Source organism: Falsiroseomonas selenitidurans, assembly GCF_012103215.1.
Lineage (GTDB): Bacteria > Pseudomonadota > Alphaproteobacteria > Acetobacterales > Acetobacteraceae > Falsiroseomonas > Falsiroseomonas selenitidurans.
Genome location: NZ_JAAVNE010000006.1, coordinates 110,670 through 166,880 on the forward strand (window position 1 = coordinate 110,670; position 56,211 = coordinate 166,880).

At 71.6% G+C, this 56,211-nt stretch carries 53 protein-coding genes (2 of these 53 running past the window's edge); 15 read left to right on the plus strand and 38 right to left on the minus strand.

The window, feature by feature from the left end; genetic code table 11:
- The 8 genes from HEQ75_RS05880 to pdhA all read right to left on the minus strand — a co-directional run.
- Nucleotides 1-7, minus strand: partial view of a type II toxin-antitoxin system RatA family toxin gene (locus tag HEQ75_RS05880; protein ID WP_168028120.1) — the 5' end (the start) only. It extends 464 nt beyond the left edge of the window; 7 of the gene's 471 nt are visible here — the first part of the coding sequence; the start codon lies at nt 5-7; its stop codon lies off the left edge, out of view.
- Nucleotides 7-972 (minus strand): lipoyl synthase, encoded by a 966-nt coding sequence (gene lipA / locus HEQ75_RS05885; protein ID WP_168028122.1) that lies wholly within the window; start codon nt 970-972, stop codon nt 7-9. The genes HEQ75_RS05880 and lipA overlap by 1 nt, the downstream gene beginning before the upstream one ends.
- A gap of 40 nt (nt 973-1,012) precedes the next feature.
- The gene (locus HEQ75_RS05890) at nt 1,013-1,852 is read right to left on the minus strand and encodes a class I SAM-dependent methyltransferase (RefSeq protein ID WP_168028123.1); all 840 of its coding nucleotides are present in this window, start codon (nt 1,850-1,852) and stop codon (nt 1,013-1,015) included.
- On the minus strand, nt 1,830-3,224 hold the full coding sequence (lpdA, locus tag HEQ75_RS05895; RefSeq protein WP_168028125.1) for a dihydrolipoyl dehydrogenase: 1,395 nt from the start codon (nt 3,222-3,224) through the stop codon (nt 1,830-1,832). Before lpdA ends, HEQ75_RS05890 begins: the two co-directional genes overlap by 23 nt.
- Nucleotides 3,225-3,235: 11 nt before the next feature.
- On the minus strand, nt 3,236-3,718 hold the full coding sequence (locus HEQ75_RS05900) for a GNAT family N-acetyltransferase (protein WP_168028127.1): 483 nt from the start codon (nt 3,716-3,718) through the stop codon (nt 3,236-3,238).
- 127 nt (nt 3,719-3,845) lie between these two features.
- Nucleotides 3,846-5,141 (minus strand): pyruvate dehydrogenase complex dihydrolipoamide acetyltransferase, encoded by a 1,296-nt coding sequence (locus tag HEQ75_RS05905; RefSeq protein ID WP_168028129.1) that lies wholly within the window; start codon nt 5,139-5,141, stop codon nt 3,846-3,848.
- A gap of 13 nt (nt 5,142-5,154) precedes the next feature.
- Entirely contained in the window at nt 5,155-6,510 is a 1,356-nt protein-coding gene (locus tag HEQ75_RS05910) for a pyruvate dehydrogenase complex E1 component subunit beta (RefSeq protein ID WP_168028131.1), read from the minus strand.
- 1 nt (nt 6,511) lies between these two features.
- Nucleotides 6,512-7,543: a pyruvate dehydrogenase (acetyl-transferring) E1 component subunit alpha gene (gene pdhA / locus HEQ75_RS05915; protein ID WP_168028133.1), complete on the minus strand. Its 1,032-nt coding sequence runs from the start codon at nt 7,541-7,543 to the stop codon at nt 6,512-6,514.
- Between the two features lie 316 nt (nt 7,544-7,859).
- On the opposite strand from pdhA, the gene HEQ75_RS05920 reads away from it, so the two are divergent.
- Nucleotides 7,860-8,291: a class I SAM-dependent methyltransferase gene (locus HEQ75_RS05920; RefSeq protein WP_168028135.1), complete on the plus strand. Its 432-nt coding sequence runs from the start codon at nt 7,860-7,862 to the stop codon at nt 8,289-8,291.
- On the plus strand, nt 8,254-8,778 hold the full coding sequence (locus HEQ75_RS05925; RefSeq protein WP_168028136.1) for a hypothetical protein: 525 nt from the start codon (nt 8,254-8,256) through the stop codon (nt 8,776-8,778). Before HEQ75_RS05920 ends, HEQ75_RS05925 begins: the two co-directional genes overlap by 38 nt.
- On the opposite strand, the gene HEQ75_RS05930 is transcribed toward HEQ75_RS05925, so the two are convergent.
- The 8 genes from HEQ75_RS05930 to tpiA all read right to left on the minus strand — a co-directional run bounded on the left by HEQ75_RS05930 (nt 8,779) and on the right by tpiA (nt 14,435).
- On the minus strand, nt 8,779-9,141 hold the full coding sequence (locus tag HEQ75_RS05930) for an FtsB family cell division protein (RefSeq protein WP_328733437.1): 363 nt from the start codon (nt 9,139-9,141) through the stop codon (nt 8,779-8,781). It lies immediately after the preceding gene.
- 156 nt (nt 9,142-9,297) lie between these two features.
- Nucleotides 9,298-10,575: a phosphopyruvate hydratase gene (eno, locus tag HEQ75_RS05935; RefSeq protein WP_168028138.1), complete on the minus strand. Its 1,278-nt coding sequence runs from the start codon at nt 10,573-10,575 to the stop codon at nt 9,298-9,300.
- A gap of 86 nt (nt 10,576-10,661) precedes the next feature.
- On the minus strand, nt 10,662-10,937 hold the full coding sequence (locus HEQ75_RS05940) for a hypothetical protein (RefSeq protein ID WP_168028140.1): 276 nt from the start codon (nt 10,935-10,937) through the stop codon (nt 10,662-10,664).
- A gap of 47 nt (nt 10,938-10,984) precedes the next feature.
- On the minus strand, nt 10,985-11,290 hold the full coding sequence (locus HEQ75_RS05945) for a hypothetical protein (RefSeq protein ID WP_168028142.1): 306 nt from the start codon (nt 11,288-11,290) through the stop codon (nt 10,985-10,987).
- 56 nt (nt 11,291-11,346) lie between these two features.
- Nucleotides 11,347-11,511, minus strand: coding sequence for a hypothetical protein (locus tag HEQ75_RS05950; RefSeq protein ID WP_168028144.1), 165 nt, complete (start codon nt 11,509-11,511; stop codon nt 11,347-11,349).
- Between the two features lie 4 nt (nt 11,512-11,515).
- The gene (locus HEQ75_RS05955; RefSeq protein WP_168028146.1) at nt 11,516-13,153 is read right to left on the minus strand and encodes a CTP synthase; all 1,638 of its coding nucleotides are present in this window, start codon (nt 13,151-13,153) and stop codon (nt 11,516-11,518) included.
- Nucleotides 13,154-13,252: 99 nt separating this feature from the next.
- Complete coding sequence (gene secG / locus HEQ75_RS05960) at nt 13,253-13,576, minus strand: preprotein translocase subunit SecG (RefSeq protein ID WP_168028148.1); 324 nt, start codon at nt 13,574-13,576, stop codon at nt 13,253-13,255.
- A gap of 121 nt (nt 13,577-13,697) precedes the next feature.
- Nucleotides 13,698-14,435, minus strand: coding sequence for a triose-phosphate isomerase (tpiA, locus tag HEQ75_RS05965; protein WP_328733470.1), 738 nt, complete (start codon nt 14,433-14,435; stop codon nt 13,698-13,700).
- Between the two features lie 96 nt (nt 14,436-14,531).
- Between tpiA and HEQ75_RS05970 the strand changes: the two genes are divergently transcribed.
- From HEQ75_RS05970 to HEQ75_RS05980, 3 genes are read left to right on the plus strand one after another with little or no spacing between them, the layout of a single operon-like run.
- On the plus strand, nt 14,532-16,433 hold the full coding sequence (locus HEQ75_RS05970) for a peptidylprolyl isomerase (protein ID WP_168028153.1): 1,902 nt from the start codon (nt 14,532-14,534) through the stop codon (nt 16,431-16,433).
- On the plus strand, nt 16,430-17,935 hold the full coding sequence (trpE, locus tag HEQ75_RS05975) for an anthranilate synthase component I (RefSeq protein ID WP_168028155.1): 1,506 nt from the start codon (nt 16,430-16,432) through the stop codon (nt 17,933-17,935). Before HEQ75_RS05970 ends, trpE begins: the two co-directional genes overlap by 4 nt.
- Before the next feature lie 25 nt (nt 17,936-17,960).
- On the plus strand, nt 17,961-18,761 hold the full coding sequence (locus HEQ75_RS05980; protein WP_168028157.1) for a hypothetical protein: 801 nt from the start codon (nt 17,961-17,963) through the stop codon (nt 18,759-18,761).
- On the opposite strand, the gene HEQ75_RS05985 is transcribed toward HEQ75_RS05980, so the two are convergent.
- From HEQ75_RS05985 to HEQ75_RS05995, 3 genes are read right to left on the minus strand one after another with little or no spacing between them, the layout of a single operon-like run.
- Entirely contained in the window at nt 18,701-20,206 is a 1,506-nt protein-coding gene (locus HEQ75_RS05985; protein WP_168028159.1) for a hypothetical protein, read from the minus strand. The genes HEQ75_RS05980 and HEQ75_RS05985 overlap by 61 nt on opposite strands.
- Nucleotides 20,207-20,244: 38 nt before the next feature.
- On the minus strand, nt 20,245-21,447 hold the full coding sequence (locus HEQ75_RS05990; RefSeq protein WP_168028161.1) for a mandelate racemase/muconate lactonizing enzyme family protein: 1,203 nt from the start codon (nt 21,445-21,447) through the stop codon (nt 20,245-20,247).
- A gap of 28 nt (nt 21,448-21,475) precedes the next feature.
- Nucleotides 21,476-22,654, minus strand: a complete 1,179-nt coding sequence (locus HEQ75_RS05995) for an oxygenase MpaB family protein (protein WP_168028163.1) — start codon at nt 22,652-22,654, stop codon at nt 21,476-21,478.
- A 121-nt stretch (nt 22,655-22,775) separates the two neighbouring features.
- Between HEQ75_RS05995 and HEQ75_RS06000 the strand changes: the two genes are divergently transcribed.
- The 6 genes from HEQ75_RS06000 (at nt 22,776) to lexA (ending at nt 27,900) form a co-directional block, all read left to right on the plus strand.
- On the plus strand, nt 22,776-23,390 hold the full coding sequence (locus HEQ75_RS06000) for an anthranilate synthase component II (protein WP_168028165.1): 615 nt from the start codon (nt 22,776-22,778) through the stop codon (nt 23,388-23,390).
- A 58-nt stretch (nt 23,391-23,448) separates the two neighbouring features.
- On the plus strand, nt 23,449-24,480 hold the full coding sequence (gene trpD, locus HEQ75_RS06005) for an anthranilate phosphoribosyltransferase (RefSeq protein WP_168028167.1): 1,032 nt from the start codon (nt 23,449-23,451) through the stop codon (nt 24,478-24,480).
- Nucleotides 24,477-25,292 (plus strand): indole-3-glycerol phosphate synthase TrpC, encoded by an 816-nt coding sequence (gene trpC / locus HEQ75_RS06010; protein WP_168028169.1) that lies wholly within the window; start codon nt 24,477-24,479, stop codon nt 25,290-25,292. Before trpD ends, trpC begins: the two co-directional genes overlap by 4 nt.
- Nucleotides 25,293-25,766: a cyclic pyranopterin monophosphate synthase MoaC gene (moaC, locus tag HEQ75_RS06015; protein ID WP_168028171.1), complete on the plus strand. Its 474-nt coding sequence runs from the start codon at nt 25,293-25,295 to the stop codon at nt 25,764-25,766.
- A complete protein-coding gene (locus tag HEQ75_RS06020) occupies nt 25,766-26,968 on the plus strand; it encodes a molybdopterin molybdotransferase MoeA (RefSeq protein WP_168028173.1) in 1,203 nt (400 codons plus the stop codon). The genes moaC and HEQ75_RS06020 overlap by 1 nt, the downstream gene beginning before the upstream one ends.
- Nucleotides 26,969-27,174: 206 nt before the next feature.
- Nucleotides 27,175-27,900, plus strand: coding sequence for a transcriptional repressor LexA (gene lexA / locus HEQ75_RS06025; protein ID WP_168028175.1), 726 nt, complete (start codon nt 27,175-27,177; stop codon nt 27,898-27,900).
- Nucleotides 27,901-27,929: 29 nt separating this feature from the next.
- On the opposite strand, the gene HEQ75_RS28730 is transcribed toward lexA, so the two are convergent.
- Complete coding sequence (locus HEQ75_RS28730; protein WP_268887717.1) at nt 27,930-28,052, minus strand: hypothetical protein; 123 nt, start codon at nt 28,050-28,052, stop codon at nt 27,930-27,932.
- Nucleotides 28,053-28,173: 121 nt separating this feature from the next.
- On the minus strand, nt 28,174-30,333 hold the full coding sequence (locus HEQ75_RS06030; protein WP_235961322.1) for a ComEC/Rec2 family competence protein: 2,160 nt from the start codon (nt 30,331-30,333) through the stop codon (nt 28,174-28,176).
- 132 nt (nt 30,334-30,465) lie between these two features.
- Between HEQ75_RS06030 and gltX the strand changes: the two genes are divergently transcribed.
- The 3 genes from gltX to HEQ75_RS06045 all read left to right on the plus strand — a co-directional run bounded on the left by gltX (nt 30,466) and on the right by HEQ75_RS06045 (nt 36,991).
- Nucleotides 30,466-31,863, plus strand: a complete 1,398-nt coding sequence (gltX, locus tag HEQ75_RS06035) for a glutamate--tRNA ligase (RefSeq protein WP_168028177.1) — start codon at nt 30,466-30,468, stop codon at nt 31,861-31,863.
- Nucleotides 31,864-32,018: 155 nt separating this feature from the next.
- The gene (locus HEQ75_RS06040; protein WP_168028179.1) at nt 32,019-32,735 is read left to right on the plus strand and encodes a hypothetical protein; all 717 of its coding nucleotides are present in this window, start codon (nt 32,019-32,021) and stop codon (nt 32,733-32,735) included.
- Between the two features lie 170 nt (nt 32,736-32,905).
- Nucleotides 32,906-36,991, plus strand: coding sequence for a beta strand repeat-containing protein (locus HEQ75_RS06045; protein WP_168028181.1), 4,086 nt, complete (start codon nt 32,906-32,908; stop codon nt 36,989-36,991).
- 59 nt (nt 36,992-37,050) lie between these two features.
- Here the strand turns inward: HEQ75_RS06045 and HEQ75_RS29015 are convergent, their stop codons facing one another.
- The 17 genes from HEQ75_RS29015 to rpsB all read right to left on the minus strand — a co-directional run bounded on the left by HEQ75_RS29015 (nt 37,051) and on the right by rpsB (nt 53,764).
- Complete coding sequence (locus HEQ75_RS29015) at nt 37,051-37,926, minus strand: DUF697 domain-containing protein (RefSeq protein ID WP_168028183.1); 876 nt, start codon at nt 37,924-37,926, stop codon at nt 37,051-37,053.
- On the minus strand, nt 37,923-39,320 hold the full coding sequence (locus HEQ75_RS06055; protein ID WP_168028185.1) for a YcjX family protein: 1,398 nt from the start codon (nt 39,318-39,320) through the stop codon (nt 37,923-37,925). The genes HEQ75_RS29015 and HEQ75_RS06055 overlap by 4 nt, the downstream gene beginning before the upstream one ends.
- Before the next feature lie 9 nt (nt 39,321-39,329).
- The gene (gene gloA, locus HEQ75_RS06060; RefSeq protein WP_168028187.1) at nt 39,330-39,725 is read right to left on the minus strand and encodes a lactoylglutathione lyase; all 396 of its coding nucleotides are present in this window, start codon (nt 39,723-39,725) and stop codon (nt 39,330-39,332) included.
- A complete protein-coding gene (locus tag HEQ75_RS06065; RefSeq protein ID WP_268887718.1) occupies nt 39,722-40,588 on the minus strand; it encodes an LpxI family protein in 867 nt (288 codons plus the stop codon). Before HEQ75_RS06065 ends, gloA begins: the two co-directional genes overlap by 4 nt.
- The gene (gene lpxA / locus HEQ75_RS06070) at nt 40,585-41,442 is read right to left on the minus strand and encodes an acyl-ACP--UDP-N-acetylglucosamine O-acyltransferase (protein WP_328733452.1); all 858 of its coding nucleotides are present in this window, start codon (nt 41,440-41,442) and stop codon (nt 40,585-40,587) included. Before lpxA ends, HEQ75_RS06065 begins: the two co-directional genes overlap by 4 nt.
- Entirely contained in the window at nt 41,439-41,912 is a 474-nt protein-coding gene (fabZ, locus tag HEQ75_RS06075) for a 3-hydroxyacyl-ACP dehydratase FabZ (protein ID WP_168028189.1), read from the minus strand. The genes lpxA and fabZ overlap by 4 nt, the downstream gene beginning before the upstream one ends.
- A 77-nt stretch (nt 41,913-41,989) precedes the next feature.
- A complete protein-coding gene (gene lpxD / locus HEQ75_RS06080; RefSeq protein ID WP_328733454.1) occupies nt 41,990-43,024 on the minus strand; it encodes a UDP-3-O-(3-hydroxymyristoyl)glucosamine N-acyltransferase in 1,035 nt (344 codons plus the stop codon).
- A gap of 4 nt (nt 43,025-43,028) precedes the next feature.
- Entirely contained in the window at nt 43,029-43,790 is a 762-nt protein-coding gene (locus HEQ75_RS06085; protein WP_168028193.1) for an OmpH family outer membrane protein, read from the minus strand.
- Nucleotides 43,791-43,813: 23 nt separating this feature from the next.
- Nucleotides 43,814-46,153 carry an outer membrane protein assembly factor BamA gene (bamA, locus tag HEQ75_RS06090; RefSeq protein WP_168028195.1) on the minus strand — a complete coding sequence of 780 codons (2,340 nt, stop codon included), beginning with the start codon at nt 46,151-46,153 and terminating at the stop codon, nt 43,814-43,816.
- Nucleotides 46,154-46,348: 195 nt separating this feature from the next.
- Entirely contained in the window at nt 46,349-47,449 is a 1,101-nt protein-coding gene (gene rseP, locus HEQ75_RS06095; protein WP_168028252.1) for an RIP metalloprotease RseP, read from the minus strand.
- An 82-nt stretch (nt 47,450-47,531) separates the two neighbouring features.
- Complete coding sequence (dxr, locus tag HEQ75_RS27800) at nt 47,532-48,701, minus strand: 1-deoxy-D-xylulose-5-phosphate reductoisomerase (protein ID WP_328733457.1); 1,170 nt, start codon at nt 48,699-48,701, stop codon at nt 47,532-47,534.
- Nucleotides 48,698-49,561, minus strand: a complete 864-nt coding sequence (locus HEQ75_RS27805; protein WP_209318369.1) for a phosphatidate cytidylyltransferase — start codon at nt 49,559-49,561, stop codon at nt 48,698-48,700. The genes dxr and HEQ75_RS27805 overlap by 4 nt, the downstream gene beginning before the upstream one ends.
- Before the next feature lie 16 nt (nt 49,562-49,577).
- Nucleotides 49,578-50,375 (minus strand): polyprenyl diphosphate synthase, encoded by a 798-nt coding sequence (uppS, locus tag HEQ75_RS06105; protein ID WP_168028197.1) that lies wholly within the window; start codon nt 50,373-50,375, stop codon nt 49,578-49,580.
- A 31-nt stretch (nt 50,376-50,406) separates the two neighbouring features.
- Nucleotides 50,407-50,979, minus strand: coding sequence for a ribosome recycling factor (frr, locus tag HEQ75_RS06110; RefSeq protein ID WP_168028199.1), 573 nt, complete (start codon nt 50,977-50,979; stop codon nt 50,407-50,409).
- Between the two features lie 75 nt (nt 50,980-51,054).
- Nucleotides 51,055-51,777: a UMP kinase gene (pyrH, locus tag HEQ75_RS06115; protein ID WP_168028201.1), complete on the minus strand. Its 723-nt coding sequence runs from the start codon at nt 51,775-51,777 to the stop codon at nt 51,055-51,057.
- A gap of 143 nt (nt 51,778-51,920) precedes the next feature.
- Complete coding sequence (tsf, locus tag HEQ75_RS06120; RefSeq protein WP_168028256.1) at nt 51,921-52,829, minus strand: translation elongation factor Ts; 909 nt, start codon at nt 52,827-52,829, stop codon at nt 51,921-51,923.
- A 125-nt stretch (nt 52,830-52,954) separates the two neighbouring features.
- Nucleotides 52,955-53,764, minus strand: coding sequence for a 30S ribosomal protein S2 (rpsB, locus tag HEQ75_RS06125; protein ID WP_168028203.1), 810 nt, complete (start codon nt 53,762-53,764; stop codon nt 52,955-52,957).
- Nucleotides 53,765-54,064: 300 nt separating this feature from the next.
- Between rpsB and HEQ75_RS06130 the strand changes: the two genes are divergently transcribed.
- On the plus strand, nt 54,065-56,211 hold the 5' portion of the coding sequence (locus HEQ75_RS06130; RefSeq protein WP_168028205.1) for a glycosyltransferase. It continues 172 nt past the right edge of the window; only the first 2,147 of its 2,319 coding nucleotides appear in the window; its start codon is at nt 54,065-54,067; its stop codon lies off the right edge, out of view.

The following is a 56,211-nucleotide window of genomic DNA, read 5'->3' on the forward strand; positions in this document are numbered from 1 at the left end:
TGGGCATCAGGCGGCCTTCAGCTTCGCGTTCCGCGCATCCCGCAGCGCCGCGAAGTCGCGGTCGGCGTGGTAGGAGGAGCGCGTCAGCGGCGTGGCGGAGACGAGGAGAAAACCCTTGCCGCGCGCCGCCTGGCCGTAATCGGCGAACTCGTCCGGCGTGACGAAGCGATCCACCGCCGCGTGCTTCACCGATGGCTGCAGATACTGGCCGATGGTGAGGAAATCGACCTCCGCGCTGCGCAGATCGTCCATCACCTGCAGCACCTCGATCCGCTTCTCCCCCAGCCCGACCATGATGCCGGACTTGGTGAAGATGGAGGGATCGCGCTGCTTCACCCGGTCCAGCAGCCGCAGCGAATGGTAGTAGCGCGCGCCGGGGCGGATGGCGGGGTACAGCGCCGGGACGGTTTCCAGATTGTGGTTGAACACATCCGGCCGCGCCTCGATCACCACCTCCAGCGCGCCATCCTTCCGCAGGAAATCGGGCGTCAGGATCTCGATCGTGGTGCCGGGCGCCGCGGCGCGGATGGCGGCGATGGTCTCGGCAAAATGCCGCGCGCCGCCATCGGCCAGATCGTCCCGGTCCACGGAGGTGACGACGACATGGCGCAGGCCGAGCTTCGCCACCGCATCGGCCACCCGGCGCGGCTCGTCACTGTCCAGCGCCTTCGGCATGCCGGTGATGACGTTGCAGAAGCTGCACGCCCGGGTGCAGGTATCGCCCATGATCATCATGGTGGCGTGGCGCTGCGACCAGCATTCGCCGATATTCGGGCAGGCTGCCTCCTCGCACACCGTGACCAGCCCATTGGCGCGCATCAGCGCCTGGGTTTCCCGATACACCGGGCTGGTGGGCGCCTTCACCCGGATCCAGTCCGGCTTCCGCTGGATCGGGTTGTCGGGGCGCTTCGCCTTCTCGGGGTGCCGCTCGGCGCCCAGCCTGGCGTGGTTGATCTCGACGCGTGTGATCATGGCACGGATATAGCGATGCACAGCCAAGCCGACGAGGGCCTCATGGCTTCACCGCGCGCAGGCTGAGCGCCAGCGGCAGCCAGGGCCGGTCCGGCCAGGTCCACATTCCCTCCGCATCCTGCACGCTGCCGACGAATTGCTTCCAGGCCATGCGGGGGTGTTCATGCAGCCAGTCCAGCTGCAGCCCGGCGCCGCGCAGCGCGCCCAGGATCGCCGCCAGGCTGTGCGGGAACTCGATGGTCCGGCGGTTGGTCAGCGTTGCCTCGGTGTCCATGTAGTCGCTCGGATTGTCGAAGGCGATCGGGCCGGGCTCGAAATACGGGTAGCGCCAGCCGGGGAGGCCGGGGGCGGCCGGGCCCTCATCGTCGAAGACCCAGGCGATGGGGTGCATGTCGGCGAAGTAGAAGGCGCCGCCGGGACGCAGGGCGAAGGCAATGGCGGCTGCCCAGGCGTCCAGGTCCGGCAGCCAGCTGATGGTGCCCCAGCTGGTGAAGACCAGGTCGAAGGCGCCCTGCTCCTCCGGGATCGCGGCCGGCGTTTCCAGCACATCCGCCAGCACGAAGCGCATGGTGGTCAGGCCGCATTCGGCGGCGAGGCGGCGCGCGGCGTCGAGGGCCGGCGGGCTGAAATCCACCCCCACCACCCGCGCCGCGCCGCGCTGCGCCAGCGCGATGCTGTCATCGCCGAGATGGCATTGCAGGTGCAGGACGGCCAGACCGGCGACATCGCCGATCTCCGACGCGACGATCGCATCCAGCCGCCCCTGCCCCGCCCGTACGCGCGCCAGATCGTAGCCGCGCGGCCCGAGATGAACGCCGGTGCGCTCGTCCCAATTCGCCTGGTTCAGGCGGCGCCAGTCAGATGTGGATGACGCGGCCATAGGCGTCCAGCACCGATTCATGCATCGCCTCGGACACGGTGGGATGCGGGAAGACGGTGTGCATCAACTCGGCTTCGGTCGATTCCAGGGTGCGGGCGATGCCATAGCCCTGGATCATCTCCGTCACCTCAGGCCCGACCATGTGCGCGCCGAGCAATTCGCCGGTCTTCGCATCGAACACCGTCTTCACGAAACCCTCCGGCTCCCCCATGGCGATGGCCTTGCCGTTGCCGATGAAGGGAAAGCGGCCAACGCGGACCTCGTGGCCCAGTTCCTTGGCCTTCTTCTCCGTCAGGCCGACGCTGGCGACCTGCGGGCGGCAATAGGTGCAGCCGGGGATGTTCAGCACATCCATCGGGTGCGGGTGCTTGCCCGCGATGGCCTCGACGCAGATCACCGCCTCATGCGAGGCCTTGTGGGCCAGCCAGGGGGCACCGGTGAGGTCGCCGATGGCATAGACACCCGGCTCCCCGGTATTGCCGAAGGCATCGGTGACGATGTGGGTGCGGTCGACCTTCACCTTCGTGCCTTCCAGCCCGAGGTCCTCCACATTGCCGACGATGCCGACGGCGGAAATCAGGCGGTCCGCGGTGATCTCCTGAACCTTACCACCCGCTTCCACGATGGCGGTGATGCTGTCCGCGCCCTTGCGGACACCCTGCACCCGCGCCCCGGTGATGATCTGCATCTTCTGCTTGGTGAAGGATTTGTGGACGAAGGCGGAGATTTCCTCGTCCTCCACCGGCAGGATGCGGTCCATCACCTCGATCAAAGTGACCTCGGCGCCCATGTTCAAATAGAAGCTGGCGAATTCGGAGCCGATGGCGCCGGAGCCCATGACGATGAGCTTCTTCGGCAGCGCGGTGGGCGTCATCGCCTCCCGGTAGGACCAGATCAGCTTGCCGTCCGGCTCCATCCCCGGCAGGACGCGGGCGCGCGCGCCGGTGGCCAGCAGGATGTGCTTCGCCGCGATCTCCGCCACCGGCTTGCCGTCCTTGGTGACGGACAGCTTGCCGGGACCGGCCAGCTTGCCGTGGCCGTCGAACACCGTGACCTTGTTCTTCTTCATCAGGTGCTTCACGCCACCCGATAGCTGGCCCGCCACGGCGCGTGACCGCTTCACCACCTTCGCAAAATCGAAGCGGATATTGTCCGCCGCGAAGCCGTAGCTATCCAGGCTGTGCAGCAGGTGGTTGATCTCGCTGGCCCGGAGAAGTGCCTTGGTCGGGATGCAGCCCCAGTTGAGGCAGATGCCGCCCAGATTCTCGCGCTCCACCAGCGCCACCTTCATGCCGAGCTGGCTGGCGCGGATGGCACCCACATAGCCACCCGGGCCGCCGCCGACGACGACGATATCGAAGGTCTCGGCCATTTCGGCTCTCCTCAATCCTGGGCCAGGGCGCGCAAAGCGTCGCCCGAAAGGCGACGGACGCGCCATTCATCCCGGCTCTGCGAGCCGATGCGGTCGTAGAAGCGGATGGCCGGCGCGTTCCAGTCCAGCACCTGCCATTCCATCCGCGTGCAGTTTTCCGCCACCGCGCGCTGCGCAAGGTGCCGGAAGAAGGCCATGCCGACGCCCAGGCCGCGATTGGCCGGCTCGACGTAGATGTCCTCGAGATAGATGCCGGGGCGGCCGGTGAAGGTCGAGAAATTGTAGAACCAGATCGCCTGGCCGATCGCCCGACCCTGCCGTTCCGCCAGGGTGCAGAAGACGCGGGGCGTGGGGCCGAACAGGGCCTCGCGGAAATCGGCCTCGGTGCCGACCGCCTCATGCAGCAGCTTTTCGTAATCGGCCAGGTCGCGGACCAGCCGGAGGATTTCCGGCAGATCCGCCTCGGTCGCCTCGCGCAGGGTGAAGTCGGTCATGTCGCGCCCCCAACCTGACCAGCCTTCCGCGTCGCGGCAGTGCCGCTCCCCCCCGCCAGCGGGGAACGGGCTTCTGCTGGCTCCCCTGCATTTGCGGGGGAGGGTCGGGGTGGGGGCATGCGCGCCATCACAGCATCAGGCTCAGCGGCTCCTCGACGATCTTCTTGAAGGTCGCGATCCACTCCGCCGCCAGCGCCCCATCCACCACGCGGTGGTCGACCGAGAGCGTGCAGGTCATCACCGTGGCGATGGCGAGCGCGCCATCCTTCACCACCGGCCGCTGTTCCCCGGCGGAGACCGCCAGGATGCCGGCCTGCGGCGGGTTGATGATGGCGGCGAAGTCGCGCACGCCATACATGCCCATGTTGGAGATGCTGAAGCCGCCACCCTGGAACTCCTCCGGCTTCAACTTGCCCGACTTGGCCCGCGTGGCCAGGTCCTTCATCTGGTTGCTGATGGAGGCGAGCCCCGTCTGGTCCGCCTTGCGGATGATCGGCGTGATCAGCCCGTCCGGGATGCTGACCGCGACGGAAATGTCGACGTCGTGGTACTGGAGGATCGCCTCCTCGGTCCAGGTCGCGTTCACCTGCGGCAGCCGCCGCAGCGCCACCGCCGCCGCCTTGATCACCAGGTCATTCACGGAAAGCTTGAAGGCGCCCGGCCCATCCTTCGGCGAGGTTGCATTCAGCTGCGAGCGCAGCTTCAGCAGCGCGTCGATCTCGATATCCATGGTGACGTAGAAATGCGGAATCGTCTGCTTCGATTCCGTCAGGCGGCGCGCGATCACCTTGCGGATGCTGCTGTTCGGCACGGCGGTATGCGGCGCCGTGATGACGGGGGCCGGCGCCTTGGGCGCCGGCGCGGCGGCGGGTGCGGGCGCCGCGGCCGGCGCCGGTTCGGCCTTGGCCGGCGCGGGCCTGGCGGCCTGCGGCTTGGCCAGCGCGGCCTCCACATCCGTCTTCACGATGCGGCCATTCGGCCCGCTGCCGCTGAGGGCAGCGAGATCCAGCCCGGCCTGCGCCGCCATGCGGCGGGCGAGCGGGGAGGCGATGGTGCGGTCGCCGGCGCCGGTGGCCTTCGGGGCCTCCGCCTTCGGTGCCGCGGCCGGCTCCGTCTTCGGCGTCTCCGGCGCGGGGGCCGGCTTCGGGGCTTCGGCCTTCGGCGCCGCATCGGCCGATTCGCCCGGCTCCACCAGCACGGCGATCGGGTCGTTGACCTTCACGCCGGCGGTGCCGCCCGGCACCAGGATCTTGCCCAGCACGCCCTCATCCACGGCTTCCACTTCCATGGTCGCCTTGTCGGTCTCGATCTCGGCGATGATGTCGCCGGCCTTCACCGTGTCGCCTTCGGCCTTCAGCCAGCGGGCCAGCGTGCCTTCCGTCATGGTGGGCGACAGCGCCGGCATCAGGATGTTCGTGGCCATGTGCTGTCCCCCCTTACTTGTAGGTCACGCGCTTGGCGGCCTCGATCACCTGTTCCAGCCGCGGCAGGGCCAGCTTCTCCAGGTTCGCGGCATAGGGCATGGGAATATCCAGCCCATGCACGCGCACCGGCGGCGCATCCAGGTCGTCGAAGCAGTTCTCCAGGATCTGCATGGCAACCTCCGCCCCGATGCCGGCATAGGGCCAGCCTTCCTCGAGCGTGACCAGCCGGTTCGTCTTCTTCACGGACCGCACGATGGTCTCGATGTCCAGCGGCCGCAGGCTGCGCAGGTTGATGACCTCCGCGCTGATGCCCTGGGCGGCCAGCTCATCCGCCGCCTGCATCGCCATGCCGACCATGATGGAGAAGGCCACCAGGGTCACATCGGTGCCCTCGCGCTCCACCTTCGCCTTGCCGATCGGCAGGATGAAATCCTCATCCACCGGGCAGTCGAAGGTCTGGCCGTAGAGGATCTCGTTCTCCAGGAAGATGATCGGGTTCGGGTCGCGGATGGCCGCCCGCAGCAGGCCCTTGGCATCCGCCGCCGACCACGGCGCCAGCACCTTCAGCCCCGGCAGATGCGCGTACCAGGAGGCGTAGCACTGGCTGTGCTGCGCGGCGACGCGGCTGGCCGCGCCGTTCGGGCCGCGGAAGACGATGGGGCAGCCGAGCTGGCCGCCCGACATGTACAGCGTCTTCGCCGCCGAGTTGACGATCTGGTCGATCGCCTGCATCGAGAAGTTGAACGTCATGAACTCGACGATGGGCCTCAGCCCCGTCATCGCCGCGCCCACCGCCATGCCGGTGAAGCCGTGTTCCGTGATCGGCATGTCGATCACGCGCTTCGGCCCGAACTCGTCCAGCAGGCCCTGGCTGATCTTGTAGGCACCCTGGTACTGGCCGACTTCCTCGCCGATCAGGAACACGTCCTTGTCGGCGCGCATCTCCGCCGCCATGGCGTCGCGCAGGGCCTCCCGCACCGTCATCGGCCTGGTCGCGCCCCAATCCTTCTCGGGCGCGGCCGCGGCCTGGGCCGGCACCGGCGTGGCGGCGGGCTTGGCGGTTTCCATCTTCTCCACCGGCGCCTTGTCCAGCACCGCCTCGGGCTTCGGTGCCTTCGGCGCTTCCGCCGCGCCACCATCCAGCTCGGCGATCGGGGTGTTCACGGCGACGCCCTCCGTGCCCTCGGGCACCAGGATCTTCGTCAGCGTGCCCTCGTCGACCGCTTCCACCTCCATGGTCGCCTTGTCGGTCTCGATCTCGGCGATCACGTCGCCGGCCTTCACGGTCTCGCCCTCCGCCTTGAGCCAGCGGGCCAGCTTGCCCTCCGTCATGGTGGGGCTGAGGGCGGGCATCAGGATCTGCGTCATCTCAGCGGGACTCCACCAGGACGTCCGTCCACAATTCGCTCTCATCGGGCTCCGGCGAGGTCTGCGCGAACTCGGCGCTGTCCTGCACGATGGCCTTCACCTCGTCGTCGATCACCTTCAGCTCCGCCTCGCTCACCCCGTGGCTGTCCAGCAGCAGCTTGCGCGCGGTCTCGATGCAATCGTTCTGCTCTCGCATCTTCTGCACCTCCTCCCGCGTCCGGTACTTGGCCGGGTCCGACATGGAGTGGCCGCGGTAGCGGTAGGTCTTCATCTCCAGCAGGTAGGGGCCATTGCCGGCCCGGCAGTGGGCGACGGCCCGTTCCCCGGCCTCCTTCACCGCGATCACGTCCATGCCGTTCACCTGCTCGCCCGGGATGCCCCAGGGGGAGCCGTTCTTCGACAGGTCGCGGGAGGCGCTGGCGCGCTCCACGCTGGTGCCCATGCCGTATTTGTTGTTCTCGATGATGAAGACGCAGGGCAGCTTGAACAGGGCGGCCAGGTTCAGGCTTTCGAACACCTGGCCCTGGTTCGAGGCACCCTCGCCGAAATAGGTCAGCGCCACGGCGCCGTCCTGGCGGTACCAGTTGGCGAAGGCCAGGCCGGCGCCGAGCGACACCTGCGCGCCGACGATGCCATGGCCGCCATAGAAGCCCTTCTCGCGCGAGAACATGTGCATGCTCCCGCCCTTGCCCTTGGAATAGCCACCGATGCGGCCGGTGAGCTCGGCCATCACGCCGCGCGCCTCCATGCCGGTGGCCAGCATGTGGCCATGGTCGCGATAGGAGGTGATGACCTGGTCGCCCGGCTGCAGGCACAGCTGCATGCCGACGACGACGGCCTCCTGGCCGATATACAGGTGGCAGAAGCCGCCGATCAGGCCCATGCCATACAACTGGCCGGCCTTTTCCTCGAAGCGGCGGATCAGCAGCATGTCGCGATAGGCGCGGGTCAGCTGGTCCTTGCTGATGGCGGGCTGGCTGGGCCCCTTGGAGGCCCCCTTGCCGCGGGCTGCGCGAGCGGCGGTTTCGGCCATGCGGTGTCCTCCTCAGGGCTTCCCTGGACAGGCATCTACGCGTGCCCCGGTCGCCTTGCAAGGATGTCCTGTTTCGGGAAAGCGTTGATTGTGCAACGCAATAACGGGATTAACCACAACGCGGTTAACCCGACTTCAGGGGCTCCGCGCTCCGGGTTGCGAGATTGCCGAAGGCGCGACGTGCACGAGCCGATCGTGCCCCAGGCGGCCCCCTTGCAGCAATTTTCGGCGCCGGGGCCGGCGCCTGCGCGGCGGCCCGCGGGGGGGCGAAAAATCCGCGCGCTATCCGAGCATTCTGGCTGTGTTATGGTTGGGCATGAGGCGCGCCCAGACCAATCTCAGCACCAGCTTCCTTCGCGAAATCCTCCTGCTGCGGGTCGCCCGGCAGGTCCTGGCGCCGCAGGCCACCCCGCTGCGCATCCTGTCCTTCGGCTGCTCGATCGGTGAAGAATTGGTGACGCTGCGGGTGCTGTTCCCGGAGGCCGAGATCTTCGGCTGCGATATCGACCCCCTGGCGCTGAAGGTGGCGCAGGCGCGGGTGGGGCATCTCGCCAACGTCTTCAAGTCGGACGAGGCGGCGATCGCGGCGCGCGGCCCTTTCGACCTGATCTGCGCCTTCTCCTCCCTCTGCATCAATCCGATGCCGCCGGCCGCCGTGATGCAGCGGCAATTGCCGTTCTCGCTGTTCGACGACCTGGTCGCCACGCTGGATGAACCTGCGGACCGGCGGGCTGCTCTGCCTGCGTAACACCTCCTACACCTTCGCCGACCTGGCGCTTTCGCACCGCTATGGCCGAATCCGGACCGACCTGGTCTTCGAAAATGGCTTCGTGCCGCAGTTGCGCCCGGACGGAGCACCCGCCTGTCGGGTCGTGCCCCGGCAGTTCACCAACCTGCTGCAACGCGGCGTGCTGGACGGCCTGGAGGATTGGGACCTGATCGACACGGTCTTCCGCAAGATGCCGGCGCCGGCGCTGGCGCCGGAGGTCACCTTTCACAGCATGGTGCCGTCGCTTCCCGATCCCGGCGAACCACTGGCCAGCTGGAGCTACAGCACGCTCGATGGCTGGGACGGCCCGCCCGAGGAGGTGCTGGAGATCCAGCGCCATTATCGCCTGCAGCGTGACCCGAAGAATCCCGACCAGAGCGAGGTGGTGGGGACGTTGCGGCGCCAGAGCTTCCGCGGCCAGGGCTGGCTGACCTTCATGCTGGAGCCGCGAAGCATCCCCGCCTGATCAGAACAGGCGACGTTCCCGCGCGTAGGGAACCACGATCTCGTCCTTGTCGACCAGGTTGAGCAGCTGCCGCGCCCGCTCATCCAGCTGGTCGCGGTCCAGCCGGTCGCCGCGCAGGCCCTGCACGCGGCGTTCCACAGCCTCCAGCTCCGTCTGCACCCGGGCCAGCTCCTGCCGCGCCTCGGCGATCTGCGCCTGGCGCTGGTCGCGCGCGATCAGCCCGCGCTCGCCATGCACGGCATGCCACACGAAATAGCCGCTGGTCGCCAGGAACAGCGCGGGCAGCGCTGCCGCGCGCACACGGCGCATCACCCAGGCGCCGATACCCCCCCGACGCCCCGCTGGCAGATAGATGTCAGACACGTATGCGAGCCCCCCCGCCAACGGCCCCATATGAAGGGCGCCGCGCCGCGCCTGTCCAGCGGAATCACGCGGCGTCAACGCCTTACGACGCTTTCCCGCCCTGGTGTCTCCGCGCCGCCACCCTGGCCCCCGCGCGGCTGGCGCGGCGGCCAGGCTTCAGCGGCGCAGCACGCCGCGCCCGGCATAGCGCGCGGCGGCGCCCAGATCCTGCTCGATCCGGATCAGCTGGTTGTACTTGGACATGCGGTCGGATCGGGACAGGGAGCCGGTCTTGATCTGCCCGCAATTCGTCGCCACCGCCAGGTCGGCGATGGTGTTGTCCTCGGTCTCGCCGGAGCGGTGGCTCATCACTGCCTTGAAGCCGGCGCGATGCGCCATCTCCACCGCCTCCAGCGTCTCCGTCAGCGTGCCGATCTGGTTCACCTTCACCAGGATGGCGTTGCCGGTGCCGGTCTCGATGCCGCGCCGCAGCCTTTCAGTGTTGGTCACGAACAGGTCGTCGCCCACCAGGTTCACCGTGGCGCCCAGGCGCTCGGTCAGCAGCTTCCAGCCGTCCCAGTCATCCTCCGCCATGCCATCCTCGATGGAGACGATGGGGAATTTGCGCACCAGGCCTTCCAGGTAGTCCACCATCGCGCCGGATTCGAAGGTCTTGCCCTCCCCTTCCATCACGTAGCGGCCATCCTTGTAGAATTCGGTTGCCGCGGCATCGAGGGCGAACAGGATGTCCTCGCCCACCCGGTGGCCGGCGGCCTCGCAGGCCTGGGCGATGAAGCCCAGCGCTTCCTCGGCGCTGCCGATATTCGGCGCGAAGCCGCCCTCGTCGCCGACATTGGTGTTGTGGCCCGCCGCCTGCAGCTTCTTCTTCAGCTGCATGAACACCTCGGAGCCGATGCGCACTGCGTCGGCGACGCTGCCGGCGGCGACCGGCATGATCATGAATTCCTGGATGTCGATCGGGTTGTCGGCGTGCTGGCCGCCATTGATGATGTTCATCATCGGCACCGGAAGGGTGCGGGCGAAGACGCCGCCGACATAGCGGTACAGCGGCATGTCGAGTTCGCTGGCCGCGGCGCGCGCGGTGGCCAGGCTCACCGCCAGGATCGCATTGGCCCCGAGGCGCGACTTGTTGGGCGTGCCGTCCAGCTCGATCATGGTCTCGTCGATTTTCACCTGATCGGCGGCGTCCATGCCGCCGATGGCGTCGAAGATCTCGCCTTCCACATGGCCGCAGGCCTGGCGCACGCCCTTGCCGCCGTAGCGCGCCGCATCGCCATCGCGCAGTTCCACCGCCTCATGCGCGCCGGTCGAGGCGCCGGAGGGGACGATGGCGCGGCCGATGGCCCCGGAATCCAGCATCACCTCCGCCTCGACCGTCGGGTTGCCGCGGGAATCGAGAACCTCGCGGGCGATGATGTCGGCAATGGCGGCCATGATCTGGGCTCCGGGCGTGGGGGCTGCGCCGCGCTTAACGAGCATTCGGCGCCACGGCAAGCCGCCCCGGCGACGGGTCGGCCGCTTCAGCCGGTGCCAGCACCCCCACCGCCGCCGCCGCCGGCATCGCCCTCCCCCGCCGCGTCGACGGTGGCGACCAGGCCGGCGCGGCTGTCGCTGCCCTGGCCGCCCGTGGCACGGCCGCCCTGGCCGGGCCGCAGCAGGGCCACCGCGGCAGCGACCCAGGCGCCGCCGGCCAGCAGCAGCATCAGGTCCGACCCCTCCCAGGCCAGCAGCAGGAAGCCCGCCAGCGAGGCCGCGGCGAAGGTGGGGATAGGCCAGGAAAGGCGGATTCGGGCCATGCGCGGCCTCCTTCTCGGCGGTCGACCGGGCTGCGGCCCGCGCCCGTTCAGCGCGGCTTGCGCGTGTCCCACACGGCGGAGAAGCCGCGCTTGAGCGGCATGCCGCGGCGGTCGCAGGGCTCCACCCGGCCGCAGGGCACGGCCACCGCCCGCGTCAGCACCGCGTCCTTGCCCCGGCTGTAGCCGGCCAGCTTGATGTCGAGGGCACCGCAGGGATGCACCCGGGTGACCAGGCCCCAATCGCCGGCGCGCACCGTCTCCACCGCGCCGCCTTCGCCGCGGACCAGCCGGACCAGGTCACCGGCCTCGAACAGGTAGCTTTCGATTCCGCCGGCGCCAGTCAGGGTCTGCATGGCCGGCATCAGACCACGGAAAGCTGGAGGAACGATTAATCCCGTCCCCGCCTCCGCTACCGCTTGGCCCGCCCGCCCCCCAGCAGCAGTGTCGCGCCCAGGCCGATGGCCAGCGTCAGCGGCACGGCGAGTGACCCGAACACGGCCCCGGCCACCACGGTGGCGACCAGGGTCGCCGCCATGCCGATGCCGAATCGCTTCAACCGGGCGCGCTCATCCATCGGGCTAGACCAACCGCGCCTGGCGCACGGCGGCGCCGATGAAGCCCTTGAACAGCGGATGCGGCGCGAAGGGCTTGGATTTCAGCTCCGGGTGGAACTGCACGCCGATGAACCAGGGGTGGTCCGGCACTTCCACGATCTCCGGCAGCGTGCCGTCCGGCGACATGCCGGCAAAGCGCAGCCCCACCGCTTCCAGCCGGTCGCGATAGGTCACGTTCACCTCGTAGCGGTGCCGGTGGCGTTCCTGGATCTCGGCCGCGCCCTCATACACGTCCCGCACCAGGGAGCCCTCGGCCAGCCGTGCCACATAGGCGCCGAGCCGCATGGTGCCGCCCAGATCGCCGCCGGCCGCGCGCTTCTCCACCTCGTTGCCGCGCGTCCATTCGGTCAGCAGCCCCACCACCGGCTCGGCGCAGCTGCCGAATTCCGTGGAGGAGGCGCCCTTGAGGCCGACCAGGTTCCGCGCCGCCTCGATCACCGCCATCTGCATGCCGAAGCAGATGCCGAGGAAGGGGATCTTGCGCTCGCGGGCGAAGCGCACCGCCTCGATCTTGCCGGAGGAGCCGCGTTCGCCGAAGCCGCCCGGCACCAGGATGCCGTGCACGCCTTCCAGGCGCTTCACCGCTTCCTCGTCCCCGGCCTCGAAGATCTCGCTGTCCACCCAGTCCAGCCGCACCTTCACCTTGTTGGCAATGCCGCCATGGGTCAGCGCCTCGGCCAGGGATTTGTAGCTGTCCAGCAGGTTGGTGTACTTGCCCACCACGGCGATGGAGACCTCGCCCTCCGGCGCGCGGATCGAGCTGACGATACGCTGCCAGCGGCGCATGTCCGGCTCGCCGTAGAAGGAGAGGTTGAAGTGCCGCAGCACTTCCCGGTCCAGCCCCTCATCGTGGTAGCTGATCGGCACGGCGTAGATGCTCTCGGCATCATAGGCCGGGATGACGCTTTCCGGGCGGACGTTGCAGAACAGCGCGATCTTGCGGCGCTCGCTTTCCGGAATCCGCCGGTCGCAGCGGCAGAGCAGGATCTGCGGCTGGATGCCGACGCTGAGCAACTCCTTCACCGAATGCTGGGTCGGCTTGGTCTTCAGCTCCCCGGCGGAGGGGATGTAGGGCACCAGGGTCAGATGGACGAACAGGCTGCGGGTGGCGCCGAGCTCGTTCGCCAGCTGGCGGATGGCTTCCAGGAAGGGCAGGGATTCGATGTCGCCGACGGTGCCGCCGACCTCGACCAGCACGAAGTCCAGGCCATCCGTCTCCGCCTGGATCACCGCCTTGATCTTGTCGGTGATGTGCGGGATCACCTGCACGGTGCCGCCCAGATAGTCGCCCCGGCGTTCCGCCGCGATCACATCCGAATAGATCCGGCCGGTGGTCCAGTTGTCCGCCTTGGTGGCGGATTCGCCGGTGAACCGCTCGTAATGGCCGAGGTCGAGGTCGGTTTCCGCCCCGTCATCGGTCACATAGACCTCACCATGCTGGTACGGGCTCATCGTGCCCGGATCGACATTGAGGTAGGGGTCGAGCTTGCGAAGGCGCACCTTGTAGCCGCGCGCCTGCAGCAGGGCGCCCAGCGACGCCGCCGCGATGCCCTTGCCGAGGGAGGAGACCACGCCGCCGGTGACGAATACGAACCGCGTCATGGACGCCCCTCATAGCGAAGCCGGACGGGCGTGCCTACCCGTCCGGCGTGTGGAACCGATGAAAGCTGGCATGCACCCCGCGCGGGGCGGGGTCCGGCGTCAGTTGTTGGGCACCGTGGGTGCGGCGGGGACAGCGGGCGCGCTGGTGGCAGGCGAGCCGGCCGGCGGTGCGTCCAGGATGGACCGCGCGGGCCCCTCGCTGCGGCCCAGCATGGCCAGCACCAGGGCCAGCGCCATGAAGATGGTGCCGAGCACGGCGGTGGTCCGGGTCAGCAGATTCGCGGTGCCGCGCCCGGTCATGAACCCGCCCATGCCCTGGGAGGTCCCGATGCCGAGGCCGCCACCTTCGCTGCGCTGCACGAGGATGACCCCGATCAGCGCGAGGGTGACGAGCAGGAAGATGACGAGGAGAATAGGGGTCATGGCGCCGGCCTTCTAGCTTGTCGCCGGGCGGATGACCAGCGCCGCAGGCCCAGCCCGCGGGACCCGATGACCAGCGCCGCGGGCTTCAGCCCGCGGGACCCGATGACCAGCGCCGCGGGCTTCAGCCCGCGGACGCGGCGATGGCCAGGAAATCCGCGGCCACCAGGCTGGCGCCGCCGACCAGGCCGCCATCCACATTGGCCAGCGCCAGGATGGCCTTCGCGTTGCCCGGCTTCATCGAGCCGCCATAGAGGATCCGCATCCCCTGCCCCGCCGCGCCGAAGCGCGCCGCCAGGCTGTCGCGGATCGTACCGTGGATGGCCGCGATGTCGCCCTCGGTCGGCGTGCGGCCGGTGCCGATGGCCCAGACCGGCTCATAGGCGATGATGCCGGCGAAGCCGTCCGGCAGGGATTCGGCCAGCTGCCGGCGCACCACCGCTTCCGCCTCCCCGCCCAGGCGCTGCGCCTCCGTCTCGCCGACGCAGACCACCGGCACCAGGCCGGCGGCCAGCGCGGCCGCCACCTTGGCGCGCACATCGGCATCGGCCTCACCATGGTCGGCACGGCGTTCGGAATGGCCGAGGATGACATGGCTGGCGCCGATGTCGCGCAGCATGGCGGCGGAGACGTCGCCGGTATGCGCCCCCTTGGCCGCCGCGTGGCAATCCTGGCCGCCCACCGCCACGCCCTGCCCCAGCAGCGCCACGGCCAGAACATGGATATGCGGGAAGGGCGGGCACACCAGCAGGTCGGCCGCCGGCGGGCTGGCGGCGGCACCGGCGCGCACGGCCTCGGCCAGCGCGGCGGCCTCGCGCAGCGTGCCGTGCATCTTCCAGTTGCCGGCGATCAGCGGGCGGATGCCAGGGGTCACGAGCCTCTCCTTTGTGCTTGGCATCCCGCCTAGCAACGGCGCGGCGGGCTGGCAACGGGGCGGATTTCCGGCTACCGGGGCGGGATGATCACCTGGTTCCGCAACCTCACCCAGACCTGGTTCGCCAAGGTCCTGTTCCTGCTCCTGGTGCTGTCCTTCGGGATCTGGGGCATCGAGGACACCGTGCGCAATTTCTGGCGGGAAACCGCCGTGGTCCGCATGGCTGGCGGCGATATCGAGGTGCCGGAGGCGCAGATGGCCGCGCGGCGCGAATTGCAGCGCGTGCAATCCCAACTCGGCACCGGCTTCGAGGCGGAGGAACCGCTGCGGCGGGCCATCGCCATGCAGGCGGTGGAACAGCTGATCGCCGAACGGGCGCTGCGCGCAGAGGCCGCGCGGCTGGAGCTGGTGACGCCGGACGAGGCGGTGCAGGCCTATGTCTTCGCCATTCCCAACTTCCAGACGGCCGGGCAGTTCGACCGGCTGATGCTGGACCAGTTCCTGCGCCAGAACGACATGTCGGAGGCGCAGTTCCTGCAGATCGTCCGCGACGACCTGCGCCGCATCCAGCTGACCGGCGCCGTGCGCGCCGGCGCCGCGGTGCCGGAGGCGCTCGCCCGCGCCATGGTGCGGTACGAGAAAGAACAGCGCATCGCCCAGCTGGTGGAGCTGCCGCTGCTGGACGCGCCGGAGCCCGAGCCGCCGACCGAGGCGCAGCTGGCGCGTTTCCACGCCAACAACCCGGAACGCTTCTCCACCCCCGCCCTGCGGGAGGCGACGATCGCCGTCCTGACCGGGGAGACCCTGGCCGACCAGATCGAGGTCACGGATGCCGACCTCGCCAGCGCCTATGAGGCGCGCCGCGGCCAGTTCGAGACGGCGGAGCGGCGCGACCTGCAGCAGGCGCTGCTGCCGACGGAGGACGCCGCCCGGCAGGTGGCGGAGGCCTGGCGCACAGCCGCCGACTTCGCTGCCGTGGAACAGGCCGCACAGGCCGCCGGCGGCGCCGCGCTGGCCCTGGGCAATGTGGCGCGCGCCGACCTGCCCATCGAGGCGCTGGCGGCAGCCGCCTTCACCGCGCCGGAAGGCGGCGTGACGCCGCCGGTGCAGTCGCCCTTCGGCTGGCATGTGATGCGTGTCGCCGGCATCACCCCCGGCCGCACCGCCAGCCTGGAGGAGGTGCACGACCGGCTGCGTCAGGAATTGGCGCTGGAACGCGCCGCCGACCTTGCCTTCGAGCGGGCGAACCGGGTGGAGGACGCCCTGGCCGGCGGCGCCACGCTGGAAGCCGCGGCGCGGGAATTCGGCCTGACCGTCGCCCGGGTGACGCTGGATGCGGAAGGCCGCGACGCGGAGGGGCTTCCCGCCGTGCTGCCGGTGCCCGTGGCCGCGCGGGCCGAGGCGCTGCGCGCCATCTTCGCCGCCGAGCTGGGCCGCGCCCCCCGGCTGCAGGAGATGCGCGAGGCCGAGGGCTTCCTGGGCATCGAGCTGCACGAGGCGCGCGCCCCCGCCCTGAAGCCGCTGGAGCAGGTGCAGGCGGATGTGCGCCTGGCCTGGGTGAACGACGCCAAGCGCCGCGCGCAGGAGGAGAGGGCGGCCGCCCTGCTGGGCGCCGTGCGCGGCGGGCAGACGCTGGAAGCCGCCGCCGCCGCCGCCGGCCTGGCCAGCACCCGCATGGGCCCCTTCGGCCGCCAGCCGGAGCCCGGCGCGCCCGGCCTGACCGTGCCGCGGGAGATCCTGCCGCAGCTGTTCGCCATCCCGGTGAACGAGCCGACCATGGTGCCGACCGCGGCCGGCTTCGCCGTGGCGCAACTGCTGGAGATCGTCCGCGCCGACCCGGCCGCGGATGCGCAGGCGCTGGAGAATGCCCGCCGCACCGCGCAGCAGCAGGTGGCGGAGGATCTGAACGCCGCCTACCTGGCCGCGCTGCGCAGCCGCGCGGAACCGCGGATCAGCCCGACGCTGTTGCAACAGGTGGTCCCATGACCGTCCTTTCCTCCTTCGCCGCCTTCGCCGAGGGGCTCGCCGCCGGCCAGGGCCAGGTGGTGTACCGGGAACGGGTCGCGGACCTGGATACGCCGGTCGGCGCCTATCTCCGCCTGGTGCAGGGGCGGCAGAACGCCTTCCTGCTGGAATCGGTGGAAGGCGGCGCGGCGCGCGGCCGCTTCTCCTCCCTCGGGATGGAGCCGGACCTGGTCTGGCGCTGCCGCGACGGGCGCGCGGAGATCAACCGCCACGCGCTGTCCGCCCCGCATGCCTTCGAGGCCGACCCGGCGCCGCCGCTCGACAGCCTGCGCACCCTGGTGCAGGCGACGCGCATGCCGATGCCGGCCGGGCTGCCCTCCATCGCCGCGGGGCTGTTCGGCTATCTGGGCTATGACATGGTCCGGTACATGGAGCGCCTGCCGGACACCAACCCGGACGTGCTGGGCATCCCGGAGGCGGTGATGATCCGCCCGACGCTGGTCGCGGTCTTCGACCATGTGCGGGACACGCTGACCCTGGTGACCCCGATCTGGCCGGAAGCCGGGCAGGACCCCAAGGCGGCCTGGGACCTGGCGCAGGCCAGGCTGGATGAGGCGGAGGCGGCACTCGACCGCCCCCTGCCCCGCCCGGCACCGCCCGCCAGCCTGCCGGTGCCGCCGGCGCCGACCTCGAACTTCACACCGGAGGGGTACAAGGCGGCGGTGCTGCGGGCCAAGGACTACATCGCGGCCGGCGACGCCTTCCAGGTGGTCCCGGCGCAGCGCTTCACCGCCCCGTTCGGCCTGCCGCCCTTTTCGCTGTACCGCGCGCTGCGCCGGCTGAACCCGGCGCCCTACCTGTTCTTCCTCGATCTGCACGGGCTGTCCCTGGTCGGCGCCTCGCCGGAGATCCTGGTCAGCGTCAAGCATGGCGAGGTGAAGCTGCGGCCGCTCGCTGGCACCCGCCCCCGGGGTGCGACGCCGGAGGAGGATGCCCGGCTGGAGCGCGAATTGCTGGCCGATCCGAAGGAGCTGGCCGAGCATTTGATGCTGATCGACCTCGGCCGCAACGATGTCGGCCGCGTCGCCGAGATCGGCTCGGTCCGGGTGACGCAGAAGTTCCAGGTGGAGCGCTACTCCCAGGTCATGCACATCATGTCCGAGGTGGTGGGCCGCCTGCGTCCCGGGCTCGATGCGCTGGACGCGCTGGCCGCGGGCTTCCCCGCCGGCACGCTCTCGGGCGCGCCCAAGGTGCGGGCGATGCAGATCATCGAGGAGCTGGAACCCTCCCGCCGCGGGGCCTATGCGGGGGGGGTCGGGTATTTCGGCGCCGATGGCGACATGGACATCTGCATCGCGCTGCGCACCGCCCTGGTGAAGGACGGGCTGATGCATGTGCAGGCCGGCGCCGGCGTGGTGGCGGACAGCGACCCGGAGGCCGAGTACCAGGAAACCCACCAGAAGGCCCGCGCCCTGTTCCGCGCGGCCGAGGAAGCCGTGCGCTTCGCGGCGCAGCGGCGATAGGGCTGCCGGCCGCCGGCCAGGATTGATGCTGCCACGACGCCTTCTTCTGCTGGCACCGCTGACCGGCTGCGCCGGCGGCAGCGGTGCCGCCCGGGGCGGCCAGGCGGTGCTGCCGCGGGTGGCCGCGCTGGCCTCGCATGGCGCCCTGCCCGGCGAACCCGATCTCGTGCTGCGCTGGAACGCCATCCCGCCGCAGGCACGGAACCTCCGCGTCATCGTGCATTTCCATGGCTTCGCCGCGCCGGCGGAACCGCTGCGCCTGGCGCAGGGTCGGCTGCCGGGCAGCGGCTTGCGCCTGCCCGACCAGCCGCCAAGCCTCGCCCTGCTGCCGCGCGGCCGCCCCCTGCCCGGCCGGCCCGGCCGTTTCGACTGGCCAGCCCTGGCCGCACCCGGCGGGCTGGCTGCGCTGGTGGCGGAGGCCGCCGCCCGATTCGGCCCCACCTTCCCGCCGCCGGCCTCGCTGCTGCTGACGGCCCATTCCGGCGGTGGCGGCGGCCTGCTGGCCGCGCTGGAAGCCGGCGCCCGGGTGGATGAGGTGCATCTGTTCGACGCGCTGTACCGCGACCCGGCGCCCCTGCTGCGCTGGGCCCAGGCGCGCGCCGCCCTGCGCGGGGCGGTACCGCCGCCGGCCCTGGTGGTGATCGCGCGGGAGAACACCGCCGCCCCCGCCCGCCGCCTCGCCGCCGGGCTGCGCCAGGCCGGGCTGGACGGGCCGCGATGGCGGGTGTTGCTGACCGCGGCGCCGCACAATGATATCCCGCGGCTCTACGGCCCCGCGCTGCTGGCGGCGCCGGAGGTGGCGCTGCCCGGCACCGTGCCGGCCTGATCCGGCCAGCAGCGCGCCAGCCGGTCCGGATCGACGGGCCGCAGCACCGGGTCCGCCAGCAGGGCCTGGAGATCCGCATCCGGCCAGGGCACCACATAATGCGACCAATCCGTCGCATCGAAGACGGATTGCGCCGCGGCCTCGGGCAGGGCGCAGTCGCGGCTGGCAGCCCAGGGTTTCAGGGTGAGCAGCGAGGCTTCCATCGCCTGGCCCAGCCCGGCCACCAGCAGCAGCCCGGCCAGCAGGCGCCGCCGCCAGCCGGGCGTGGCCTGCTGCAGGCCAAAGCCCGCCGCCACCGCCAGCACCGCCAACGGCGCGATGCCCGTGCGCATCGTCATCTCATTGCCCGGGCCGAAGACATAGAGCGGCAGCAGCGCGAGCAGCCCCAGGCTGGCCAGCAGCAGGCGGGACCGGACCAGCAACAGCGCCGCCGCGGCGACGGCGCCGAATTCCACCAGCAGGAACAGCAGCAGCCGCGGCAGCGCCGCCAGCCCATGTTCGGCGAACAGCGGCCCGTGCGGGATGGTCCCGGCCCCGGCCGAGAGGAACAGCCCCTCCGGCACCGCGAGCGCCAGGCCGAGCCAGTTCGCCCCGCCGCGCGCCGCCGCGCCGACCATGCGCCAGCCGCCGGCCAGCACGGCGGCCGCCGCCAGCAACCCCGCCCCCAGCGCCGACAGCGGCGCCCACCAGGCGGCGGCGGCCAGCGGCAGGGCGACGCTGCCCAGGAAGGCCGGGCGCCTGGCATGGCGCAGCAGCAGCAGGGCCGGAATCCAGCCCGGCAGCGCATGGTTCGGCACCCACAGCAGCAGGGTGGCATGGCCGGAATACTGGAAGAGCCGCGCCCACCACTCCCCGCCACGCGCCCAGTAGCTGGCCAACCCCGCGCCCTCGGTCACGTCCAGCCAGATGTTGGGCAGCAGGTCGAGCCCGCCAAAGCCGAGGAAGACCAGCACCGGCAGCACCGGCCAGCGCCCCGGCGCCACCGCCCGCCCCAGCGCCCGCAGCAGCGCCAGCACCAGCGCCAGGCCCAGCCCGGTCCAGAGGTACAGCGCCGCCTCCGCCGCTGCCGGCCCGGCCAGGCGCCCGACCAGGGCGGCCGGCATGTAGTAGCCGAGCGGCGCGCGCAGCAGCCATCCGGCCTCCCCCACCGAATAGCCCACGGGCCAGGGGCCGGTGGCGAGGTCCAGCAGCACGGCGTCGCGGATCTGCCAATCCACCACCGCATACAGCAGGTGGTGCGTGCCGCTGCTGCCGAAGGCCCAGGCCAGCCCGCCGGCCAGGCAGGCCAGCGTCCCGCGCGCACCCAGCGGCCAGGGCCCGCGCGGCAGCAGCGCGAAGCCCGCCCCGCCCAGCGCCAGAACCGCCAGCGCCCAGGGCCAGGCGAAGAACCCCACGGCAAAGATCAGGCAGGGCAGCAGGAGCCAGCCGGTGCAGGCCAGCGTCAATGCATCCGGCGCCGCGCGCCCCAGCGCGGCATCCAGCCTCAGCTTCGGCTTTCGCGGATGGCGGCCCGCCGGCGCGTGTCCGGCTGCAATTGCGTGCCCAGCCCCGGCCCCTGCATCGGGTGGCAGAAGCCCTGTTCCACCCGCGGCAGCACCGTCACCAGATCCCGGTACCAGCTGGCCAGGGTCGCCCGCACCACCTCCTGGAAAATCGCCGTCGCCGCGTGCAGGGCGAAGTGCAGGCTGGCGACCAGCGTCACCGGCCCCGTGCAGTCGTGCGGGGCCACCGGGCGGGCCCAGGCCTCCGCCAGCGCCGCGATCTTCCGCGCTTCCGTCAGGCCGCCGCACCAGGTCAGGTCCACCATCACCACATCGGTGGCCCCTGCCACCAGCAGTTCCCGGAACGCGACCTTGCCGCCCAGGGTTTCGCTGGCGCAGATCGGCATGCCGGGAACGGCGCGCCGCAATTCCACCAGCGCCGCGGTGTCGTCCATCTTGCCGATCGGGTCCTCCACCCAGAAGGGCCGGATCGGCGCCAGCGCCTGGCAGATGCGGGTGGCGGCGGGCAGCGAGAACAGGGAGTGCAGCTCCGCCATCACCTCCATCCGGTCGCCCACGGCGCGGCGAATTTTCTCAAAGGGTTCCATGCCCTTCTTCAGGTCCTCCAGGGTCATCACCTGGCCGCCGGAGGCCGGCGCATGGACGTCGAAGGGCCAGATCTTCATCGCCGTGAAGCCTTCCTCCAGCAGCGAATGCGCCAGCTCATCGGCGCGCTGCATGAAGGCGACCTGGTCGTCATAGGGGCCGATGGCGCCCTCGCCGGCGCGGATGTCCCGCCGGTCCCGGGCGCTGTTGTAGTCGTAGCCGGCGCAGGTGTTGTAGGCGCGGATGCGGTCGCGGGAGAGGCCGCCCAACGCCTCATGCACCGGCACGCCCAGCCGCTGGCCCATCAGGTCCCACAGCGCGATGTCCACGGCAGAGGCCGCGCGCATCTCGGCGGACGACGCGCCGAAGCCGACATAGGGCGTCATCAGGTGGCGGTGGATGCGCTCGATGTTCCGCGAATCCTGGCCGAGCAGAGAGGGCGCGACCAGCTCATGGATCTGGCCTTCCACCGCCGCCGCCCCGCGAAAGCTCTCGCCGAGGCCAACCAGCCCCTCCGCCGTCTCGATCTCGACCCAGAGGATGTTCGCGCGCTCCGGCACGCGCAGGGTGCGGATGCCGGTGATGGTGGAGGCCTTCATCGAGACCCTGCCTCGGACAGTTGCGGGATCAGTCTGACCTGTCCCGCTCGGCATGGACATGGGCCGGCATCCGATAGCTGAGGCCGCCATCGGCATAGTAGGACAGCGCCATCATCTGCTGGAACTGCCCCATCCGGTGGCGCCGGCCGAGCGCGGGGAAGACCCGGTTCAGCAGGCGCTCGGCCCGGTTGGTCCAGCGCAGCACCGCCAGCGCCCCAAAACGGCCGGCCGGCGGGTATTTCAGCTGGTCGGCCAATTCATCGCCGATCAGTTCCCGCGAAATCCCGTAGATGCGCCGCGCCATGGCCCGGCGCTTTGCCGGCTCGGTGACGTTGGACACAATCGGCGCGGAGTTGATGAGGCCATTCGCCACGATGATCGCCTCCATGCTCGGAGGCGGCTCGCACATGGCGCCGATCCGAATCATGTGCAGCGCCTTCTGCATGGTCTCGAGCTCCGGATCCCAATCGGGGTGCAGGCCCATCAGGCGGCCCGTGTAGCGCCAGACCAGCATGAAGGATTGCTGTTCTTCCTGCGACATCGTCACGCCGACCTGTTCCGCCCGATGCATCAACCGGGCGGAGAAGCCGGCAACCGCCGCGGCCAGATGCGCCGAGCTCAGCGGCGTGCCCCAGGCCTCCGTGTCCCATTCCGGGGATACCGCCAGCAGGCTGCGCACCTTGGCGTGCATCAGCCGGATGCGGACCGACAATTTCCACCCCTCGCCATGACGGTCGAGGCCGCCCGGAAGGAAGACCTCCACCAGGTGCCGGTTGTTCTGCTTCAACCGTCGGAGCCCCTGGTCCACCAGCCTTCCGGTGATGCTGAAGGACTTGCTGACGAGGGTGGCGAAGCCCTCGATCAGGACGGCGCCGACGAAGGCCACGATGATCATGCCGGAATCGCGGTGGAAGGCGCGGCACGCCGGCAGGGTTGCTTTGGAATCGAACCAAGGCGGCACGATTTCGGCCTCGGCGATCAGGTCGCGCAGCGCCTGCGGTGCATCGGGAATGGCCGCGGGCCCTTCCTCGATTGCCAACCGGATCCATTCATTCTGCTTGGCGGCGGGATGGCCCTTCATCGCCTTCCAGGCGGCATCGGCCTGCGGATCGCCGATCAGCGTATGCCGGAGGTAACGATCCGCCATCTCCGGATCGATCCGGCGGGCCAGCGCGTGGCCATCGTGGTATGCACTGGGTCCGTCCATCGGCGACGCTCTCCATGGCCCTTGCCTAGATTGACTTTAGAGTACCTCCCGCTGGCCGACAGCCCCGTATGCGGCAGCCGCCCCTTGATTCGCCGCGGTTCCGGGACGACGATCCGAACGCATGATCCTCCTGATCGACAACTACGACAGTTTTACCTTCAATCTCTACCACTTCCTGGGCGACCTTGGAGCGGTGGTCGAGGTTCGTCGCAACGATGCCCTCTCGGTCGAGGCGGCGATGGCGCTGGATCCGCAGGCCATCCTGCTCTCCCCCGGCCCCTGTACGCCGAACGAGGCGGGAATCTGCCTGGACCTGATCGCCGCCGCCGCCGCGCGACGCCTGCCGCTGATGGGGGTGTGCCTGGGCCACCAGGCCATCGGCCAGGCCTTCGGCGGCAAGGTGGTGCGGGCGCCGGAGCCGGTGCATGGCAAGGTGTGGGAGGTGACGCATGGCGGCACCGACATCTTCGCCGGCGTGCCCTCCCCCTTCCGCGCCACCCGCTACCATTCCCTGGTGGTGGAGGATCTGCCGGAGACCCTCATCCCCACCGCCCGCACAGCGGACGGCCTGGTGATGGGGCTGGCGCACCGTGACCTGCCGATGTGGGGCGTGCAGTTCCACCCCGAGAGCATCGCCAGCGAACACGGCCACGACATCCTGCGGAATTTCCTGGCGCTCTCCACGCGGAGAAACGCTTTTCCCACGGCGACCGCCCTTCCCGTTGGCGCAACATGAACAAGGTCCTGGCAGACTCGAACCACAGAAACACCTCCGTCACTGTGACCGCGGCAGCATGAAAAAGATCCTGGGAAGGCTGGCGGCGGGGGAGCGGCTGGCGGAGAGCGAGGCGGAGGTCGCCTTCGGCATGATCATGGCCGGGGAGGCGACGCCGGCGCAGATCGCCGGGCTGCTGATGGCCATGCGGGTGCGTGGCGAGACGGTGGCGGAAATGACCGGCGCGGTGCGCGCCATGCGCGCCCGGATGATCCCGGTGGAGGCGCCGCCGGATGCGATGGACATCGTCGGCACGGGCGGGGACGCCGCCGGCACGCTGAACATCTCCACCGCCGCGGCGCTGGTGGTGGCGGGCTGCGGGGTGAAGGTGGCCAAGCACGGCAACCGCGCGCTGTCCTCGCGTTCCGGCGCCGCGGATGCACTCTCCGCGCTGGGCATCCCGGTGATGGAAACGCCGCTGGAGGCGCTGCCGCGGGTGCTGGAAAAGGCCGGGATGGTCTTCCTGATGGCGCCGCGCCACCACGCCGCGCTGCGCCACGCCGCCGGCCCGCGCATGGAACTCGGCACCCGCACCATCTTCAACCTGCTGGGCCCGATGGCCAATCCGGCGCGGGTGACGCGGCAGATGACGGGCGTCTATGCGCCGGAATGGCTGCGCCCGATGGCGGAGACGCTGGGGCGGCTCGGCACCCAGCGGGCCTGGCTGGTGCATGGCCAGGGGCTGGACGAGCTGACACTGGCCGGGCCCTCCCAGGTGGTGGAATTGCGGGATGGCCGCATTCACGAATTCGCGGTCTCGCCGGAGGATGCCGGGCTGCCGCGCGCCCCGGCCTCCGCACTCAAGGGCGGCGATCCGGCGGAGAATGCGGCGGCGCTGCTGGCGCTGTTGCAGGGGGCGCAGGGCGCCTATCGCGATTGCGTATTGCTGAACGCCGCCGCCGCCCTTGTGGTGGCCGGCAAGGTGGACGACATCCGCGCCGGCGCCGCGAAGGCCGCCGCCGCGATCGACAGCGGCGCGGCCCTGGCCGTGCTGGACCGATTGCGCCAGGCCGCCGCGCCGCCCCCCGAAGCCGAGCACCCGCCCCGATGAATGTTGCCGCCCCCATCCTGTCCGACACGCTGGCCCGCATCCTCGCCGACAAATACGAGGAGGTGCGGGAGCGTTCGGCCGCCATGCCGCTGTCCGAGGTGGAACACCAGGCGCGCCATGCCGGCCCGACCCGCGACTTCACCGGCGCGCTGTGTTCCGCCGTGGCGGAGGGCCGCGTCGGGCTGATCGCCGAGATCAAGCGCGCCTCCCCCTCCGGCGGGCTGATCCGGGAACCCTTCGAGCCGGCGGAACTGGCCCGCGCCTATGAACGCGCCGGGGCCGCCTGCCTGTCGGTGCTGACGGATGCGCCCTGGTTCCAGGGCGATCTCGGCCACATGGTGCAGGCCCGCGGCGCCTGCGCCCTGCCGGTGCTGCGCAAGGATTTCATGGTGCATCCCTGGCAGGTGTTCGAGGCGCGCGCGATGGGCGCGGACGCCATCCTGCTGATCCTGGCCGCCCTGTCCGACGAGCAGGCGCATGAGCTGGAGGATATCGCCCGGTCGCTGGACATGGCCGTGCTGGCGGAGGTGCATGATGCGCGGGAGCTGGAGCGGGCCCTGGGGCTGGAGACGCGGCTGATCGGGGTGAACAACCGCAATCTCAAGACCTTGGTGACCGATCTTGCGGTATCGGACGAGCTTATCCCGCAGATTCCGGCGGACCGCATCCCGGTCGGCGAAAGCGGCATCCGCACGCCCGAGGATGTGCGCCGCCTGTGCCGCGCCGGCGCCCGCTGCCTGCTGGTGGGCGAGCATCTGCTGCGCCAGCCGGATGTGGAGGAAGCGGCGCGCGGGCTGATCACCGCGCTGTAGATGCCCCGCCTGACCCATTTCGACGCCGCCGGCGCCGCCGCCATGGTGGATGTCTCGGCCAAGGCGGACACCGATCGCACCGCCATCGCCCGCGGCCGCATCGTCATGGCGCCGGAGACGCTGGCGCTGATCCGCCAGGGGCAGGTCGGCAAGGGGGATGTGCTGGGCGTGGCGCGGATCGCCGGCATCATGGCCGCCAAGCGCACCGCGGACCTCATTCCGCTGTGCCACCCGTTGGCGCTGGCCAAGGTGACGGTGGATTTGACCCCGGTGGAGCCCGACGCGGTGGAGATCGAGGCGCTGGTGAAGGTGACGGGCCAGACCGGCGTGGAGATGGAGGCGCTGACGGCGGTGAGCGTCGCGGCGCTGACGATCTACGACATGTGCAAGGCCGCCGACCGGGGCATGCGCATCGAGTCGGTGCGCGTGGTGCACAAATCCGGCGGAAAATCCGGGACCTACGAGGCGAGCTGATGATCCCGCTGGACGATGCGCGCGACCGCATCCTCGCCGCCCTTCGGCCCGTGGCGGCGGAGACGGTGGCGCTGGCGGAAGGCTGGGGCCGGGTGCTGGCGCGGCCCGTGGTGGCGCGGCTGACGCAGCCGCCGGCTGATGTCTCCGCCATGGATGGCTATGCGGTGCGCGCGGCGGAGGCGGTGGCCGGCGCCAGCCTGGCGGTGATCGGCGCGGCGCCTGCCGGCCACCCCTTCGCCGGCCGCGTCGGCCCGGGCGAGGCGGTGCGCATCTTCACCGGCGGAATCGTGCCCGCGGGCGCCGATGGCATCCTGCTGCAGGAGGATGCGGAGGCCGCGGCGGGCCGGGTGACGGTGCGGGAAGCGGTGCGGCCCGGCGGCTGGATCCGCCCGCAGGGCCTGGATTTCACGGCCGGCGCGGTGCTGCTGCCGGCCGGCCGGCAGCTGACCGCGCGCGACATCGGCCTGGCCGCGGCGGCGAACCACCCCTGGCTGGCGGTGCATCGCCGCCCGGTCATCGGCATCCTGGCGACCGGGGATGAGATCGCCCTGCCCGGGGAGCCGATTCCGGCCGGTGGCATCGTCTCCTCCAACGCGCATGCGCTGGCGGCGCTGATCCGCGCCGGCGGCGGACAGCCGATGGTGCTGCCGATCGCGGGCGATGACCGGGGCGCCATTGCCGCCGGCGCCGCCGTGCGGGGCTGCGACCTGCTGGTGACCACCGGCGGCGCCAGCGTCGGCGAGCATGATCTGATCCAGGCTGCGCTGGGGGAGGAAGGCTTCGCGCTGGATTTCTGGAAGATCGCCATGCGGCCGGGCAAGCCGCTGATCTGGGGGCGGCTGGGCGCCGTACCGGTGCTGGGGATGCCGGGCAACCCGGTCGCCGCCCTGGTCTGCGGCGTCCAGTTCCTGCTGCCGGCGCTGGCGGTGATGTCCGGCCTGCCGGCCGCGCCGCCGCCGACCACCACGGTGCGCGCCGGCGCGGCGCTGGCCGCCAATGATCGCCGATTCGACCATCTGCGCGCCACGCTGCACCGCGATTCGGCCGGCCGGCAGGTCGCCACCCCCTTCCCGCAGCAGGACAGTTCCATGCTGGCCAACCTGGCGCGGGCGCAGGCGCTGATCCTCAGGCCCGTCCTGGCCCCGGCCCTGCCGGAAGGGGCGGAGGTGCCGGCGATCCTGCTGGGCGAGCACGGCATCTGAGACCCGCCCGGGACCCCGTCCTGGAGTGGCTTTCGCCAAGGGGTGTGGAAAACATTTGACGCGCCGGCTGGAACCTACATAGAACATCCACGCCGGTTGCTTGTTTGTTCGGGGGCGTATCGCCCGGAGCATCGGCGGTGGAGATCGCCGATGCCCTTGCAGTTGCCCCTGCAGATGCCCCTGCACCCCGCGCGCCGGAGGCCGTCATGCTGACGCGCAAGCAGCATGAATTGCTGATGTTCATCGACAAGCATCTGCGCGCCACCGGCTTCTCGCCCTCCTTCGAGGAGATGAAGGACGCGCTGCGGCTGAAGTCCAAATCGGGCATCCACCGGCTGATCACGGCGCTGGAGGAACGCGGCTTCCTGAAGCGGCGCGCGCATCGGGCCCGGGCATTGGAAGTGGTGCGACTGCCGGAGAGCATGGCGCCGCGCCAGGCTGCCCCGCCACCGCCGCCCGCCCCGCCGGCGCAGCCGGCCTTCGTGCCCAATGTCATCCGCGGCCATTTCGCCCCGGGCCTGGCGGGCGTGCAGAAGGCGGCGAACGAGGCCGGCTCGGTCGCGCTGCCGCTCTATGGCCGGATTGCCGCCGGCCTGCCGATCGAGGCGACGCGGGACACGGCGATGGTGGATGTGCCGGCCACGCTGCTGAGCGGCGGCGAACACTACGCGCTGGAGGTTGCCGGCGATTCGATGATGGAGGCCGGGATCCTGGACGGCGACACCGTCATCATCCGGCGCGGCGACACGGCGGAGAACGGGTCCATCGTGGTGGCGCTGGTGGACGACCAGGAGGTGACGCTGAAGCGCCTGCGCCGGCGCGGCAATTCGGTGGCGCTCGAACCCGCAAACCGGGCCTATGAGACGCGCATCTTCGGCCCGGACCGGGTCCGGGTGCAGGGGCGGCTGATCGGCCTGCTGCGGAAGTACTGAGGAGGAAGCCGGGCGGGTGGAGGCCTGGTTCAGTAGGGGTCCCACTCGCTGCTGCGGGTGGCGCGCCAGGCATTCACCCGCTGCCACATCGCCAGGGCCACCGCCCCGGTTGCCATGCCCGCCCCCAGCATGATTGCCACTGTCATCGTCATGCCCTTTCCGCCCATGTCATGCAGCCCGGCCTTGCTGGCCAGGCATTGTCTTCCACAATTCATGAAGGCCGACGGGGTTTCCCCCTGACGAAGATTTTGCCGCCAAAACACTAACGAACCATTACGATCCTGTCGGGTCCCGCGGCGCCATCGGCAGGCTCTCCGCCCGCCCCGGCAGGGGTGGCGGCGGCACCCAGGGGCGGTCGCCGCGCCAGGCGCGGTCGCTGTGGCGCAGCGGCGGGTCGAGCCAGACGGCCTGGGCGCCTTCCCGCCACAGGGTGAAGCGGTCGATCCGCTCCGCGCCGCAGGTCCCGGCGATCGGCGCCAGCGCCACCAGCAGCGCGGCCTCGCAGGCGGCGCCCGGCTCCACCGGCGGGCTGCGGCCGCCGCGGGGCACCGGCGGGGACCGCAGCAGCACCGCTTCCACCCCGCCTGGATGCGGCCGGAAGCGGCAGGCCTCCGGCGTGCAACGCAGGGCGCCGCCCGCGGCCTCGCCTGCCACCGGCAGGGGCTCCGCCGTGCTGGCGCCCAGCGCGCGCAGCATGGAGTCACGCACGAAGGCGCGGGCGCCGGGCATCCGGTGCAGGAACACCCCCTGCCCCGTCCGCAGCAGCACGATCCGCGCATCGGCGGACACCAGCAGGTCCGGCGGCGTCGCCATCATGCCGGCCCCCAGCGCCCCCGCCAGCACCGGTACGCCGGCCAGGCGCAGCGCGCCGCGCCACAGGCACAGCCAACAGAAGCCGAGGGCCGCCAGCGCCAAGGCCCAACCTGGCAGCGGCACCCAGGCCGGCGCCGCGCCCGGCAGCGCCGCCACCAGCCGGGCCACGGCCAGGATGCTCTCCACCCCCCAGCCCATCAGCCAGAGCGGCCAGCCCTGCAGCCCGAACGGCAGCGCCAGCACCGCCGCGAGCGCCGCCGGCATCACCAGCAGCGAGGTCAGCGGCACCGCCAGCGCATTGGCCAGGATGCCGAAGACCTGCAGCCGGCCGAAATGGTGCAGGCCGAAGGGCGCCGTGGCCGCCCCGGCCAAGGCGGAGGTCACCGCCAGCCCCGCCACCGCCAGCAACAGCCGCCCGCCCCAGCCAGGCCAGCGCCGCCCCAGCCAGGGCCGCACCGCGTCATGGCCCGCAATCAGCGCCAGCACCGCGGCGAAGGACATCTGGAAGGACGGCCCCAGCAGTTCCGCCGGCGCCAGCACCAGCACCAGGGCGGCTGCGATCGCCAGCACGCGCAGCGACAGGGCGCGGCGGCCGGCCAACAGCGCCAGCGTCACCAGCGCCGCCATGCCGAGGCAGCGCTGCATCGGCACCTGGGACCCGGTCAGCAGCATGTATCCCGCCCCGGCCGCCAGCGCGCCCAGCGCCGCCAGCGCCTTGCCCGGCACCCGCAGCGCGACGAAGGGCACCAGGGCCAGCGCCAGGCGCAGCACGCCGAAGACCAGGCCCATGACGATGGCCATGTGCAGGCCGGAGACGGACAGCAGATGCGCCAGGCCGGAATCGCGCATCGCCGCCAGCGCTTCCTCCGGGATGCCGCTCTGCGTGCCGGTCAGCAGCGCCGCGGCCACGCCGCCGGCGGCGCCGGGAATGGCGGCGGCCACCAGCGCCTCCAGCCGCGCACGCAGGCCGGCCAGGCCGCCACCCTGCCCGGGCGCCACCAGCGCCGGCCCCAGGGCGAAGCCGGACCCGCCAAGGCCGGAGAAGAAGGCCGCGCGCTGGAAGTCGTAGCCGCCAGGGACCACCGGCGCGCCCGGCTCGCGCAGCAGGGCGCGGACGGCGAGCCGGTCCCCGGGCTGCGGCCGGGCCGGGTCGTCGGCGCGCAGCCGCACGCGCAGATGGCGCGCCACGGGCGGCGCCGCATCCAGCCGCGCTGCCGCCAGCGTCACCCGCAGCCCGGCGGGCAGCGCCTCCACCACCGCGACGCGGCCCTCCAGCTGGACAGCGCCATAGGGCAGCACCAGCGGCGCCGGCTGGCGCGCGGCATGCCAGCCGGCCAGCCACAGGCCGAGCAGGAAGGCGGCGAGCAGCCCCAGCAGCCAGCCCGCCAGCGGTCGGCGGCGCGCCAGCCAGGCGGCGGCCAGGACCAGCGCCGGTGCCAGCCAGGCCGGCAAGGGCGCCGGTTCCTCGGCCAGCGCGAAGTAGTGCAGCACCCCGGATCCCAGCGCCACCGCCAGCCAGGGCGCGAGGCGGCCATGCTGCGCGCCGAGCTGCGCCGCCCCCCAGCCGGCAAGCCGGTCGGCCGGGCGCGCCAGCATCGGCGGGAACAGCGTGAGGGACATCTCAACCCATGGTGGCGGATTCCCGGCGCGCCAGCAACGCCGGCATGCCCCCGGTCGGCCCCGGGGTTGGGCGCGGCCGGCGATCCGCGCTATCGAGCCCGCCACCCTCCATCGAGCCGGAAACCCGCCCCCATGTCGGTCCGCACGCGCTTCGCCCCCTCCCCCACCGGCTACCTGCACATCGGCGGCGCCCGCACCGCGCTGTTCAACTTCCTGTTCGCCCGCCACCATGGCGGCCAGTACCTGCTGCGCATCGAGGATACGGACCGCGCCCGCTCCACCACCGAGGCGGTGCAGCAGATCCTGGACAGCCTGGACTGGCTCGGCCTGAGCCCGGACGAGCCGCCGGTGCTCCAGACCAGCCGCGAATCCCGCCATGCGGAGGTGGCGCACGCCCTGCTGGCGGCCGGCCGCGCCTACCTCGCCTACGACACGCCGGAGGAGCTGGCGGCGATGCGGGCGGCGGCGGAGGCCGCCAAGCGCCCGTTCAAATACGATGGCAGCCGCTGGATGAACCTGGAGCCCGGCCAGGCGCCCAGCCTGCCGGCCGCCATCCGCATCAAGGCGCCGAAGGGCGGCGAGACGGTGGTGCAGGATCTGGTGCAGGGCGAGGTGCGCGTCGCCGATGCCGAGCTGGACGACATGATCATCCTGCGCAGCGACGGCACGCCCACCTACCTGCACGCGGTGGTGGTGGACGACCACGACATGGCCATCACCCATGTCATCCGCGGCGACGACCACCTGACCAACACCTTCCGCCAATGCATGGTCTACGACGCCATGGGCTGGCGGCGGCCGCATTTCGCGCATATCCCGCTGATCCATGGCGCCGATGGCGCCAAGCTGTCGAAGCGCCACGGCGCCGTCGGCGCGCTGGAGTTCCGCGACCAGGGCTTCCTGCCGGAAGCGGTCTGCAACTACCTGCTGCGGCTGGGCTGGGGCCATGGCGACGAGGAGATCGTCGACCGCGAGCGCGCCATCGCGCTGTTCGACCTCGCCGATGTCGGCCGCGCCGCCTCCCGCATGGACTACGCCAAGCTGACGCATCTGAACGGCGTCTATATCCGCGCGGCGGAGGATGACCGCCTGGTGCGCGAGGTGCTGGCCCGCTTCACCCGGCAGGGGGTGGATTTCGGCACCATCGCCGCGGCGCGGCTGCGCGCCCTGATGCCGGACCTGAAGGCGCGGGCGCGCACGGTGAACGAGCTGGCGGAAGGCGCCCTGTTCGTCATGGCCGATGGCGTGCCGGAACCCGACGCCAAGGCGGCCGCGCTGCTGACGCCGGAGGCGCGGGAGCGGCTGGGCAACCTCGCCGCTTTCCTCGCCGAGGCGCCCTGGGAACGCGCGGATCTGGAACAGTGGCTGCGCGACTATGCCGAGGTGAAGGGCGTGAAGCTGGGCCAGGTGGCGCAGCCGCTGCGCGTGGCGTTGACCGGCAGCACGCAGAGCCCGCCGATCGACGCGGTGCTGGTGGCGCTGGGCAAGGCGGAGGCGATCGCCCGGATCGAGGCCACCGCGGCGGGCTGATCCGCTGCCCCGGAACACCGCGCACACAGGATCGTGAGAATGCCGACCGGCCGCCCGGGAGGGCGGTCGGTTGATTTTTCTTGACCACTTTCGGGGAGAACGTCTAAAAAAACAATTAATGCGCGGTGATTGGTTCATCGTGCGCGGAGGATGTCATGCGCACCGTCTCCAAGGTGACTTATTGGATCGCCGGCTTCGTCGGCACCGCCATCTGGACCAGCGCCATCATCGCCGTCTCCAACCTGCCGCTGCCCACCCAGCTTGCGCTCGGCGCCATGGGCCTGGTCGGCTGCGTCTGGGGGCATGCGGTGCTGTTCCCGCGCGACCGGCCGGTGGGCGAGCCCAGCGCCCCCGGCCGCATGCCGCGGGCCGAGGCGATGCGCGCCGCGGAAGCCGCCGCCCACCTGCCGCTCGGCATCGCCCGCGTCCCGGTCAGCCGCCCGCCGCGGACCGCCAGCCTGCCGCCGGGCGACCTGCCGCCGCTGCTGCGCCTGCCCTTCGAGGAGGCGGCGCGGATGGAGGCGCATCGTCTGGCCGAGGCGATCACCGCCGCCGGCCTGTTCGGCCCTGTCAATGTGCGGCTGGAAGCCGATGGCAGCGCGGTCATCGCCCCGGTGCAGTCCAGCGGCGGCGTGCGCATCCCGGCGGCCAAGCTGGTCCGCTTCGCCGCCTATGCGGCGCAGCCGGACGGGCTGGCGCAGTCCGGGCGGCATGGCGCCGGCACCTGGCCCGGCCAGGATGTGCTGGCGGCGATCGATGCCCACCTGGCCGCCATCGCGCCGCCCATGCCGCCCGCGACGCGCCCGGCCGCGGCCGTCCCTGGCCCGGCGGCGCCGCAGCAGCCCGGCACGACGGCCCGCCTGGCCTTCTGAAAACGCCGGCCGACTCAAGCGACCCGCAGCGGCGGGTCGCAACGGCCCCCCGGCCTGCAACCGCCGTCTCATTAATCGTCACCCCCGCGACATGTTTCCCGCGTTGTGTCGGGGAACGGCACAGGGGATAGTCGGCGTCTGCAATTGTCGTAGCGGGATCAGGAATCGTCATGGCGACCATCGTCGGCACCGACAACGACGACGTGATCGTTCCGGGCTTCCAATCCACCGGCGTCAGCGGCCCGCCCACCTCGGACGCCGACACCATCTACGGCCAGCTCGGCAACGACACCATCGATGGCTCCTCCGGCAATGATCAGCTCAACGGCGATGCCGGGGCGGACCTGCTGGTGGGCGGCGAAGGCGCCGACACCCTCTACGGGCTGGATGACGGCGATACGCTGTTCGGCGGCAATGGCGATGACAGCCTGTTCGGCATGGGCGGCGCCGATGTCATCAGCGCCGGCGCCGGCGCCGACACCGCCTTCGGCGGCCTGGAAAGCGACAGCATCGCCGGCGAGGAGGGCAATGACCGGCTGGATGGCGACGAGGGCGCGGACACGCTGGATGGCGGCGCGGGCGCCGACACGCTGGTGGGCGGCGACCAGGCGGACCTCCTGCGCGGCGGCGACGGCATCGACCTGCTGCTGGGCGGCGAGGGTGCCGATGCGCTGGATGGCGGCGAGGACGACGACACCCTGAATGGCGGCACCGACGCCGACACCCTCTCGGGCGGCGGCGGGGCCGACCAGCTGAACGGCGAGACCGGGGTGGACTGGCTGATCGGTGGCGCCGGTGCGGATACGCTGAATGGCGGAGATGACGCGGACAGCCTGGCCGGCGGCGACGATGCCGACTGGATCTTCGGCGGCACCGGCCAGGACAGCATCGCCGGCGAGGCCGGGGCCGATACGCTGTTCGGCGGCGAGGCTGGCGACAACATCGATGGCGGCCAGGGGGATGACTACGTCTCGGGCGACGAAAGCGCCGATTTCCTGCGCGGCGGCGATGGCCGCGACACCCTGCGCGGCGGCGCGGATGTGGACACGCTGGAGGGTGGCGAGGGCGACGACAACCTGGATGGCGGCGCCAGCGCCGACATCCTGGGCGGCGGCGGCGGCAACGACACGCTGATCGGCGGCATCGATGCCGACACCCTGCTTGGCCAGGAGGGCAACGACACCATCCTCGGCGGCGCCGGCTATGAGAGCATCGATGGCGGCGCCGGCGACGACTACATCCGCAGCGGCGCGGGGGAGGACACCCTCCTGGGCGGCGAGGGCACCGACCGCGTCGATTTCGACGGGGTGGAAGGCGGCACCGACGCCTCCGTCTTCGTGGTCGACCTGCAGTCCGGCCGCTTCGGCACCGGCGACTTCGCCACCGGCACCATCGGCGGCGTGGAGAATGTCGGCGGCACCACCTATGCCGACAGCATGCTGGGCAATGAGGCGGCGAACCAGTTCTTCGGGCTGGACGGCTTCGACACGTTGGCGGGCCTCGGCGGCAATGACAGCCTCTATGCCGGGGCGGATGGCGCCAGCATCGCCGGCGGCGACGGCGACGACTATCTGGATGGCGGCACCGGCACCGCCACCCTGCTGGGCGGCGCGGGCAATGACCGGCTGGTGGGCGGCACCGGCGACGATGTGCTGGATGGCGGCGAGGGCCGCGACCTGTTGAGCGGCGCCGGCGGCAACGACACCATGGCCGGCGGCGCCGGCATCGACACCATCTCCTACCTCGATGCCAGCGGCGGCGTGGTGGTGGACCTGCTGGCCAGCAGCGCCAGCGGCCCGGACGGCGCCGATTCCATCACCGGCTTCGAAGCCGCCTATGGCAGCAACTTCGCCGATTCGCTGATCGCCGCGGACAGCGCCACGGAACTGCGCGGCTTCGGCGGCGCCGACAGCTTCCGCGGGGGCGCGGAGGCCGACACGATCGACGGCGGCGACGGCGACGATGTGATGACCGGCCTGGCCGGCGACGACCTGCTGGAAGGCGGCGCCGGGGCGGACACGCTGCTGGGCGGCCAGGGCAATGACCGGCTGACCGATTCCAACGGCAACGGCCTGCTGGAAGGCGAGGCCGGCGACGACTTCATCCAGGGCGGCTCCTTCATGCGCGGCGGCGGCGGCGCCGACACGCTGCTGGGCGGGCTGGGCGCGACGCTGGCCGGCGGTTCGGAGAACGACCAGCTGCAGGGCGGCGTCTGGCTCAACGGCGGCACCGGCGATGATTTGCTGCTGGGGGCCGATACCGGTGCCGCCTCGCTCTGGGGCGCGGACGGCAACGACACGCTGCTGGGCGAGACCGGCAACATCCTGCTCGGCGAGGCCGGGGATGACTACCTGGAGGGCGGGCTGGACCTGTCCGGCGGCAATGGCAACGACACGCTGCGCGGCGACCCCGGTGCCATCCTGCGCGGCGAGGCCGGCAATGACGACCTTTCCGGCGGCGCCACGCTGGATGGCGGCGATGGCGAGGACCGGCTTTCCGGCGATGCCGCCGCCATCCTGCTGCAGGGCGGCGCGGGCAACGACACGCTGGACGGCCTGGCCGGGCAGCTGGAGGGCGGGCTCGGCAATGATGTGCTGAGCGGTGGCGCCACCCTGTCGGGCGGCGAGGGCCAGGACACGCTGACCGGCGGCAGCGCGACCACCCGCCTCGATGGCGGCGCCGGGGCGGACGTGATCACCGGCGGCACCGGCTTCGCCACGCTGCTGGGCGGCCTTGGCGACGACACGCTGAGCGCCGGCGGCGCCCAGGCGCTGTATGGCGAGGACGGCAACGACTACCTGCGCAATACCGGCGGCCAGCCCAGCCTGCTCTCCGGCGGCGATGGCGACGACCGGCTGGAGGCCGGCACCGCCGGCGACCTGCTGCAGGGCGGCGCCGGCAATGACACCGTCATCGCGGTCGGCGGCACCGGCGTGCTGGATGGCGGCACCGGCGACGACAGCATCTCCGCCCTCGGCCATGCCGGCACGCTTTCGGGCGCGGAGGGCAATGACTGGATCGAGGCCAATGGCGCCGCGCTGATCGATGGCGGCGCGGGCGCCGACACGCTGCTGGGCTCGGCCAGCCTGATCCTGGGCGGCGATGGCGACGACGTGGTCCAGTCCGGCGGCGGCAACGACCTGCTGTCCGGCGGCGCCGGCCGCGATTCGCTGGATGGCGCGGCGGGCGACGACACGCTGGTGGGCGGCTTCGGCGCGGACACCATGGTGGGCGGCACCGGCAACGACCTCTACTACGTCGAGGACACCTCCGACGTGGTGGTGGAACAGCCGGGCGGCGGCACGGCAGACTACGTCAACAGCAGCGCCAGCTACACGCTGTTCGAGCAGCTCGAGATCCTGATGCTGCGCGGCAGCGCGGAAGGCGGCACCGGCATCCATGGCTATGGCAACGGCTCGGCCAACGCCATCGTCGGCAATGATCTGGGCAACCTGCTGGGCGGGCTGGCCGGCGATGACAGCCTGGCGGGCGGCGCCGGCGCCGACACGCTGCTGGGGGGCGAGGGCCAGGACCTGCTGCACGGCCAGGATGGCGACGACTTCATCCTGGGCGAGGATGGCAACGACACGGTCGATGCCGGCTTCGGCGCCGACAGCGTGTTCGGCATGGCCGGCGACGACAGCCTGTTCGGCGGCTTCGACGACGGCGAGGACATGCTGGTGGGCGGCGAGGGCAATGACAGCCTGGACGGCCACCAGGGCTTCGACCGGATGTATGGCGGCAATGGCGATGACCTGTTCCTCGCCAGCCAGCGCATGGACTGGGTGTTCGAACAGGCCGGCGAGGGCAATGATACGGTCTTCGCCGACAGCGCCGATGGCTACTACCTGTACGAGAACATCGAGAATCTGGTGCTGGTGGGCGGCACGCCCTTCGGCGTCGGCAATGCGCTGGCCAACCGGATCACCGGCGATGGCGGCGGCAACTGGCTGCTGGGCGGCGCCGGCGACGACACCCTGCTGGGCGCGGGCGGCACGGACGTGCTGTTCGGCGAGGCCGGGCGCGACACCTTCGTGGTCAATCGTGGCGATGGCTTCGAGACGATCGGCGACTTCAACCCGAACGAGGACCTGCTGGTGCTGAACGGCTTCGGGTTCGGCTCGGTGAGCGAGGTGGTGGACCGGATGTACCAGTACGACACCGATATCGGCCTCGACCTGGGCAATGGCGACGTGCTGCACCTCCGCGGCGTGGATTATGAGCAGTTCAACGGGGGCAATCTCAGCCTGGGGTGAGTGCTCCGGCCCTTGCGCCGGGCGCCGGCTTCACGGCCGCGGCCGGGGGCTGATGCGCCTCAGCGCGGCTCCACGATGCGGCAGGCGCGGGCCGTGGCGCGGGCCAGCAGCAGCATCCGCCGCGCCGCCACCGCGCCCGAGGCAGCATCGCCAACCACGGAGGCGACCAGCGGGTTGGTGGTCACCGCCGTGACCGCCGCGTTGATCGCCACATCGGCGGCGGCCACCGCCCCGGCCTCGAACAAGGTCCGGCGCAGCAGCTTCAGCGTGCCGAGCAGCCCCGGGCGAAGCCCGTGGATCACCGCCACCTCCCGCACCAGGCGGAGGCCGCGCCAGGCGATGAACAGCCCGTCCAGCGCCGGGGAGGGCACGATGGCCGTCGCCGCCAGGGATTGCAGCGCCGCGGCGCGGCCGGCGGCCACCGCCTGGCGGTCCAACGCCGCCAGGGGGCCGGCTTCCAGCAGCGCGAGCAGCGTCGGCAGATCCGGCGCCTTGCGCAGCGCCGGCAGCATGGGCTGAGCCGCCGGCAGCCGCCCCGCCCAGTCCAGCAGCGCCGCGCGGGCGGCCGCGAAATCGCCGCGCGCCACCGCGGCCCGCCCGCGCTCCACCGTGCCGAGGCCGGCCAGTCCGCGCAATTCCCGCAGCATGGCCGCCAGGATCAGCCCGTAGCCGGCCACCGCCACGCCCAGCGTCAGCCAGCCGAGCCAGGGGGCGCGGGTGAACTGGTCCGCCACATAGCCGCCGACATCGATCGCCGAGAGCCCCAGCAGCAGCACGGCGACGCCAGCCGCCGCCAGCGCCGGGGCGGACCAGCCGCGGCGGCCGGCCGGCGGCGTCACGGCCACCGGGGCCACGGTGACATCCCAGCCGAAATCCAGCCGCGGCGCCGGGGCGTCGTCCGTCAGGATCCGCGGGCCGCGGGGGGTTTCGCTCACAACAGGTCTCCGATCACCGCGGCCAGCATCCGGTCCAGGCCCAGATGGGGCATCCCGGCCATGCCGTCACCCTTCAGCCGGGGGGGTCGGAACACCGGCATGCGGAATTCGCCATGCTGCCAGAAATCACGGCCGGGGCGGCGGATCGGCACCTCCCCGGGGTAGATGCGGGCGCTGCGGCCGCCCTCCAGCAGCACGCCGCGCACCGCGGCCACGTCCCGCCCCTCCACCCGCGCCACATCGTCCTGCGTGCAGCGCAGCGCGGCGATGGCATGGACCGAGGTGGTGGCGCCCCCCGCCGCCGCCGTGTCCCGCCCCACCAGATCCCGCAGCAGCCCGACCAGCGAATCGCGCGACGGCTCCGGCACATGGTCCGCCTTGGTGGCGGCGAAGCCCACATGCTGCACGCCCTGCCCGGTCAGCAGGTTCAGCCAGCCGCCGCCGCGCCGCAGCGACGCGGCGATGGCGGCCAGCGCCGCCGCGGTGTCGTCGAAGGCTTCCTCCCCGGCATGCAGCGCGCCGAGGGCATCCACCAGCACCGCCTGCCGGCGGAAGCGGCGGAAGAAGGGCTCGAAGAAGGCGCTGCGCTGGTCGGCCAAATAGGCGGCATGGCGCCGCGCCAGCAGCCGGCCGAGATCGCCGCCCGCCCCGCCGGGCAGCGGGAAGAACCACAGCAGCGGCGCCTCCCCCCGTGGCCCGGGGTTCAGCGCCCGGCCGGGTTGCAGGAAGCGGAAGCCGAGGTCGTCCCGGCAGCGCAGCAACGCCGCGCGGTACAGCCGAAACCCCTGCCGCGCCAACGCCTCGTCGTCCCGCGCCGCGGCGGGCAGGGCATCGACGAAGTCGAGGAAATCGGCCGCCGCCGCGGCCCGCCTGCCCTGGCGCAGCCGCGCCAGCGTCTCCCGCGACCAATCGGCATAGGATTGGTCCAGCATCGGCAGATCCAGCAGCCACTCGCCGGGATAATCCAGCAATTCCAGCGTGACCCGCCTTTCCCCCGCCACCCAGCCCCGCGCCTGGCCGAGCAGGGAGGCCGGGGCGAGATCCAGCGCGATCTCCAGCGTGGAGAGGTCCTCGGTACGCGCCGGCCAGCGCGGCGGGTCGGCGGCAAGCGCCTCCAGATGCGCGGCCGCGTCGAAGCGCGGTGTTGATTCCACGCCCGGCGGCACCAGCCGGGCGCCGCGCAGCCGGTGGCCGGAAGCGGCTGCCAGCGCCGGCAGGGTGTTCACCCCCGCCCCCGCCGCCAGCAGGTTCGCCACCAGGGAGGTGAGGAACACCGTCTTGCCAGCCCGGGAAAGGCCGGTGACGGCCAGCCGCACCCGCTCCCGCCCCGCCAGCGCCCGCGCCGCATCGGCCACGCCGGCCAGCGCGTCCTCCAGCGGCGTCAGGATCGCCATGCGGCGAGGCTACTTCCGCTCGATCAGCTCGATCTTGTAGCCGTCCGGATCCTCGACGAAGGCGATGACCGTGGTGCCGAACTTCACCGGCCCGGGCTCGCGCGTGATCTTCGCCCCGCCGGCACGCAGCTTGTCGCAGGTGGCGTAGATGTCCGGCACGCCGACCGCCAGATGGCCGAAGGCGGTGCCCATCTCATACTGCTCGGTGCCGTAGTTGTAGGTGAGCTCGACCGCCGCGGCACCGGTCGATTCCTCGGCATAGCCGACGAAGACCAGCGTGTACTTGCCGTCCGGCACGTCGCGCCGGCGCAGCTCCTTCATGCCCAGCAGCTTCGTGTAGAATTCCACGCTGCGTTCGAGATTGCCCACCCGGATCATGGTGTGGAGCAGCGAGCCCTGGCTCATGGCGTTGTCCCTTCATCCTGCAGGATTCGGCTGGGATCGAGCGCCAGCAGGAACAGCCCCGCGGCGTCGGCATCCGATATGGTGCTTTCGCGGTCGAGAACGATGGTCCCCACATGGTTGTTCCATCGCGCCTCGATCGCCACGCCGCGCAGCCCTGCGGCGGCGGCGGCGCGGATGGTGTCCGGCCCGATCACCGGCAGGTCCACCAGGCGGCTCTGCGCCGGCTTCACCAGCTTCACCAGCACCCCGCCCGGCCCTTCGCGCGCCAGCGCCGCGCAGCGCGCGATCATGGCATCCGTGCCCTCGATCGCCTCCAGCGCCAGCACCAGCCCCTGCTGCACGACGCAGCCCTGGCCGGCATCGGCCAGGCCGAGCTGCCGGGCCACCGCGATGCCGCGGCGGATATCCTCCATCGCCTCGGCATCGGGCTGCGCGCGGGTCGGGCAGCCGGCTTCCATCAGCAGCGCGGCGAAAATCTGCTGCGCGCCCAGGGGTTCGAATCCCTCCTCCCGCAGCACGGCGACGATGGCGGTCAGCAGCGCGTCGTCGCCGCCGAACATCGCCTTGCGGCCGACGCGCGCCAGCAGGCGAACGCCTTCCCCATCCAGGCGCAGCGAGAGGAAGGAGGGGCGGGCGACGCGGCCGGCCAGCACCACCTGGCGGGCGCCGGCGTGGCGCAGCGCGCCCAGGATCCGGCCGACGGCGCCGATCCGCACCACCTCATGCGGCCATTCCCGCCAGTTTCGCGGGTCGGCGAAGCCTTCGATCAGCACGGCGAAGACGGGGCGCCCGGAACGGCGGGCAGCATCGGCGACCCGCAGCGGCATGATGCCGCCGCCGGCGATGAGGCCGAGCGTGTTCAAGACCCCTCCCCGCCATCCTCCTCGTCCGACCAGCGGCCGAAGGGCACCAGCCCGTGCCGCCCGCGGTTGCGCGCGAAGCCCAGGATTTCCTCCACCAGTTCATTGCCGGCATAGGCGGGGAGGAGCGCCACGGCGGTCTCCTCCGGCCGGCCCTGGCGATAGAGGTCGTGCACCGCGCGGGCCACCACCACCACCTGCTCCTTGGTCAGGCCCAGGCGGCGGCGCATGCCGATGGCGTTCAACCCGGCATGCTTGGCGCGGAAGCCCTTCACGCGGGAATAGGGCAGCACGTTGCGCTCCACCCCCGACATGCCGGCCACCATGGCCATGCGGCCGATGCGGACGAATTGCTGCACGGCGGCGCCGCCCTGGATCAGCGCGAAGTCGCCGATCTCCACATGCCCGGCCAGCATCACCTTGTTGACGATGATGACGCCGTCGCCGATGCGGCAGTCATGCCCCACATGCGCGACGCACATCAGCAGGCAGTCGGCGCCGATGCGCGTCATGCCCTCGCCGCCGGTGCTGCCGCGGTGGATGGTGACATGCTCGCGGATCTGCGTGCGCGGGCCGATGACGACGCCGGTGGGCTCGCCCTTGTATTTCAGGTCCTGCGGCGGCAGGCCGATGGTGGCGAAGGGGAACACCTTCGCCCCGGCGCCGATCCGCACCCGGCCATCCACCACGACATGGGCCATGAGTTCCACGCCCGGCTCCAGCACCGCCTCGGCGCTGACGATGCAGCCGGGGCCGATGTGGCAGCCGGCGCCGATCTGGGCGCCCGGTGCCACATGGGCGGCGGGATGGATGAAGGCGGGCTGGCTGGCGGCGTCCACGCGGGCAGGTTCGCTCACTTGTCGAGGATCATGGCGGCGTAGCTCGCTTCCGCCACCACCTTGCCATCCACCTTGGCTTCGGCGGTGAACTTCCAGATGTTGCCGCGCTGGCGTTCCTTGGTGACATGCACCCGCATCTGGTCGCCGGGGACCACCGGCTTGCGGAACTTCGCGTTGTCCACCGTCATGAAATAGACCAGCTTGCCCTGGGCCGTGGGGCCAAGCGTCTCCACCACCAGCACGGCGGCGGTCTGCGCCATGCTCTCGATGATCAGCACGCCGGGGAAGACCGGGTGCTGCGGGAAATGGCCCTGGAAGAAATTCTCGTTGATCGAGACGTTCTTGATGCCGATGGCCGAGACGTTGGGGATGATGTCGACCACCCGGTCCACCAGCAGGAAGGGGAAGCGATGGGGGATCGCCTGCATGATGCGGGCGATGTCGTAGGCTTCCGCCGTGGCCGGCGTGTTCTCTGCAGTCGCGTCCATCGTCCTGTCTTCCGCTTCCCCCGAACCGGGTGATGATGCCCAAAGGCAGCCGCCGATGCGCCTGCCATCCTGCCCCGTCAGCCCGCCTTTGCGGGCGGTTTCGCAGCCAGGCGGCGCAGTGCCGCGAAGGCGCGCAGCGTCTCGCGCATCGGCCAGGCCGGGGAACCGCCGACGATCTCGCCCGGCCCGACATCCGCCATGACACCGGACTGGGCCGCGATCTGGGCCCGGTCGCCGATCTCGACATGGCCGGAAATCCCCGACTGGCCGCCCATCTGCACCCCGTTGCCGATCCGCGTGGAGCCCGCGATGCCAACCTGCGCCACGAAGACGCAGGCCTGTCCAGCGGTCACGTTGTGGCCGATCTGCACCAGGTTGTCGAGGCGCGTGCCGGCGCCCAGCACCGTGTCGGTCTGGCTGCCGCGGTCGACGCAGGCATTAGCGCCGATCTCCACCGCATCCTCCAGCAGCACGCGGCCAAGCTGCGGCATGGTCTCGAACCGGCCTTCCGGCGTGACGGCGAAGCCGAAGCCTTCCTGGCCCACCCGCGCGCCCGGGTGCAGCACCACGAAGCGGCCGGCGATGCAGTGCGAGAGGCTGGCATGGGCGCCGATGCGGCAGCCCTCGCCCAGCACCACGCCGGCGCCGATGACGGCATGCGGGCCGATCAGGCAGCCCGCGCCGATCTCCGCCCCCGCCGCCACCACCGCATAGGGGCCGATCTCCACCCCCTCCGCCACCCGCGCGGCCGGATCGATGACCGCGGTCGGGTGGATGCCGGGGCGCGGCGCCGGCACCGGGTGCAGGGCACGGGCGATGCGGCCGAAGCCGAGATAGGGCTGCGCGGTGACGATGGCGGGCAGACCCTCGGGCATCCGCGCCGCAAGCTCCGGCGCGATCACCACCGCCGCGGCGCGCGTCTCCGCCAGCAGCCGCAGGTAGCGCCGATTCTCCAGGAAACTCACCTCGCCCGGGCCGGCCGCCTGCAGCGGGCCGACGCCGGTGACGGGCAGCGCCGGGTCGCCGCCCTGCAGCGTGCCACCGGCCAGGGTCGCGGCCTGCCCCAGCGTCAGCGCGGACCCCGCCGGGTGGAAGCGGGGATCCGCTGCCACCCGATCAGTTCCGGCGCGCGGGCGCGGCCGGCGCCGGCGGCGGCGGCGGCGGCGGCGCGCCATTGGCGGCAGCGGCCGGCGCCTCGACCGGCGCGGCGCCCTCGGGCGGGATGGTCACGCTGCGCAGCACGCGGTTCATCTGCGCGGATATCTCGTCCGTCAGGTCGAACGCACTGTCGTTGAAGATCACCAGCGGCCGCGGCAGCACGAGGTTGACCCCGCGGGAGGCGGCGACCTGGCGGATGACGGCGCCCAGCGCCTGCTCGATCTGCTGCAGACCGGCCTGTGCCGCCTGGTCGATGGCGCGCGACCGGTCGCGGAAGATGCGCTGCGCATCGGTGATGCGTTCCTGCAGGTCACGCTCCCGCGCCCGCAGCTGCTCGGCCGGCAGGCTGGCCCGGGCGGCGGCCAGCGCCTGCTGCTCCTCCCGCCAGCGGGCCTGTTCGCGCTGCAGATCCTCGTTCAGCTTGGCGCGGCGCCGCTCGATCTCCTCCCGCACCTGGTTGAAGGCGGCGGAAAGGCGCTGCACCTCGGGGATATCGACGATCGCGACCACGGCGGCGGGCGGGCGCTGGCCGGCGGCGGGTGCCGCCGGGCGCTGCGCCGGCCGCTGCTGGGCCTGGGCGGGGCGCTGCTGCTGCTGCTGGCCCTGGGCGGGCGGCACGAACCATTGCTGGCCCTGTTGCTGCTGGGCGAAAGCCGGGACGGCCGGCAGCAGCGGCGCGGAAAACAGGATGGAGGCCGCGAAAAGGGTGCGCAGGCGCATGGAACGATGATCCCGGATGTGGCTCAGAAGCGGGTGCCGAAGCCGAAGCGGACGAGCTGCGTCTCGTCGTAGGACTCCTTCACCACCGCCTGGGCGATGTCGATGTTGATCAGGCCGACCGGCGTGCGCCAGGAGATGCCGACGCCGGCACCGACGCGCGGCGCCGCGTCGTCCTGCACGCCGACGCCGGTGACCGGCGTGCGGGACAGGGAGCCGACATCGACGAAGGCGCGGCCGAGCAGGCCGATCTCGGCCGGCAGCGGCAGCGGGAAGCGCAGTTCCGTGGTCTGCGTCCAGATCAGTCGGCCACCCAGCGGGTCGTCATTGCCATTCGCCGTGTCGCGCGGGCCGGCGCCGGCCAGGGCGAAGCCGCGCAGATTGTCGCCGCCCAGGAAGAAGCGGTCGATGATGCGTTCCGGGCGGTCGCCCCAGGGGGTCAGGTAGCCGACGCCGGCCTGCAGCGCGAGCACATAGGCGTTGTCGCCCAGCAGGCGTTCCAGCGGCACGTAGCCCGCCACGTCGCCGCGCCAGCGGATATAGGCCACGTCACCGCCGAGGCCGGCGACATCCGTGCCGACGCGCACGATGTAGCCGCTGCGCGGCTCGATCCGGCTGTCGCGAATGTCGTAGGACAGGGTGGTGCCGATCTGCGACAGCAGGGTGACGCCTTCCTGCTCCTGGATGAAGCGGCTGGCATCGCTGTCGATGTCATAGACATCGCGCTGGACGAGGCTGTAGGCCCAGCTCTGCCGCACCCGCTCGTTGAACTCATAGCCCGCCCGCAGCACCACGCCGGCGCGGCGTTCCGAATAGGACGCGCTGTCCTGCAGGTTGCGGGTGATGTAGAAGACGTCGACGCCGGCCGAGAGGTTGCGGTCCAGGAAGGACGGGTCGGTGATCGAGAGGTCAACCTGCGACCGGCGCTGCGCCAGCATCGCCTGCAGCCGGGCATCGAGGCCGGTGCCCAGCAGGTTGCGCTCCCGGATGCCGAAATCCGTCAGCAGGCCGGCATCGGTGGAGAAGCCGCCGCCGAGCGAGATTTCACCGGTCGGGCGTTCCTGCACCGTCGTCTGCAGCACCGTGCGGTCCGGCGTGGAGCCGGGCTGCGCGGTGATCTCGGCACTGGCGAAATAGCCCAGGTCGCGGATGCGCTGGCGCGAACGGCGCACCTGCGCGGCGTTGAAGGCATCGCCCTCCGCGATGCGGAATTCGCGGCGGATGACGCGGTCGGCGGTGCGGCTGTTGCCGGTGATGTCGATGCGCTCGACATAGGCGCGGGTGCCTTCGGCGACCTCGAAGGTCACGTCGACGCGGCGGTTCTCCCGGTCCCGCACCACGCGCGGGCGGACCTCCACGAAGGGCACGCCGCGCAGGCCGACGGCGTCGGACAGCGCCTCCACCGAGCGTTCCACGGCGTCGCCATCGTACCAGTCGCCCTGGCTGATCTCGAGGTCGCCACGCAGCGAATCAGGCTCCACGCCGCGCAGGCTGCTGGTGATGTCCACCGTGCCGACGCGATAGCGCGGGCCCTCGTCGATCGTGTAGGTCACGAAGAAGCCGCTGCGGTCCGGCGCCAGCTCCGCCGTCGCCGCCGTCACCTGCACATCGGCATAGCCCTGGCGCAGGTAGTAGCGGCGCAGCAGCTCGCGGTCGAAGTTCAGGCGCTCCGGGTCGTAGATGTCGGAGGTGGACAGGATCCGATACCAGGCCTGCTCCCGGGTCGCGACCACGTCGCGCAGCCTGCCGTCGGAAAAGGCGGTGTTGCCGACGAAGTTCACGCGGCTGACCAGCGCGGCCTCGCCTTCCATGATCTCGAAGACCACGTCGACGCGGTTCTGGTCGAGCTGGATGACCTTGGGCTCCACCCGCGCGGCGAAGCGGCCGCGGCGCGCATAGAGGTCCAGGATGCGCTGCCGGTCCGCCTGCGCCGCCTGCGGGGTGAACACGGCGCGGGCGCGCAGCGTCACTTCCGGGGTCAGCACGTCGTCGGAGACCTTGCTGTTCCCCTCGAAGGCCACGCGGTTGACGATGGGGTTCTCCTGCACCGCCACGCGGATGCGGTCCCCGTCGCGCGCCACCGTCACGTCCTGGAACAGGCCGGTGGCGAACAGCGTGCGCAGGCTTCGGTCCAGCCGGTCCGCATCGAAGGGGTCACCCGGCTGCAGCAGCATGTAGGACCGGATGGTATCCGCCTCGATGCGCTGGTTGCCGGTGACATCGATGGCCCGGACGATGCCCGCGGCGGCCGGGGCCGCCACCGGGGCCGGCGTGCGCGGCCGGCGCGTCTGCGCCTCGGCGGTCAGCGCAAGGCCGACCGGGACGAGGCAGGTGGCGGCGAGCAGGAGAAGCCGATTGGCGACCAAGAGGAAATTCCCCGGGGGGGTGAGTTACGGCCGCGGACACTAGCGGAGCGGCAAGGGTGAAGCCACCCCCGCCGCCGGGCGCCCCGCCCCGGCGGTTCACGGCCCGCGCCGGCCCTGCGCCCGGACCGCCGCCGGCGCCGGGCGCCGCACGGCAAAGCCCAGCATTGCCCGGGGCTTAGCGCGCGGGGGCGCGGTTCACCCGAACAGTCCCGTGGCCCAGCGCACCACGCCCAGCTGGGAGAGGTCGTTCCAGGTGGCGAAGACGAACAGGGTGATCAGCAGCGCGAATCCGGCGCGGAAGCCGTATTCCTGCGCCTTCGGCGGCAGCGGCCGGCCGCGGATCGCCTCCGCCGCGTAGAACATCAGGTGGCCGCCATCCAGCACCGGGATGGGGAACAGGTTGATCAGCGCCAGGTTCACCGACAGCACCGCCATGAAGGAAATCAGGCTGGCGATGCCGAGCTCCGCCACCTGGCCGGACATCTGCGCGATGCGCAGCGGCCCGCCCAGCTCCTCCGCCCCGCGGCCGCCGGCGATCATCTGCCACAGCGCCCCCAGCGTCTGCACGGTGATGTCCCCGGTCTGCACCACGCCGGCCCAGAGCGCCGTGGCCGGGTTCAGCCGCTCGAACTGCGTCGCGGCGGCGCCGACGCCCAGCACGCCCACCGTCGTCTCGCCCGTGCTGCGCGGTGCCGGGGTGGCGGTCAGCGTCCGCTCCGCGCCGTCGCGCTCCACCGTCACCGCCACGGGGGTGTTGGCACGCGGCTGGATGTGCCGCTGCACCTCCTCGAAGCGCAGCACCGGCTGGCCATCCAGGGCGACGATGCGATCGCCCGGCAGCAGCCCGGCGGCGGCCGCCGCGGAGCCTTCCTGGACCGAGCCGATGGCCGTGGTGGCGGCCGGCCGGCCCACCGTGGCGAACAGCGCGCCGAACATCAGCGCCGCCAGCAGGAAATTGGCCAGCGGCCCGGCGGCGACGACGATGGCGCGGTCGCGCACCGGCTTTTCATGGAAGGTCTGGCCGGGGCGCCAGGTGGCGCGCACCGCCTCCGGCACGTCCTCCGGCTGTTCCTGGCCGTGCAGCTTCACATAGCCGCCCAGCGGCAGCCAGCCAATGCGCCATTCCGTGCCCTGCCGGTCGGTCCAGTTGGCGATGGCGCGGCCGAAGCCGACCGAGAAGCGTTCCACATGCACGCCGCGCCAGCGGGCGGCCAGGTAGTGGCCAAGCTCGTGGAAGAACACCAGCACGCCGAGCACGACGACGAAGGCGAGGATGGTGCGGATCGGTTCGGGCAGGATGTCCAAGGTGGTCTCCAGCGGCGCAACGGCGCCCAATTCTAGCTGCGTCGCCTCTCGCCCCGGCCGGCCGGGCGCCGCCTCAGCACGCCGGGGCGCGGCCGGCGGCGAAACCCGTGGCGGCGCGGCGTGCCTCGGCGTCGAGCGCCAGGATCGCCTCCAGCCCATCGGCCAGCGGTGCCGTCAGGCTCTCCAGCGTCTGTTCGACGACCGCCGCGATGCCGAGGAAGCCGAGCCGCCCTTCAAGGAACAGCGCCACCGCGACCTCGTTCGCCGCGTTCAATATAGTCGGGGCGCCCCCGCCGGCCTGCAAGGCCTCCCGCGCCAGGCGCAGCGCGGGGAAGCGCACCGGGTCGGGGGCCTGGAACTCCAGCCGGCCCAGCGCGGCGAGATCCAGCCGCGGCGCGTCCACATGCAGGCGCTCGGGAAAGGCCAGGGCATAGGCGATCGGGGTGCGCATGTCGGGCGTGCCGAGTTGCGCCAGCAGCGAGCCGTCGGCGAACTGAACCAGGCCATGAACCGCGGATTGCGGGTGCACCAGCACGTCGATCCGCGGCTCCGGCACCGGGAACAGGCGCGCGGCCTCGATCAGCTCCAGCCCCTTATTCATCATGGTGGCGGAATCGACGCTGATCTTGGCGCCCATGGACCAGACCGGATGGCGCACCGCCTGGGCCGGGGTGGCCGTGGCCATGCGCGCCAGGTCCCAGTCGCGGAATGGACCGCCGGAGGCGGTCAGGATGATGCGCTCCACCCCCGCCGGGTCCTGCCCGTGCAGCGCCTGGAAGATGGCATTGTGCTCGGAATCCACCGGCAGCAGCGTGGCGCCGCCGCGCCGCGCCGTGGCCAGCACCAGCTCCGCCGCGCAGACCAGGCTTTCCTTGTTGGCCAGGGCCAGCGTGCCGCCGCGCCCCAGCGCCACCAGGGTGGAGCGCAGGCCAGCGGCGCCGACGATTGCCGCCATGGTCCAGTCGGCCGGGCGCGAAGCGGCTTCCTCCACCGCCGCCAGGCCGGCCGCGGCTTCCACGCCGGTGCCGGCCAGCGCCGCCTGCAGGGCAGCGTGGCAGGCCGGATCCGCCACCACGGCGCAGCGGGCGCGGTGGCGGATGGCCTGTTCCGCCAGCCGCGCCACGTCGCGGTTGGCGACCAGCGCCTCCACCCGGAACCGGCCTTCCGGCGCCGCGTCCAGCAGCGCCACGGTGGACCGCCCGACGGAGCCGGTGGAGCCGAGGATGGTGACGGACCGCGTCACAGCCCCCACCCCCAGAGCGGCCGACCCTGGCCCAGCAGGTAGGACAGCAGCGCCGCCACCGGGGCCGCCGCCAGCACCCCGTCCAGCCGGTCCAGCAGCCCGCCATGGCCGGGAATGAGGGAGGAGGTGTCCTTCACCTTGAAATGCCGCTTGATGGCGCTTTCCAACAGATCCCCCGCCTGCGAGGCGATGCTGACCACCAGCGTGACCAGCGCGATGGCGACCGGCGAGGCGCCGGGCGTGAAGGCCAGCGCCGTGCCACCGCCGACCACCAGCGCCGAGGCGAGGCCGCCCAGCGCCCCCGACCAGGTCTTGTTGGGGGAGATGGCGGGCGCCAGCTTCGGCCCTCCGAAGGCCCGACCGGCCAGGTAGGCGCCGATGTCGGAGGCCCAGACCACGACGAACAGGAACAGGACATTGCCGCGCCCGGCCTCGTTGTCGTGGCGCAATTCGATCAGCGCCAGGCCGGCCAGACCGATATACAGCACACCGGCCGCCAGCCGCCGGGCGGGCTGCACGATGCCGGACCGCCGGCCGCGCGCGGCCACGCCGGCCCAGGTGGCGGCGAAGCCCGCCAGCAGCACCCCGAGGCCCAGCAGCGCGCGTTCGGCCACCGCCAGCGCGCCGGCGGCGAAGACCACCAGCGGCACCGCCATCCCCGGGAAGACCCGGGTGCGCCGGCCGCACAAATGCACCCATTCCCAGGTCAGCACCGCGACGGCCAGCGCCACCATGGCGGTGAAGCTCTCCGCGCCGAACCAGATGCAGGCCAGCGCCGCCGGCAGCAGCACGGCCGCGGAAAGCGCGCGCTTGCGCAGGTCGGTCCAGCGCTTCGCCTCCGCGCGTGGCGCCACGGTCATGCTGCCGGCCACGCCGTCACGCGACCCTGAGGCCGTAGCGTCGTTCGCGGCGGGCGAATTCGCCCAAGGCCGCCGCCAGGTGCTCCGCCGCATAATCCGGCCACAGCACGTCCTGGAAGACGAATTCCGCGTAGGCCGACTGCCACAGCAGGAAGTTGGAGATCCGCTGCTCGCCGCTGGTGCGGATGATCAGGTCGGGGTCCGGCATGCCGGCGGTGGCCAGGGCGCGGCCGAACATCGCCTCGTCCAGCGCCTCCGGGTCCAGGGTCCCGGCGGCGGCGCGGCGCGCCATGTCCCGTGCCGCGGCCACGATCTCCGCCCGCCCGCCATAGGAGACGGCGACGTTCAGGTTCAGCCTGGTGCCGCCGGCGGTGGCTTCCTCGGCCGCGCCGATCGCCCGCACCGTATCCGGGCCGAAGCGCTCGCGCTCCCCGATCACGCGCAGGCGGATGCCCTCCCGGGCCAGTGTCCCGACCTCGGAGCGCAGATACATGCGCATCAGGCTGGTCAGGTCGCGCACCTCGTCGGCCGGGCGCTGCCAGTTCTCGGAGGAAAAGGCGAAGAGGGTCAGCCAGCCGATGTCGCACTGCACCGCCGCCTCGATGGTGCGGCGCACCGCCTCCGCCCCCGCCTTGTGGCCCAGCGCCCGCGGCAGGCTGCGCGCCGTGGCCCAGCGGCCATTGCCGTCCATGATGATGCCAACATGCCGCGGCAGGCCGGCGCCGCGACCGGGGCGGGAAGCGGCGGGCTCGCCAGGGGCTTCGCCCCCGGATGCCGCCAAGCCGCCTTCCAGCGGCTTCGCCGCCGCGCTCATCACCCGACCGCCCAAGCCGACCCGCGTGCCATCAGCTCGTCCGGATGTCCTTTTCCTTCTCCGCCAGGGTGGCGTCGACGGTCTTGATGCTCTGGTCGGTCATCTTCTGGATCTCGTCCGTCCAGCGCTTGGCGTCATCCTGGCTGACTTCGGACTTCTTGTCCTTCTCCCAGCCCTTGACGGTCTCCATCGCATCGCGCCGGACGCCGCGCATGGCAACCCGCGTGGCCTCGGCATATTTGGCCGCGGTCTTCACAAGGTCGTTGCGCCGCTCGGTGGTCAGTGGCGGCAGCGGCACGCGGATCACCTGGCCCTCGGTCTGCGGGTTGAGCCCCAGGCCGGAATCGCGGATCGCGATCTCCACCGCCTTCACCACCGACTTGTCCCAGACCTGCACCGACAGCAGGCCCGGCCCGGCGACCGAGATGTTGGACACCTGGACCAGCGGCTGCACATTGCCATAGGCCTCGACACGGATGGGCTCGAGCAGCGCGGGGCTGGCGCGGCCGGTGCGCAGGCCGGCGAATTCCTTCTTCAGCGTCTCCAGCGCGCCATCCATGCGGCGCTGCAGGTCGCGCTTGTATTCGGCAAAGTCGGCGGCCATGCCCGGATCCCCTCTCTGGCATTCTCACGGCGGGCGAACCCGCCTGACGACTAGGAAAATGCGGCCAACACTGGATTACGGATCGACCACGGTGGTGAACTTCCCCTCGCCCTGCATGACGGCGGTGAAGGCACCCGGCTCGTGGATGTTGAACACGACGATCGGCAGCTTGTTCTCCCGCGCCAGGCTGATCGCGGCCGCATCCATCACCGCCAGGTCGCGCGAGAGCACGTCGAGGTAGGTGATGGTGGTGTAACGCTCGGCCAGCGGGTTCTTGCGCGGGTCGGCCGAATAGACGCCGTCCACCTGCGTGCCCTTCAACAGCGCGTCGCAGCCCATCTCGGCCGCGCGCAGCGCGGCGGCGGTGTCCGTGGTGAAGAAGGGGTTGCCCGTGCCGGCGGCGAAGATCACCACCCGCCCCTTCTCCATGTGCCGCATGGCGCGGCGGCGGATGAAGGGCTCGGCCAGGCTGGCCATCGGGATCGCCGACTGCACCCGGGTGGTGACGCCGAGCTTTTCCAGCCAGTTCTGCATGGCCAGGGCGTTCATCACCGTGGCCAGCATGCCCATGCCGTCGGCCTGGGTGCGGTCCATGCCGGCGGAGGCGCCGGCGACGCCGCGGAAGATGTTGCCGCCGCCGATCACCATGCAGATCTCGACACCCAGCGCGGCGACGTCGCGGATATCCTCCGCGATGCCCTTCAGCACGGCGATGTCGAGGCCGTAGTCGCGATCGCCCATCAGCGCCTCGCCGGAGACCTTGAGCAGGACGCGCTTGTAGATCGGGGGTCTGCTCATCTTCTGTCGGGAATCCGGTGTCTTGGCGCGGTGGAACATAGGCGGCGCATGATGGCGCCGGCAAGGCGCGGGCGAGGCGGGCCGCCCCGCCGGGGCAGGCACCGTGCGGCGGGCAATCCCGCCGCACCGGCACCGGCCGGGCTTCAGCCCTTGGCGGCGGCAGCCACTTCGGCGGCGAAGTCGGACGACGCCTTCTCGATGCCCTCGCCCAGGTGGAAGCGGGCGAAGCCGGTCAGCTGGCCGCCGGCCTTCTTGACCACTTCCTTCACCCGGCTCTCGCCATCATGCACCCAGACCTGCTCCAGCAGCACCACTTCCTCGTAGTACTTGCGGATGCGGCCCTCGATCATCTTCTCGATGATGGCGGCCGGCTTGCCGGAGGTCGCGGCCTGCTCGCGCAGCACCGCCTTCTCCCGCTCCAGGGCGGAGGGGTCGACGGCGGAGACGTCCAGCGCATCCGGGCGGGTGGCGGCGACATGCATGCCGATCTGCCGGCCCAGCGCCTCCAGCGCCTCGATCTCGCTCGCCGCTTCCAGCGCCACCAGCACGCCGATCTTGCCGAGGCCCGGCTTCACCGCATTGTGCATGTAGGTGGCGACGGTGCCGCTGTTCACCCGCAGCACCTTGACGCGGCGGATCGACATGTTCTCGCCGATCGTGGCGATCATCCGGGTCAGCTCCTCCTGCGTGGAGTGCATGGTGCCGGGGTAGGTCGCGGCCTTCAGCGCCTCCACGTCATCGCCCACCGACAGCGCCAGGGAGGCGACCTCGGAGACGAAATTCTGGAAGGTCTCGTTGCGCGCCACGAAGTCGGTCTCGGCATTCACCTCGACCATGGCGGCCACGGTGGGGCCGGAGGCGACGCCCACCAGGCCCTCGGCCGCGACGCGGCCGGACTTCTTGGCGGCGGCGGAGAGGCCCTTCTTGCGCAGCCAGTCGATGGCCGCTTCCATGTCGCCGCCGGCCTCCACCAGCGCCTTCTTGCAGTCCATCATGCCGGCGCCGGTCTTCTCGCGCAGGTCGCGCACCATCGCCGCGGTGATCTCGGCCATTTCGATCGTCCCCGTCCATCGCATCATGGCCGCGCCGGGCAGACCCGGGCGGCCTCCACATCCAGCAGGCCGGGCGCGAGCCGCCCGGCCTCCAAGCCACCCGGCCGCAGCCGGCCGGGCGGCATTCAGGCGGCCGGGGCTTCCGGCATGTCGGGCGCCGCCTCGGGCAGCACCTCGGCCGCCAGGTCCGGCAGCACTTCCTCCGGCAGGTCCTCGGCCGCGCCGATATCGGCGCCGGAGGAGCCGAGCTCGGCCGAGATGCCGTCCAGCACCGCACCGGCGACCATGTCGCAATACAGGTGGATGGCGCGGATCGCATCGTCATTGCCCGGGATCGGGTAGGCGATGCCGATCGGGTCGGCGTTGCTGTCCACCACGGCGACCACCGGGATGCCGAGCTTGTTGGCCTCCTCGATCGCCAGCTTCTCCTTCACCGTGTCGATGACGAAGATGATGTCCGGCAGGCCGCCCATGTCCTTGATGCCGCCGAGCGCGCGGTCGAGCTTCTCGCGCTCCCGCGTCAGCATCAGGACTTCCTTCTTGGTCAGGCCCTGGATGTTGCCGCCGAGCTGCTCTTCCATCTGCTTCAGGCGCTTGATGCTGCCCTGGATGGTCTTCCAGTTGGTCAGCATGCCGCCGAGCCAGCGATGGTTCACATAATATTGCCCGCAGCGCGCGGCGCTCTCGGCGACGTATTCGGCCGCGGCCTTCTTGGTGCCGACCAGCAGCACGCGGCCGCCGGCGGCGACCACGTCGCGGATCGCACGCAGCGCGCGGTCCATCATCGGCACGGTCTGCTGCAGGTCCAGGATATGGACCTGGTTGCGCACGCCGAAGATGTAGGGCGCCATCCGGGGGTTCCAGCGGCGGGTATGGTGGCCGAAATGCACGCCGGCCTCGAGCAGGCCGCGCAGGGTGACGTCGGGCATCGCCATGGGCGAAATCCTTTCTACTTCCAGTGGTCCGGTTGTGCCTCCGCGCTGCCGCCCCCGCCCCTGAACCCTGGGGAGGGGACCGGACCCTCGGGATGTCCCGGAAGGTGCAACGCGTGCGAATTTGCCGCCCCGGGGCATGCACCCCGGGCCGGCCGGCGGGATATGCCCGAGGCGCCGCGCCGCCGCAACCCTTGGTGCCGGGGCCCGAAGCCGCAAGGGGCGCCGGGTCCGGCCCCCGGCTTGCCCCTTCCGGCCCCGCCCCTATCCTGGCCGCCCTGCCTCCGGACCCCCTGCCCCGCCATGCGCATCCTGGTCGTCTCCCCCACGCCCACCCATCCGCAGGATGCCGGCAACCGTGCCCGCATCCATGCCGTGCTCACCGGCCTGAAGCGGGCCGGCCATGCGGTGACGCTCTGCCTGCTGGATCGTGAGAAGGTCGCTCCACACCACCTTGAATCGATGCGATCCTCCTGGGATGAGCTGATCCTGGTGCCGCATGACCGGACGCGCGAGAAGCCGAGCCTCGGCACGGTGTTCGGGCTGGACGACTGGGTGCAGCCGGCGCTGGAGGATGTGCTGCTGGGCCTGGCGGCGCGGCGGCCCAGCTTCGACATGGTGCTGGTGGAATACGTGTTCCTCAGCCGTGCCCTGACCTTCTTCCCGCCGCCCAACATGCGCTTCGCCACGCCGGTGCTGAAGGTGCTGGACACGCATGACCAGTTCGGCGGCCGCGACGCCCGCCTGCGGGCGCTGGGCCTGCCGGCCGCCTTCTACTTCACCACCGAGGCGGAGGAAGCCCGCGGCTTCGGCCGCGCCGACTTGGTGCTGGCCATCCAGGCCGAGGAACGCGCGGCCTTCGAGGAGTTCAGCCCGAAGCCGGTGCTGACGCTGGGCCATGTGCCCTCCGATCCGCGCCCGCCCCTGCCGCCGCGCCCCGCCACGGGCGGCCTGCGGGTCGGCTATATCGGCAGCGCCAACCCGATGAATGGGCGCGCGCTGGGCCGCTTCCTGGAGGCGCTGGACCTGCCGGCCTTCGCCGCCGCCGGCGGCACCATGGTGGTGGCCGGCGGCGCCGCGCGAGGGCTGGAGGCCATGGCGGGGCTGGAACTGCTGGGGCCGGTGGAGGATGCGGACACGCTCTATGCCGCGGTCGACCTGGTGGTGAACCCGCATGAGGGCGGCACCGGGCTCAAGATCAAGACGGTGGAGGCGCTGTCGCGTGGCCGGCCGGTGGCGGGCACCGCGGAAGCCTTTGCCGGCCTGGCGCCGGAAGCGCCCTTCCACGCCGCCCCGGATGCCCCGGCGCTGGCGGCCATCGTGCGGCGCGCCGCCGGCGATGCGCTGCTGCGCGCCCGGATCGCCCGCGACTCGGCCGCCCTGTGGCAGCGCTATGCCGCCGAGGTGAAGCGGCAGGAAGCGGTGCTGGCGAGCCCCGCCATGCTGGGCCTGGCCGCCGCCCGGCCGCGGCTGCTGATCGCCACCGACCTCCGCTTCTGGGAGGAAAGGCTGGGCAACCACGCCCGGATCGCGGCGCTGGCCCGCGCCGCGCGCGGCGAGATGGACCTCGACCTGTTCTTCCTGGGCACGATGTCTGAGCCGGAGCAGAAGCGGGCGCGGGCCATCATGGGCGCCCGCGCCCGCTGCTTCCCCACGGGAGCCCTGCCGCCGACGCCGGATGCACGGCTGCCGGCCGGGCTGACGCCCTTCGAGCGGCGTTCCGTCATCGCCTCCGCCCTGCCGGCCTTCGCCAAGCACCTGGCGGCCAACCCGCCGGATGCGGTGATGATCGAATACATCCGCCTGTCCTGGCTGCGCCATGCCATCGAGCGGCCGATGCTGAAGGTGCTGGACACGCACGACATCATGTCGCTGCGCGCGCGCAACTTCGCCCATTTCGGGCACCGCCACTTCATCGAGATCAGCGTGGCGGAGGAGTTGCAGATCCTGTCCGCCTTCGACCATCTGCTGGCGATCCAGCAGGAGGAGTTCCACTGGCTGGAGGCGCTGTTGCCCGGCCGGGTGCTGCTGGCGCCGCATATCGTGCCGCTGGCGCCGCGCGCGCCGGGCAATCCGGAAGGCCCGGTGCGCGTGGGCTTCATCGGCGGTGACAGCCCGATGAACCGCGACGGGCTGCGCTGGCTGCTGGACCAGGTCTGGCCGGCGATCGCGCCGCTGGGGGCGGAGCTGCACGTGGCCGGCATGGTCTGCGCCGCGCTGCCGCCGGGCCGCCCTGGCGTGGTGGCGCATGGCGCGGTGAAGCGGCCGGAGGATTTCCTGGCGACGCTCGATATCGGGGTGAACCCGGTCTTCTACGGCGGCGGGCTCAAGATCAAGACGGTGGAATACCTGTGCCACGGCCTGCCCAGCGTGCTGACGGCGGAGGCGCTGTACGGCATCTCGGGCGGCGCCGGGGTAGCCTATGCCCTGGCCGGGAACCGCGCCGAGTT

Bases quoted from the DNA above. Each gene is read 5' to 3' on its own strand.
- HEQ75_RS06030 (WP_235961322.1), bottom strand. From the start codon at position 30,333: ATGTCCCTCACGCTGTTCCCGCCGATGCTGGCGCGCCCGGCCGACCGG.
- fabZ (WP_168028189.1), bottom strand. From the start codon at position 41,912: ATGGACGCGACTGCAGAGAACACGCCGGCCACGGCGGAAGCCTACGAC.
- trpC (WP_168028169.1), top strand. From the start codon at position 24,477: ATGAATGTTGCCGCCCCCATCCTGTCCGACACGCTGGCCCGCATCCTC.
- HEQ75_RS27805 (WP_209318369.1), bottom strand. From the start codon at position 49,561: ATGACCGTGGCGCCACGCGCGGAGGCGAAGCGCTGGACCGACCTGCGC.
- HEQ75_RS05940 (WP_168028140.1), bottom strand. From the start codon at position 10,937: ATGGCCCGAATCCGCCTTTCCTGGCCTATCCCCACCTTCGCCGCGGCC.
- HEQ75_RS05970 (WP_168028153.1), top strand. From the start codon at position 14,532: ATGATCACCTGGTTCCGCAACCTCACCCAGACCTGGTTCGCCAAGGTC.
- gloA (WP_168028187.1), bottom strand. From the start codon at position 39,725: ATGAGCCAGGGCTCGCTGCTCCACACCATGATCCGGGTGGGCAATCTC.
- lpdA (WP_168028125.1), bottom strand. From the start codon at position 3,224: ATGGCCGAGACCTTCGATATCGTCGTCGTCGGCGGCGGCCCGGGTGGC.
- pdhA (WP_168028133.1), bottom strand. From the start codon at position 7,543: ATGGCCGAAACCGCCGCTCGCGCAGCCCGCGGCAAGGGGGCCTCCAAG.
- secG (WP_168028148.1), bottom strand. From the start codon at position 13,576: ATGACCCCTATTCTCCTCGTCATCTTCCTGCTCGTCACCCTCGCGCTG.
- HEQ75_RS05950 (WP_168028144.1), bottom strand. From the start codon at position 11,511: ATGGATGAGCGCGCCCGGTTGAAGCGATTCGGCATCGGCATGGCGGCG.
- HEQ75_RS05890 (WP_168028123.1), bottom strand. From the start codon at position 1,852: ATGGCCGCGTCATCCACATCTGACTGGCGCCGCCTGAACCAGGCGAAT.
- HEQ75_RS05920 (WP_168028135.1), top strand. From the start codon at position 7,860: ATGAGGCGCGCCCAGACCAATCTCAGCACCAGCTTCCTTCGCGAAATC.
- pyrH (WP_168028201.1), bottom strand. From the start codon at position 51,777: ATGAGCAGACCCCCGATCTACAAGCGCGTCCTGCTCAAGGTCTCCGGC.
- HEQ75_RS06040 (WP_168028179.1), top strand. From the start codon at position 32,019: ATGCGCACCGTCTCCAAGGTGACTTATTGGATCGCCGGCTTCGTCGGC.
- gltX (WP_168028177.1), top strand. From the start codon at position 30,466: ATGTCGGTCCGCACGCGCTTCGCCCCCTCCCCCACCGGCTACCTGCAC.
- HEQ75_RS28730 (WP_268887717.1), bottom strand. From the start codon at position 28,052: ATGACGATGACAGTGGCAATCATGCTGGGGGCGGGCATGGCAACCGGG.
- lipA (WP_168028122.1), bottom strand. From the start codon at position 972: ATGATCACACGCGTCGAGATCAACCACGCCAGGCTGGGCGCCGAGCGG.
- moaC (WP_168028171.1), top strand. From the start codon at position 25,293: ATGCCCCGCCTGACCCATTTCGACGCCGCCGGCGCCGCCGCCATGGTG.
- HEQ75_RS05995 (WP_168028163.1), bottom strand. From the start codon at position 22,654: ATGGACGGACCCAGTGCATACCACGATGGCCACGCGCTGGCCCGCCGG.
- HEQ75_RS05980 (WP_168028157.1), top strand. From the start codon at position 17,961: ATGCTGCCACGACGCCTTCTTCTGCTGGCACCGCTGACCGGCTGCGCC.
- HEQ75_RS05955 (WP_168028146.1), bottom strand. From the start codon at position 13,153: ATGACGCGGTTCGTATTCGTCACCGGCGGCGTGGTCTCCTCCCTCGGC.
- frr (WP_168028199.1), bottom strand. From the start codon at position 50,979: ATGGCCGCCGACTTTGCCGAATACAAGCGCGACCTGCAGCGCCGCATG.
- tsf (WP_168028256.1), bottom strand. From the start codon at position 52,829: ATGGCCGAGATCACCGCGGCGATGGTGCGCGACCTGCGCGAGAAGACC.
- uppS (WP_168028197.1), bottom strand. From the start codon at position 50,375: ATGAGCGCGGCGGCGAAGCCGCTGGAAGGCGGCTTGGCGGCATCCGGG.
- trpE (WP_168028155.1), top strand. From the start codon at position 16,430: ATGACCGTCCTTTCCTCCTTCGCCGCCTTCGCCGAGGGGCTCGCCGCC.
- HEQ75_RS06045 (WP_168028181.1), top strand. From the start codon at position 32,906: ATGGCGACCATCGTCGGCACCGACAACGACGACGTGATCGTTCCGGGC.
- HEQ75_RS05990 (WP_168028161.1), bottom strand. From the start codon at position 21,447: ATGAAGGCCTCCACCATCACCGGCATCCGCACCCTGCGCGTGCCGGAG.
- HEQ75_RS05945 (WP_168028142.1), bottom strand. From the start codon at position 11,290: ATGCAGACCCTGACTGGCGCCGGCGGAATCGAAAGCTACCTGTTCGAG.
- HEQ75_RS06085 (WP_168028193.1), bottom strand. From the start codon at position 43,790: ATGCGCCTGCGCACCCTTTTCGCGGCCTCCATCCTGTTTTCCGCGCCG.
- HEQ75_RS05910 (WP_168028131.1), bottom strand. From the start codon at position 6,510: ATGACGCAGATCCTGATGCCCGCCCTCAGCCCCACCATGACGGAGGGC.
- HEQ75_RS06020 (WP_168028173.1), top strand. From the start codon at position 25,766: ATGATCCCGCTGGACGATGCGCGCGACCGCATCCTCGCCGCCCTTCGG.
- HEQ75_RS05905 (WP_168028129.1), bottom strand. From the start codon at position 5,141: ATGGCCACGAACATCCTGATGCCGGCGCTGTCGCCCACCATGACGGAA.
- trpD (WP_168028167.1), top strand. From the start codon at position 23,449: ATGAAAAAGATCCTGGGAAGGCTGGCGGCGGGGGAGCGGCTGGCGGAG.
- HEQ75_RS05900 (WP_168028127.1), bottom strand. From the start codon at position 3,718: ATGACCGACTTCACCCTGCGCGAGGCGACCGAGGCGGATCTGCCGGAA.
- rpsB (WP_168028203.1), bottom strand. From the start codon at position 53,764: ATGGCGATGCCCGACGTCACCCTGCGCGGCCTGCTCGAGGCCGGCGTG.
- HEQ75_RS06000 (WP_168028165.1), top strand. From the start codon at position 22,776: ATGATCCTCCTGATCGACAACTACGACAGTTTTACCTTCAATCTCTAC.
- HEQ75_RS06055 (WP_168028185.1), bottom strand. From the start codon at position 39,320: ATGGCGATCCTGACGCCGCTGGAGGACGCGCTGGCCGGCGTGGCCGAT.
- HEQ75_RS05925 (WP_168028136.1), top strand. From the start codon at position 8,254: ATGAACCTGCGGACCGGCGGGCTGCTCTGCCTGCGTAACACCTCCTAC.
- eno (WP_168028138.1), bottom strand. From the start codon at position 10,575: ATGGCCGCCATTGCCGACATCATCGCCCGCGAGGTTCTCGATTCCCGC.
- lexA (WP_168028175.1), top strand. From the start codon at position 27,175: ATGCTGACGCGCAAGCAGCATGAATTGCTGATGTTCATCGACAAGCAT.